Origin of the sequence: Actinoallomurus sp. NPDC052274 (assembly GCF_040679475.1) — a bacterium.
GTDB lineage: Bacteria > Actinomycetota > Actinomycetes > Streptosporangiales > Streptosporangiaceae > Actinoallomurus > Actinoallomurus liliacearum.
The window spans coordinates 89,177-130,209 of sequence record NZ_JBFAUT010000023.1 but is presented as its reverse complement, the minus strand read 5'-3'; the positions used below and the strand labels follow the sequence as shown (position 1 = coordinate 130,209).

34 protein-coding genes (1 of these 34 cut by a window edge) are annotated in these 41,033 nt (G+C 71.9%); 24 read left to right on the top strand and 10 right to left on the bottom strand.

Features of this window, described 5'->3' with window-relative positions:
• Positions 1-53: 53 nt before the first annotated feature.
• Positions 54-344 (bottom strand): hypothetical protein, encoded by a 291-nt coding sequence (locus AB0K82_RS21165; RefSeq protein ID WP_364399202.1) that lies wholly within the window; start codon positions 342-344, stop codon positions 54-56.
• 265 nt (positions 345-609) lie between these two features.
• Between AB0K82_RS21165 and AB0K82_RS21160 the strand changes: the two genes are divergently transcribed.
• On the top strand, positions 610-1,626 hold the full coding sequence (locus AB0K82_RS21160) for an SRPBCC family protein (RefSeq protein WP_364399200.1): 1,017 nt from the start codon (positions 610-612) through the stop codon (positions 1,624-1,626).
• A gap of 22 nt (positions 1,627-1,648) precedes the next feature.
• Here AB0K82_RS21160 and pepN read toward each other — a convergent pair whose 3' ends face one another.
• Together pepN and AB0K82_RS21150 are read right to left on the bottom strand one after the other, a co-directional pair.
• A complete protein-coding gene (gene pepN, locus AB0K82_RS21155; protein WP_364399198.1) occupies positions 1,649-4,189 on the bottom strand; it encodes an aminopeptidase N in 2,541 nt (846 codons plus the stop codon).
• Positions 4,190-4,223: 34 nt separating this feature from the next.
• Positions 4,224-5,393, bottom strand: a complete 1,170-nt coding sequence (locus AB0K82_RS21150; protein ID WP_364399196.1) for a M20/M25/M40 family metallo-hydrolase — start codon at positions 5,391-5,393, stop codon at positions 4,224-4,226.
• A gap of 89 nt (positions 5,394-5,482) precedes the next feature.
• Between AB0K82_RS21150 and AB0K82_RS21145 the strand changes: the two genes are divergently transcribed.
• From AB0K82_RS21145 to AB0K82_RS21100, 10 genes are all read left to right on the top strand, one after another.
• Positions 5,483-6,277 carry a GNAT family N-acetyltransferase gene (locus tag AB0K82_RS21145; RefSeq protein WP_364399194.1) on the top strand — a complete coding sequence of 265 codons (795 nt, stop codon included), beginning with the start codon at positions 5,483-5,485 and terminating at the stop codon, positions 6,275-6,277.
• A gap of 6 nt (positions 6,278-6,283) precedes the next feature.
• Positions 6,284-7,390 carry an o-succinylbenzoate synthase gene (gene menC, locus AB0K82_RS21140; RefSeq protein ID WP_364399192.1) on the top strand — a complete coding sequence of 369 codons (1,107 nt, stop codon included), beginning with the start codon at positions 6,284-6,286 and terminating at the stop codon, positions 7,388-7,390.
• Positions 7,391-7,453: 63 nt separating this feature from the next.
• Entirely contained in the window at positions 7,454-8,332 is an 879-nt protein-coding gene (locus tag AB0K82_RS21135) for a neutral zinc metallopeptidase (protein WP_364399190.1), read from the top strand.
• A gap of 153 nt (positions 8,333-8,485) precedes the next feature.
• Positions 8,486-10,195, top strand: coding sequence for a GAF domain-containing protein (locus AB0K82_RS21130; RefSeq protein ID WP_364399188.1), 1,710 nt, complete (start codon positions 8,486-8,488; stop codon positions 10,193-10,195).
• Between the two features lie 156 nt (positions 10,196-10,351).
• Positions 10,352-11,161, top strand: a complete 810-nt coding sequence (locus AB0K82_RS21125) for a hypothetical protein (protein ID WP_364399186.1) — start codon at positions 10,352-10,354, stop codon at positions 11,159-11,161.
• Positions 11,162-11,267: 106 nt separating this feature from the next.
• Positions 11,268-11,861, top strand: coding sequence for a helix-turn-helix domain-containing protein (locus AB0K82_RS21120; RefSeq protein ID WP_364399184.1), 594 nt, complete (start codon positions 11,268-11,270; stop codon positions 11,859-11,861).
• A 111-nt stretch (positions 11,862-11,972) separates the two neighbouring features.
• On the top strand, positions 11,973-13,466 hold the full coding sequence (locus tag AB0K82_RS21115) for a prolyl oligopeptidase family serine peptidase (RefSeq protein ID WP_364399182.1): 1,494 nt from the start codon (positions 11,973-11,975) through the stop codon (positions 13,464-13,466).
• A 170-nt stretch (positions 13,467-13,636) separates the two neighbouring features.
• On the top strand, positions 13,637-14,860 hold the full coding sequence (locus AB0K82_RS21110; protein WP_364399181.1) for a cytochrome P450: 1,224 nt from the start codon (positions 13,637-13,639) through the stop codon (positions 14,858-14,860).
• Positions 14,861-14,954: 94 nt separating this feature from the next.
• A complete protein-coding gene (locus AB0K82_RS21105) occupies positions 14,955-16,445 on the top strand; it encodes an NAD(P)/FAD-dependent oxidoreductase (RefSeq protein WP_364399180.1) in 1,491 nt (496 codons plus the stop codon).
• Positions 16,403-17,848 carry a lipase maturation factor family protein gene (locus AB0K82_RS21100; protein WP_364399178.1) on the top strand — a complete coding sequence of 482 codons (1,446 nt, stop codon included), beginning with the start codon at positions 16,403-16,405 and terminating at the stop codon, positions 17,846-17,848. The genes AB0K82_RS21105 and AB0K82_RS21100 overlap by 43 nt, the downstream gene beginning before the upstream one ends.
• A gap of 92 nt (positions 17,849-17,940) precedes the next feature.
• On the opposite strand, the gene AB0K82_RS21095 is transcribed toward AB0K82_RS21100, so the two are convergent.
• Together AB0K82_RS21095 and AB0K82_RS21090 are read right to left on the bottom strand one after the other, a co-directional pair.
• The gene (locus AB0K82_RS21095) at positions 17,941-18,969 is read right to left on the bottom strand and encodes a Dyp-type peroxidase (RefSeq protein WP_364399176.1); all 1,029 of its coding nucleotides are present in this window, start codon (positions 18,967-18,969) and stop codon (positions 17,941-17,943) included.
• Between the two features lie 26 nt (positions 18,970-18,995).
• On the bottom strand, positions 18,996-20,168 hold the full coding sequence (locus tag AB0K82_RS21090; protein WP_364399174.1) for a glutathione-independent formaldehyde dehydrogenase: 1,173 nt from the start codon (positions 20,166-20,168) through the stop codon (positions 18,996-18,998).
• 351 nt (positions 20,169-20,519) lie between these two features.
• On the opposite strand from AB0K82_RS21090, the gene AB0K82_RS21085 reads away from it, so the two are divergent.
• From AB0K82_RS21085 to AB0K82_RS21040, 10 genes are all read left to right on the top strand, one after another.
• Complete coding sequence (locus AB0K82_RS21085) at positions 20,520-21,809, top strand: Nramp family divalent metal transporter (RefSeq protein ID WP_364399172.1); 1,290 nt, start codon at positions 20,520-20,522, stop codon at positions 21,807-21,809.
• A 37-nt stretch (positions 21,810-21,846) separates the two neighbouring features.
• On the top strand, positions 21,847-22,995 hold the full coding sequence (locus AB0K82_RS21080; protein WP_364399170.1) for an oxalate decarboxylase family bicupin: 1,149 nt from the start codon (positions 21,847-21,849) through the stop codon (positions 22,993-22,995).
• Between the two features lie 295 nt (positions 22,996-23,290).
• Positions 23,291-24,157 carry a helix-turn-helix transcriptional regulator gene (locus AB0K82_RS21075; protein ID WP_364399168.1) on the top strand — a complete coding sequence of 289 codons (867 nt, stop codon included), beginning with the start codon at positions 23,291-23,293 and terminating at the stop codon, positions 24,155-24,157.
• A gap of 44 nt (positions 24,158-24,201) precedes the next feature.
• Positions 24,202-25,185, top strand: a complete 984-nt coding sequence (locus tag AB0K82_RS21070) for a zinc-binding dehydrogenase (RefSeq protein ID WP_364399166.1) — start codon at positions 24,202-24,204, stop codon at positions 25,183-25,185.
• A 235-nt stretch (positions 25,186-25,420) separates the two neighbouring features.
• A complete protein-coding gene (locus AB0K82_RS21065) occupies positions 25,421-26,359 on the top strand; it encodes an ABC transporter substrate-binding protein (RefSeq protein ID WP_364399164.1) in 939 nt (312 codons plus the stop codon).
• Between the two features lie 12 nt (positions 26,360-26,371).
• The gene (locus tag AB0K82_RS21060) at positions 26,372-27,265 is read left to right on the top strand and encodes an amino acid ABC transporter permease (RefSeq protein ID WP_364399162.1); all 894 of its coding nucleotides are present in this window, start codon (positions 26,372-26,374) and stop codon (positions 27,263-27,265) included.
• A gap of 11 nt (positions 27,266-27,276) precedes the next feature.
• Positions 27,277-28,026, top strand: coding sequence for an amino acid ABC transporter ATP-binding protein (locus AB0K82_RS21055; protein ID WP_364399213.1), 750 nt, complete (start codon positions 27,277-27,279; stop codon positions 28,024-28,026).
• Positions 28,027-28,036: 10 nt separating this feature from the next.
• On the top strand, positions 28,037-29,254 hold the full coding sequence (locus tag AB0K82_RS21050; RefSeq protein WP_364399161.1) for an aminotransferase class V-fold PLP-dependent enzyme: 1,218 nt from the start codon (positions 28,037-28,039) through the stop codon (positions 29,252-29,254).
• A 52-nt stretch (positions 29,255-29,306) separates the two neighbouring features.
• Positions 29,307-30,101, top strand: coding sequence for an IclR family transcriptional regulator (locus AB0K82_RS21045; RefSeq protein WP_364399159.1), 795 nt, complete (start codon positions 29,307-29,309; stop codon positions 30,099-30,101).
• A complete protein-coding gene (locus tag AB0K82_RS21040; RefSeq protein ID WP_364399157.1) occupies positions 30,098-31,288 on the top strand; it encodes an amidohydrolase family protein in 1,191 nt (396 codons plus the stop codon). The genes AB0K82_RS21045 and AB0K82_RS21040 overlap by 4 nt, the downstream gene beginning before the upstream one ends.
• 3 nt (positions 31,289-31,291) lie before the next feature.
• Here the strand turns inward: AB0K82_RS21040 and AB0K82_RS21035 are convergent, their stop codons facing one another.
• The 5 genes from AB0K82_RS21035 to AB0K82_RS21015 are packed head-to-tail and all read right to left on the bottom strand — an operon-like array spanning position 31,292 to position 38,323.
• Positions 31,292-33,658: a GNAT family N-acetyltransferase gene (locus AB0K82_RS21035; RefSeq protein WP_364399155.1), complete on the bottom strand. Its 2,367-nt coding sequence runs from the start codon at positions 33,656-33,658 to the stop codon at positions 31,292-31,294.
• Complete coding sequence (locus AB0K82_RS21030) at positions 33,655-34,941, bottom strand: lysine N(6)-hydroxylase/L-ornithine N(5)-oxygenase family protein (RefSeq protein ID WP_364399154.1); 1,287 nt, start codon at positions 34,939-34,941, stop codon at positions 33,655-33,657. The genes AB0K82_RS21035 and AB0K82_RS21030 overlap by 4 nt, the downstream gene beginning before the upstream one ends.
• 4 nt (positions 34,942-34,945) lie before the next feature.
• Positions 34,946-36,388, bottom strand: a complete 1,443-nt coding sequence (locus tag AB0K82_RS21025; protein WP_364399211.1) for an aspartate aminotransferase family protein — start codon at positions 36,386-36,388, stop codon at positions 34,946-34,948.
• A gap of 35 nt (positions 36,389-36,423) precedes the next feature.
• Entirely contained in the window at positions 36,424-37,275 is an 852-nt protein-coding gene (locus AB0K82_RS21020) for a siderophore-interacting protein (RefSeq protein WP_364399152.1), read from the bottom strand.
• A gap of 25 nt (positions 37,276-37,300) precedes the next feature.
• The gene (locus AB0K82_RS21015) at positions 37,301-38,323 is read right to left on the bottom strand and encodes an ABC transporter substrate-binding protein (protein WP_364399150.1); all 1,023 of its coding nucleotides are present in this window, start codon (positions 38,321-38,323) and stop codon (positions 37,301-37,303) included.
• A gap of 126 nt (positions 38,324-38,449) precedes the next feature.
• Between AB0K82_RS21015 and AB0K82_RS21010 the strand changes: the two genes are divergently transcribed.
• The 3 genes from AB0K82_RS21010 to AB0K82_RS21000 form a co-directional block, all read left to right on the top strand.
• The gene (locus tag AB0K82_RS21010; protein ID WP_364399148.1) at positions 38,450-39,502 is read left to right on the top strand and encodes an iron ABC transporter permease; all 1,053 of its coding nucleotides are present in this window, start codon (positions 38,450-38,452) and stop codon (positions 39,500-39,502) included.
• Positions 39,499-40,572, top strand: a complete 1,074-nt coding sequence (locus AB0K82_RS21005) for an iron chelate uptake ABC transporter family permease subunit (protein ID WP_364399146.1) — start codon at positions 39,499-39,501, stop codon at positions 40,570-40,572. Before AB0K82_RS21010 ends, AB0K82_RS21005 begins: the two co-directional genes overlap by 4 nt.
• A gap of 188 nt (positions 40,573-40,760) precedes the next feature.
• Positions 40,761-41,033: the 5' end (the start) of an ABC transporter ATP-binding protein gene (locus AB0K82_RS21000; protein WP_364399209.1), read on the top strand. It continues 501 nt past the right edge of the window; the window shows 273 of its 774 coding nt (coding positions 1-273); it begins with the start codon at positions 40,761-40,763; its stop codon lies beyond the right edge, outside the window.

Genomic DNA, 41,033 nt, shown 5'->3' with positions numbered 1-41,033 from the left:
GGTGGGAGGGCGGCGACGGGGAGCGCCGCCCTCCCACCGGCGGACGGAGAGGGTCACTTCTTCCGCAACCGGCGGACGAACCAGCCCGCGAGGACCACGAGGGCCACCGGCAGGGCGCGCGGCCCGATGAAGCGGACGACCGCGCCCAGCACCCGCATCAGCCGGGCGAACGCGAACGACTGCAGCACCTTCCCGACGACGGGGGCTCGCAGGCCCTTCATCACCGTTTCCTGAGCCGCTTTCTTCGGCGCGTTCTTCAGCGTGCCGGCGGATTGTGCGACCTTCTTGTCCGGACGGGACTCAGTGGCCTTGTGCACCGCAGCACCGGCAATGTTCTTGCGCATGGAGCGCCTCTCCTTTTCGGGGGACAACCGTTACGTAACACCGTCGTACCCGCACAGCGTGACCTATTCCTCCGCAGGTCGCCGTACTGCAGATATTCGTTGACGCGCCGTGTCCGGCGATGCGCTCGCCGTGATTCGCCGACGGTCGGCGGCCAATGCGAATGTGTCGCCTTTTCTCGGGTAAGCAACCCGGTCAAAGCAAGCAAAGACGCAGGGATTCGAACGAGAGGGTACGAAGATGGCCGAGCGGCCGGGGAACTTTCTGGTGAAACATGCGACGGGCATCGCCAAGCCCGTGACGAAGCAGATCGAGAGCACCGTCAAGACGGTCGCCAAGGAGGCCCGACGCGGCGGTGGTCTGGGGCCGAAGGTCGCGTCCGGCGCGGCCAAGTCCATCGGCAAGGCCGGTGGGACGTCGGCGAAGGCGGCGGTCGCCGGAGGGGTCGCCGCGTTGAAGGAGGTCGGTGGGCAGGTGCTCGGCAAGAAGGACAAGAACGGCAAGGACGGTTCCGCCAAGGTGAAGGTCACCAACATCATCGAAGAGATCGACATCGGTGCGCCCCGGCGGCTGGTCTACGACCGGTGGACGCGGTTCCAGGACTTCCCGACGTTCATGAAGAAGGTCGAGAGCACGGACCAGCTCGGCGACGAGAAGCTGCGCTGGAAGGCGAAGATCTTCTGGTCCACCCGCACGTGGGAGTCGACCATCGTCGAGCAGGTCCCCGACGAGCGGATCGTCTGGCGCTCCACCGGTCAGAAGGGCTACGTGGACGGGGCGGTGACCTTCCACGAGCTGGCCTCGGACCTGACCCGGGTGCTGCTCGTCCTCGAGTACCACCCCCAGGGCTTCATGGAGAAGACCGGCAATCTCTGGCGCGCGCAGGGACGGCGGGCCCGGCTCGAGCTCAAGCACTTCCGGCGGCACGTGATGTCGCAGGCGCTGCTCCACCCGGATGATGACACCGAGGGCTGGCGTGGCGAGATCCACGACGGTGAGGTGGCCAAGTCCGGCGACGAGAAGTCATCGTCCGCGAAGTCGTCGGCCAAGTCGTCCGAGACCAAGTCGTCCGCGAGCTCGTCCGGGACGAAGTCGTCGGCCAAGTCGTCCGGGACCAAGTCCTCGGGCACCCGGCGGTCCTCCGGTAACGGGCGGTCCTCCGGCGCCAAGAAGTCCTCGGCGTCCGGACGCTCCTCCGGCGGCTCCTCCTCTTCCGGTTCCGGCTCCTCCTCGGGCACGCGGCGGTCGACGGCCAAGCAGACCGCCGGCGCCAAGGACGAGTAGGGAATCCGCCGCGCGCCGCGGGTCAGCCGCCGCGTACCCGCAGCGCGCGGCGCAGGTCGTCGAGTTCGTCGTCGAGCGCCCGGCGCAGCGCGGTCGTCAGGTCCGCGTGCTCCAGGCACTCCTCGGCGGCTCGTACGGTGGCCGGCGTCGCGGCGTGGGCGGGGAACAGCTCCCGGCCGAGCGCCCTGGCCACCGCTGGACCGCGCCGGCCCGCCGCCGGCACGTCCGCGAAGTAGCGATCGACGAATCCGGCGGTGAGCTCCGCCTGCGCCGGCCGCCAGAAGCCCTGGGCGGTCGCGGTCAGCAGGCGGTTGGACAGGGCGCCGTCGGTGAAGAGCCGCAGCCACGCCGCTTCCTTGGCCGCCGGGTCGGGGAGCGCGGCCCGGCACCGGGCGGCGCCCTCCTGGCCCGTGGCGCTGGGATCGCGGGCGACCTCGGCCCCGATGTCGGACTCGCCCGCCGCCCCGTGCGCGGACAGCTGCGCCAGCACGCTCCAGCGCAGGTCCGGGTCGAGCGCGGGGCCGTCCGGGACGCGCCCGCCCCGCAGCCACTCCCGGAGCTCGGCGAGCGCCTCCGGGGTCTCGGCGCAGTGGATGAGCTCCCGGACGGCGGCGAGGCGCAGGGTCGGCGCGGAGCCGTCCGCCGTGCGCGCGAGGATCTCCCGGCAGGTGCCGGCGAGGGCCGCCACGGCCGCCGGACGCGCGGCGGGCGGCGTGTAGCGGTCGGCGACCTGCCGCCGGCCGAAGGCGAGCATGGCCTCGACGACACTGACGTCCGGTTCGGCGGGCAGGTGGGCTTCGACCAGGGCCAGGAACTCGGCGGCGGGCAGCTCGCCGTCCCGCACCATGTCGCGCGCGGTGTCCCAGATGACGGCGCGGGTGAGGCCGTCGTCGATCGTGTTCAGGGCCTCGGCGGCCGCCTGCCGGGACCGCTCGTCCAGCCGGAGCTTGGCGTAGCTGAGGTCGCCGTCGTCCAGCACGATGAGGTCGGGCCGGGGCGCCCCGGTCAGGCGTTCCAGCGGCACGCGGGCGGTGCCGTCCGCCTCCGCGTCCGCGGGCAGGTCGATCGGGAAGCGCTCCCGCGGCGTCAGCCGCCGGCCGCCCTCGGCACGGTCGACCAGGTCGTACGTCGCGGCCGTGATCCGGTGCGGGCGCAGCGCCGACGGATCGCCCGGCGTCCCCGTGTGGACGACGGTCGCGGACGTCAGCGTGCCGTCCGCCTCGGTGAGCTCCAGGCGGAGCGTGTCCACCCCGCTCGTGCGCAGCCAGCGTTCGGCCCAGCCGTGCACGTCCCGGCCGCTCGCGGCGGTGAGGGCGTCCAGCAGGTCGGCCATGGCGGCGTTGCCGAAGCGGTGCTCGGCGAAGTAGGCGTTGATCCCGGCGAAGAACGCGTCGGGACCGAGCCAGGCGACCAGTTGCCGCAGCACGGACGCGCCCTTGGAGTAGGAGATCCCGTCGAAGTTCGTCTGCGCGGCGGCGGTGTCGTCGATGCCCTCAGCCGCGACGGGATGCGTCGAGCGGCGCTGGTCGGCGTCGTAGCCGCCCGGCTTGCGGGCGATCGTGAACCCGGTCCAGGCGGTGGTGAAGCGGGTCGCCTCGGTCACGACCTGGTAGCCCATGTACTCGGCGAACGACTCGTTGAGCCACAGGTCGTCCCACCAGCGCATCGTGACGAGGTTTCCGAACCACATGTGCGCCATCTCGTGCGCGATGACGATGGCGCGGGTCTCCCGCTCGGCGTCGGTGACGGCGGAGCGGAAGAGGAACTCGTCGCGGAAGGTGACGCAGCCGGGGTTCTCCATCGCGCCGAAGTTCAGTTCGGGCACGAAGACCTGGTCGTACTTCCCGAACGGGTACCGGTCCGCGAACAGCTCGTGGTACCGGTCCATGGAGCGCCGGGTGAGCTCGAGGATCTCCTCGGCGTCCAGGTACGGAGCCAGGGAACGCCGGCAGTGGACGCCGAGCGGGACCCCGTCGTGCTCCGCGTGGACCGAGTGGAGGGGGCCGCCGACGACGGCGGCGAGGTAGGTGCTGATCGGCACGGTCGGGGCGAAGCGCCAGCGGCCGTCCTCGTCCTTCGCGCCCGCGACGTTGCTCAGCACCGTCCAGTGCGGCGGAGCGGTGACGGCGAACTCGATCGGCGCCTTCAGGTCGGGCTGGTCGAAGCAGGCGAACAGCCGCGAGGCGTCGTCCGGAGCGCACTGGGACGCGACGTACGCCTCGCCGTCGGCCGGGTCGGTGAACCGGTGCAGGCCCTCGCCGGTCCGGGAGTACGGCATGTCGGCCTCGACGCGCAGCTCGTTGTCGGCCGCCAGGCCGGCGAGCGGCAGCCGGCCGTCCCGCAGGGACGCCGGATCGAGCTCCCGTCCGTTCAGCACGGCCCGGTGCAGGCGCGCGGGCCGGACCTCGGCGAAGGTCTCGCTGCCGGGCTCCGCGCCGAAGCGGACGACGGTGTCGGAGTGGAACACCTCGTCCCCACGCGTCAGATCGAGGTGGATCGAGTAGGTGCGGACGTCCAGCAGACGGGCGCGCGCCTGCGCCTCCGCGCGGGTTAGAGCCGACATGCGGCAATAGTGCCGTATCGCGGCGGTAGGCGGGTCACCGGAGATCCTCCGAGTCGCTTCCGGAACCCGCCGACGGCGGCGGCGAGACCATGATCCCCGCGAGGAGAGCGGCCCGGCCGGCGAGACCGGCCACGCTGATCGCCTCGTCCGCGGCGTGCGCCCCCCGGCCCGGCGGGCCGAATCCGTCCAGCGTGGGCAGCCCGCGCGATCCGGGCAGGTTCGTGTCCCCGGCACCGGCGGCGGGCCGGCCGGTGATCCGCTGGCCCAGCAGCCCCCCGATGCCGGCGATGTGGTCGAGCAGCGGATCCACGGACCGCTCCGGCCAGGTCGGCCGCGCGGACAGCACGGACGCCTCGACGGTGGCGCCCGCCCGTACGGGGCGCAGCGCGGCCAGGGCGCCCAGCACCGTACGCTCGGCGGCCGCCGAGGCGAACCGCAGGCCGATCTCGGCGGACGCCTCGCCGGCGACGACGTTGGCGCGCCGGCCGCCCTCGATCCGCCCGACGTTGCAGAGGGTGGTGCCGTCGGCCGGCACGACGCCGCGGACCACGGCGAGCTGGTCGATGAGCTCGTCGATGGCGGACACGCCCTTGCCGGGGTCGAGTGCGGCGTGCGCCTCGCGGCCGCGGACGCCCAGCCGGACGCGGACGCTGCCCCGGCGCGCGTTCTTCAGCGCGCCGTCCGGGTGCGGCGACTCCAGGCCGAGCACCGCCACCGCGCCGTCGAGGTGACGTTCGACGACGGCGCTTCCCGTGGGACTGCCGACCTCCTCGTCGGCGACGACGACCAGGCGCACCTGCCGGGTGGGCGCCGTCCCAGCGGCGCGCAGCGCGCGCAGCGCCATCTCGACGGCGACCAGGCCGCCCTTCATGTCGTACGTCCCGGGGCCGGTGATCGTCGTGCCGTCGTCGGTGTACGGCATGGTGTCGAGCCGCCCCACCGGCCAGACGGTGTCGTAGTGGCCGACGAGGAGCAGGTGCGGGCCCTCCTGCGGGCCGAACCGCGACACCAGGTGCTCGCCCTCGCGGGCCACGGTGCCGCCGGCCTCCCGGTGGCCGGCCTCGATCAGCCCGGCGCAGCGGGCCAGCGCGGCGGAGTCGCCGGACGGCGACTCGGCCAGCGCGTACTCCCGGAGCCGCCGGCGCCCGAAGTCGAGCAGCCGGGCGGTCTCGTCGGCCAGGGCGGTGGCCAGGTCGGGGGTCATCTCACCTCCCGTGAGCGGCCCGTCGATAATGGATGAAGTCAGGAAGCCGCAGGTGGCAGCCCTGCACTGAGCGTACCCGTGAGCACATCTTGCCGCCCCTCTCGCCGCAGTTGACGGTACGGCCGCTCACCACCTCCGCCGAGATGCGGGCCGGGGTGGAGGTGTACCGCGCCGCCTTCGCGCTGACCCCCACGGATCCGGCCGTCAGCCCCCGCCTGCTCGCCGCGCTGCAGCGCAACGCCGGCTCGGTGATCGGGGCCTTCGCCGGAGACGAGCTGGTCGGGTTCACGTACGGCTTCCTGGGCTCGGAGGGCGGGACCGTCTACCACTACTCGCAGGTGGCGGCGGTCCGGCCGGACTGGCAGCGGCGCGGCGTGGGGCGGGCGCTGAAGTTCAGCCAGCGCGACTACGTCCTGTCCGGCGGCGTCACCCGGATGCGCTGGGCGTTCGACCCGGTCCGCACCCACAACGCCCACTTCAACCTCGACGTCCTCGGCGCGACGGGCCGCTGGTTCGAACGGGATTTCTACGGCGTCGAGGACATCGGACGTGATCCGGGCATGCGCACCGACCGGCTGATCGTCGAGTGGGACCTGCTCCGGCCGGCCGGGCCGCCCGCCCCGACGCCCGCGGACACCGGCTGGGGAGAGGCTCGCCGGGAGGGCGAGGACGTGCTGCTGGGGGCACCCCGTGACTGGGACGCCCTGGTCGCCCGGGACCGCGAGACATCGTTGCGGGTCCGGGACGACCTCGCCGCCGGGCTACGGTGGCTGATCGACGAGGGCTACGTCGCGACCTCCTGCAACACGTGCTCGGCGGACACGGCGGTCTACCGCTTCCGGCCCGCGGACCGGGCGGGGCCGGACGGCTCGGAGGAAGGGTGAGACATCGTGCCGAAGGTGTCGAAGATCGAGGTGTTCCGGGTGAGCCTGCCGCTCGTGCGCGTCTTCGAGACCAGCTCACACCGCAAGGCGTACCTGGAGCACATTCTCGTCCGGGTGCAGGACGGTGACGGAGCGGTCGGGTGGGGGGAGATCGCGTCGCCGAGCGACCCGTACTACTGCCCGGAGACCGTGGAGGACTGCCTGCTCATGGTCGACCGGTACCTCGCGCCCGCCCTCCTTTCCGCGGACTGGGCGCACCCCGCCGACGTCGGCGCCGCCTGGGCGCGGATCCGCGGCCACGAGTTCGCCAAGGCGGGCGTGGAGATGGCCTGCTGGGACCTGTGGTGCCGGGCGACGGACCTGCCGCTGGCGCGGGCGCTCGGCGGGACCAGGCCGGCGATCGAGGCGGGCGTCAGTCTCGGCATCGAGCGGACGGTCGACGACCTGCTGGCCCAGGTCGACCGGTACGCCGCCGAGGGCTACCGCAGGATCAAACTGAAGATCGCGCCGGGGTGGGACGTCGAACCCGTGCGCGCGGTCCGCACGGCACGGCCCGGACTGCCCCTGCACGTCGACGCCAACGGCGCGTACACCGAGGACCAGGGCACGGTGTTCACCGAACTCGACGACTTCGGCCTGACGATGATCGAACAGCCGTACGCCCCCGGCGCGCTCGCCGCGCACGCCCGGCTGCAGGCCCGGATCGCCACCCCGCTGTGCCTGGACGAGTCGGTGGAGGACCTGGACCGGCTCGACACGGCGATCACCCTCGAGGCCGGCCGGATCCTCAACATCAAGGTCTCGCGGATGGGCGGGCTCGCGCCGGCCCGCGCCGCGCACGACCGCGCCGTCGCGGCCGGCTGGCAGGTCTGGTGCGGCGGCATGCACGAGTTCGGCGTCGGGCGCGCAGCCAACGTGGCGATCGCGTCACTGCCCGGGTTCACCCTGCCGAGCGACGTGTCCGGCTCGGACAAGTACTACGAGCGCGACGTCGTCGAGCCGCCGATCCGGGCCGTCGACGGGCTCGTCCCGGTGCCGCCGGGCCCCGGCCTGGGCCACGAGGTGGACGAGGATCTGGTGCGTCGTCTCGCGTCCGCCGCAATGGCATGGTGAAACGTTGTTAAATTCTCTCTCCGCGGGGGATCGACCCGTCGGATCACGCACGGGAGGTTTCTGGTGGACTTCGACGACGATGCCGGGCTCGACGCGTCCCAGGTCGAGGACGCCCGCGGCATGCCCTTCGGAGGCATGGCCATCGGCGGTGGCGCGATCGGGCTGATCGCCCTGGTCGCCGCCGTGCTCTTCGGGGTCAACCCGGGCAACATCCTCGGTGGCGGCGGCAGCGGCAGCGGCAGTAGCGGCGGCGCGCCGACCGCGGGCAGCCTGTCGTCGAAGTGCCGTACGGGCGCCGACGCCGACCAGTCCGACGACTGCCGGATCGTCGGCGTCGTCAACAGCGTCCAGGCGTACTGGAAGAAGGAGTTCACCGCCCGGGACAAGACCTACACGGTGGCGCGCACCCGGTTGTTCAGCGGCTCGACGGCCACGGCGTGCGGCACCGCCAGCTCGGCGGTCGGCCCCTTCTACTGCCCCGGCGACAAGCGGGTCTACCTCGACTTGGGCTTCTTCCAGGAACTGCACGACAAGTTCGGGGCCAAGGGCGGGCCCTTCGCGCAGGCGTACGTCGTCGCGCACGAGTACGGCCACCACGTGCAGGACCTGCTCGGCACCATGGACCGGGTCGGGAACGACCGCCACGGCGCGACCAGCGCCTCGGTCCGCCTGGAGCTGCAGGCGGACTGTTACGCCGGTGTGTGGGCCAAGCACGCCGTGCAGACCGGCTTCTTCAGCAAGCCGTTCACCGACGGCGACATCGCCGAGGCCCTCGACGCCGCCGGGGCGGTCGGCGACGACCGCATCCAGCAGCGGGCGCGGGGACGCGTCGACCCGGAGAGCTTCACCCACGGCACGGCCGCGCAGCGCCGGCACTGGTTCTCCACCGGGTACGACACCGGCGAGCCGCCGCGCTGCGACACCTTCTCCGGAGGCATCTGAGACCTCAGGCGCCACCTGGCACCCGACCACGCGAGCCCCGGCACCGGCCGGGGCTCGCGGCGTTCCGCTGATCTTCGCGATCTCCGGACCCGAGTGGCGGGTCGCCGGAAGGGTGCCGATGATAGAGAGGAGCCGCAGAGAGAGGACGTCCACGTGCCGCAGGATCCGCCCGAGGAAGAGCACGCCCGCCTGTCACTGCCGCAGCTTCGCCTGGACGATCTCCTCGGCGAGCTGCAGTCCCGGCTGGACGCCGTCCTGGCCACGCGGGACCGGGTGCACGCGCTGCTCGAGGCGGTCGTGTCGATCGGCAGTGACCTGGAGCTGGAGACGGTCCTGCGCCGCATCGTCGAGGCCGCGACCACGCTCGTGGAGGCCCGGTACGGCGCGCTCGGCGTCATCGGCGACGGCGGCCGGCTCGTGCAGTTCATCACCGTCGGGGTCGGCGAGGAGGAGATCGCCGAGATCGGCCACTGGCCCCACGGCGAGGGCATCCTCGGCCTGTTGATCAAGGAGCCGCACCCCTTGCGGCTGCCGGACCTGGCCGCGCACCCGGAGTCGGCCGGCTTTCCGGCCGGCCACCCGCCGATGCGCCGTTTCCTGGGCGTGCCGATCCGGGTCCGCGAGGAGATCTTCGGCAACCTGTACCTCACCGAGAAGGCCGGCGGCGGGGAGTTCGACGAGGACGACGAGAGCGTGGTGACCGCGCTCGCCACCGCGGCCGGCGTCGCGATCGAGAACGCCCGGCTCTACCAGGAGGCCCGGCGCCGGGAGCGGTGGCTGCAGGCGTCGGCGGAGGTGTCGACGACGCTGCTGTCCGGCACGGAGGCCGGCGACGTGATCGAGCTCGTGGCCGAGCGCGCCCGTGAGATCTGCGACGCGGACATGGCCATGGTCGCGCTCGTCGCGGGCGGCGAGCTGATCGTCGAGACGGTCGCCGGTGAGCACGCCGAGGAGCTGCACGGTCTCCGGGTCCCGATCGAGGAGTCCCTGGCCGGCGGGGTGTTCCGCAGCGGTGAGCCGCTCGTGCTCGCCGACGCGAGCGGCGCGGAGCACCGCCTCGGCGTCCCCGAGGCGGTGCCGATCGGCCCCGCGCTCATCGTGCCGCTGGGCGTGGGCAGCGGCGCCCGGGGGGTGCTGTCCGTGGCGAACGCCCCCGGCAAGCCCGTCTTCGGCGAACCGGCGCGCCGGCTGCTGGAGCCGTTCGCGGCCCAGGCCGCCGTCGGGCTGGAGCTGGCGGGCCGCCGCCGGGACGCGGAGCGTCTCGTCGTGCTGGAGGACCGCGACCGGATCGCCAAGGACCTGCACGACACGGTCATCCAGCGGCTGTTCGCGACCGCCATGACGCTGATGAGCGCAATCAAGATCACCGAGAAGCCGGAGGTCGCCCACCGCGTACAGCGGGCGGTCGACGACCTCGACAACACGATCCGGCAGATCCGCTCGACGATCTTCGCGTTGCAGAGCACGATGGAGCAGACCCTCCGGACGCGCGTGCACGGCATCATCGACAGCGCCGCCGAGACCCTGGGCTTCGCCCCCGCCGTCCGGCTGGACGGCCTGCTGGACATCGTGGTCGACGAGGCGACGGGGGACCAGGTCATCGCGGTTCTGCAGGAGGCGCTGTCGAACGCCGCGCGGCATTCCGGGGCCCGGCACGTCGGCGTCTCCCTCATGGTGGGAGACGAACTCGTGCTGCGCGTCGAGGACGACGGCGTCGGCGTCCCCGAGGACGGCCGACGCAGCGGCCTGCGGAACATGGCCGAACGCGCCCAGTCCCTCGGCGGCACCTTCGAGATCCGCTCCCGCGACGGCGGCGGCACCGTCCTGGACTGGCGGGTCCCCCCGGCGGCGGCGCACCAGTAGGCGGCCCTTTTCCGATCGGCGACGCGGCCGTGCGCGGCACCGCGTCGGCCGGACCTTCGCGGAAAGTAGTCGCGGAACCACAGCGGGCTGCGATCATGGTCGCAACGGGACACCCGGTCAGGGGAGCGGACCCGACTCGTCGGAAAGGACAACTGAATGCCGCGTACTCTCCGCGCCGCCGGCTGCGCCATCGCCCTGGCGGGCGCGACGCTGGCGGCCACCCCCGGATCGGCGCGGGCAGCCGATCCGCTGCCCCCGGGACACTGGTCGACCACCTGGCAGGACGACTTCGACGGCTCCGCGCTGGACGGGTCGAAGTGGACCACCTGGAGCGCGTCGTACTCCGACGCCTGCCGGGGGAACAAGCCCGATCACAAGCTCGAGTACAACCTGCCCGGGAACCTGTCCGTCGGGAAGGGCCGACTGACGATCACGGCGCGGCGGCAGTCGCACACCTCGCCGGGCGGCACGTCGTACGACTGGACGTCGGGTCTCATCGCGACCGGGGACTCGTGCGGCCACGATCCCTCGGCGGGCGCCTTCGTCAGGCAGGGGGACTACATCCAGATCCACACCAGGCTCCCGGGCCGGCTCGGCATGTGGCCGGCGTTCTGGACCTGGAACGCGGGCGGCAACGAGGTGGACGTCTTCGAGTACCACCCGGACCACCCCGGACTGCTGGAGCTGACCAATCACACCGGAGGCGGCGCCGCCGAGTACTACGAGACCGGGTCCGACGTGTCGGCCGGCTGGCACCACCTCGGCGCCTACCTCGGCGCGTCGAGCGTGGACTGGTACTACGACGGCAGGCTCGTCTACTCCGACGGGCGCGGCTTCGCCAGTGACGGCGCGTACCTGATCGTGGACCTGGCCGTCGCCGACGGGGCCTACCACGACGCGCCGCCCCCGGACGTGGACTCGGCTCAGCTGCTGGTGGACTCGGTGAAGGTGTTCCGCCGCTCCTGATCATCTCGAACCCCGACGGACCGACGGGGCCCAGACGTTCCTCGTTGCAAAGCGCCTTTGCAAAAAACCTTTGCAAAGGCGCTTTGCGAAAGCTTATGATCAACGGGTGGCAGATCGTCCCCCCGCTCAGCAGATCACCGACGTCGCGGCGATCCGACTGCTCGCGCATCCACTCCGGCGCAGGATCGAGGAGTGCCTGCGTGAGGGGCCGGTGAACTCCGCGACCCTCGCCCGGTCACTCGGCGAGAGCACCGGAGCGACCAGCTACCACCTCAGGCAGCTCGCCAGGCACGGCTTCATCGAAGAGGTGCCGGAGCTGTCCACGGGACGGCAACGCTGGTGGCGCGCCGTGCCCGCTGATCGCCGGTTCCCGCCGTACAGCCGTCAGACACCGGAGGTGCGTGAGGCGCTCTCGGAGATGATGCGGCACAACGTCGCCGAAGTCGTCGAGCTGGTCTCCCGCTTCACCGCCGACCCCGAGGCGCTGGGCGAGTGGGCGGATGCGTTCTTGTTCTCCCGCGCCACCCTTCGTCTCACCCTCGATGAGGCGAAGGAGTTCTTCGAGGAGTACATCGCGCTGATCTACCGCTTCTCCCGATCGACGGAGGAGATGCCTCCCGGCGCACGCCCGGTGCACGTCCGGCTGCTCGGCGTCCCCGAGGCGGCCGCCGCCGAACCCGGGTCGGGCTCCGCGGAGTGACCCGGGTCGCCGAGCCTGCACGCTCGGCGACCCGGTGAGCGGAACCCGTGTCACCACGCCCTCGCGGGCGTGTCTTCGCGTACACGCGTCCCAGAGAAAGGAGAGCACGTCGTGCTGCTCTCGTTCAAATCGCGCGGATCCCGGCGTGCGGCCGGGTGGGCGATCGGCCTGCTGGCGTCGCCGCTCTTCGCGTTCATGCCGACGCCGGCGACGGCGGCCCCCGCCTCGCACGACGCCGCGGCACCGCGTTCCGCCGGCGATGACCTGACCCGCACCGATGTCTCCTTCCGCGGCGGGGGCGGCCTGACCCTGCACGGGACGGTCGTCGCGCCGATCAGGAGTACGGGCCGCGTTCCGGGCATCGTCCTGGTGGGCGGATCCGGTCCGGGGCCGCGGCAGGAGTACGCGCAGGAGGCCGAGGCGTTCGCCCGCGCCGGGATCGCCGCGCTCGTGTACGACAAGCGGACGATCGGCTATTCCAAGATGCACCGCGACTTCTCCCTCCTGGCCGCCGACGCGCTCGCCGGCGTACGGACCCTCCAGGCCAGTCCCGGCGTGGACCCGGCGAAGGTCGGCCTGTGGGGTTTCAGCGAGGGCGGCTGGGTCGCGCCATTGGCCGCGTCGCGATCCTCGGACGTCGCGTTCCTGATCACGATCGGCGGTCCCGGCTACACGCCGCTGCGCACGCAGACCTGGAACCTCGCCGTCCATCTGCGCCATGACCACGTCTCCGGATCCCTGCTCGACACGATCGCCGGCCCAGCGGCGAACCTCGTCGATGGGGCGGGCCTGTTCCCCGCGGCCGGGTACGACCCGGTGCCCGTGCTCGAACGCCTTCGGCAGCCGGTGCTCGCGCTGTGGGGCGAGCACGACACCCAGGTGCCGCCGCGCGAGAGCGCGCAGATCTTCGAACGCGTCCTCGCCCGCGCCGGGAACGACCACGTGACCGTCCGGTTCGTCGCCGACGCGGGCCACAACGGTCACCGTACGGACGACGGGTTCGAGAATCTCGGCGGCCCGCTGTGGGGTGGCCATCCACTGGGCGCCCTCGCTCCCGGCTACGCGGCCACGATGACGGCGTGGATCCACCAGGTCGCCGCCGGCCGTCCGCTCCTGTCCAGCGCCGCCGCGCCCCCACGACAGGCGCTCACCAGCCGTGCGCCGTCGAACGGCGCCTGGTACGAGGCCAACGGCCTTCAGTGGGCCGCGATCGCGTTCTTCCTGCTGGTGTTCGCCGGATATCCGGTCACCGGGATCGTGGGCCGGATCACCGGGCGCTCCGCGGCGGCCCCGGCCCGCCGTCCGGCCCGCCTGCTGGCGGCGGCGGGCCTGATGGCCGTCGCCGGAACGCTGCTGTTCGCGCTCTCGGTCTTCGCGACGAGCGGACAGTTCATCGGCCCGGTCCTCGCCGGTCGCCCGCTCCCGTGGCTGATCCTCCAGCTCCTCGCCGTCATCGTCGCCGTCGCCACGGTCGTCACCGCGGTCTCCGCCTGGCGGAACCGGCGTACGCCTGTGACAGGTGGTCGCGTCCGCGTCGCCGCGCTGGTGGCGGCAGGAGCGATCTTCATCCCATGGGCGGCCTGCTGGGGGCTCCTCGCCTGGTGAGGAACGGCCACGCCGGTGTCCGATGGCCGCGCCGCGGGACGGTCAGGGCGTGGCGAGCCGGCGCGCCGTGTAACGATCGGGTGACCGATGGCCCGGCTTCGTGATCTTGGAGTTCCCAGCGGGTATTTCCGTACTGATCTTTGGCCGACTTCTTTGACAAAGGGCGTTATATGGCGACAACCCTCCCTTCGTTCCCCGCCGCGGACGAAAGGCCACTCGACACCTGCCTCCGGCTCCGGGAGATCGCCCCCGTGGTCGAGGTGGAGTTCCCCGGAGGCGTGGCCGCCTACCTGGCCCTGACCCACGACGCCGTACGGGAGATCCTCTCCGGGGACAACAAGACCTTCCTCCGGGAGCCGGAGCACTGGCCCGCCCTCTACGACGGAACGATCCCCGAGGACTGGCCGCTGCGCGCCATCGTTCAGGGCGGTCACCTGTCGACCAAGGACGGCGCCGACCACCGGCGCCTGCGCGGCATGGTCGGCAAGGCGTTCACCCCGGCACGGGTGCAGGCGCTGGAGCCGCGGATCCAGCAGATCGTCGACAGCCTGCTGGACGACGTCGCGGCCGCCGGTGACGGCGTCGACCTGGTCCCCACCTTCACCGAGGCGCTGCCGATGTGGGTGATCTGCGAGCTGTTCGGCATACCGGCCGACGAGCGGCACCGGCTACGGGACTGGACCGCCACGTTGCTGGCGCACACCACTCCGCCGGACGTGGCGTTCGCGACGCAGAACAGCCTGCAGGCCTACCTGCACGAACTGGTGGTGCGCAAGCAGCGGGAGCCGGGTGACGACCTCACCTCCGGCCTGGTCCAGGTCCGTGACGAGGGCGACAGGCTCACGACCGAGGAACTGGTCGGCCTGCTGTGGCTGATGCTGGTCGCCGGCCACGAGACCACCGTCCACCTCCTCGGGCACGCCATCGTGGCGCTCGCGCAGAACCCCGACCAACTCGCGCTGGCCAAGGCCGGGGACCGGTGGGCCGACGTGGTCGACGAGACCCTGCGCTACCGCCACTCGGTCATGATGACCAGCTACCGGTTCACCGCGGAGGACGTGACCATCGCGGGGGTGGACATCCCCAAGGGCAAGGCGGTCGGCGTGGTGTACCAGGCGGCCGGCCTCGACCCGGAGGAGTACGGCGAGACCGCGTACCGGTTCGACCTCACCCGGGAGCAGAAGGCCGGGCACCTCGGGTTCGGGCACGGCCCGCGGTACTGCATCGGCGCGCCGCTGGCCCGGCTGGAGAGCCGGCTGGCGCTCGCCTCGCTCTACCGGCGGTTCCCGGAGCTCAGCCTGACGATCGACCCGGACGCCATTCCGTACTCGCCGTCCTTCTTCACCATCGGCCCGCTGTCCCTGCCGGTCGCCCTGGGCGCCGTCGACCGCTGAGACCCCCTCGCCCGCCCGAACCGGCGCCCCCCTTCGCGTGCGAAGGGGCGGCGCCGGCGGTGTAACGATCTGCCGTCGGGGCAGCCCACGGTTCATGGTCGAAGTCGACGCGGTCGTGGTCGGCGCCGGTCCGAACGGCCTGACGGCGGCGGTCACCCTCGCCCGCGCCGGGCTGACCGTGCGGGTGTACGAGGCGGCGGCGGAGGTCGGTGGGGGGACGCGCACCGAGGAGCTGACCCTGCCGGGGTTCCGGCACGACGTCTGCTCCGCCGTCCATCCGCTCGGCGCCGGATCGCCCGCCTTCCGCGCGCTGCCGCTGGAGCGGCACGGCGTCACCTGGGTCGAGCCGCCCATCCCGCTCGCCCATCCCTTCCCCGACGGGTCGGCCGCGATCCTGGCCCGGTCCGTCGAGGAGACCTCGGTCGTCCTCGGGCGGGACGGCCCGGCGTACCGCGCCCTGATCGGGCCGTTCCTGGGCCGCTGGGCGGACCTCGCGCCCGACGTGCTGCGCGCCCCGCTCGACGGCCTGCCCGGCCACCCGCTGCTGCTCGCCCGGTTCGGCGTCCGGGCCGCCGCGCCCGCCGCGCTGCTGGCCCGGCTGTTCCGGGGCGAACACGCCCGCGGCCTGCTCGCCGGGCTGGCCGCGCACGCCATCGCGCCGCTCAGCACGCCCGCGACCGGAGGGATCGCGCTCCTGTTCGCCCTGGCGGCCCACGAGGTGGGCTGGCCGTTCCCGGCCGGCGGCTCGCAGGCGATCGCCGACGCGCTGGCGGACCACCTGCGCTCCCTCGGCGGCCGGATCGAGACCGGACGGCACGTACGTGATCTCGGCGAGCTGCCCTCCGCCCGCGCGTACCTGTGCGACGTCATGCCCGAGCATCTGGCCGCCCTCGCCGGCCCCCGGCTGCCGGACGGGTTCGCCGACCGGCTGCGCCGGTACCGGCACGGCCCGGCCGCCTTCAAGATCGATTATGCGCTGTCCGGTCCCGTACCGTGGCGGGCCGAGGCCTGCCGGCGGGCCGGCACCGTCCACCTCGGCCCGTCGTTCGCGGAGATCGGCACGGCGCTGCGCACCGCGTACGAGGGGGCGGCGCCGGACCGTCCGTTCCTCATCGTGGCCCAGCCGAGTCTGTCCGACCCGTCCCGTGCCCCGGCCGGCTCGCACGTCCTGTGGGTCTACGGGCACGTGCCCCGCGGCTGGCCGGGCGACCTGACCGGTGCGATCGAGCGGCAGATCGAACGGTTCGCCCCCGGCTTCACGGACCTGGTGCTCGCCCGCGCGGTGTCGGGTCCGGCCGTGGTCGAGGCGCGCAACCCGAACAACGTCGGCGGCGACATCGCCGGCGGGGCGTGCGACCACCTGCGGTTGCTGTTCCGGCCCACCATGGCCCGGGTCCCGTACGCCACGCCGAACCCGAGCATCTACCTCTGCTCCTCCGCGACCCCGCCGGGCCCCGGCGTGCACGGCATGTGCGGGCACCACGCCGCCCTCGTCGCCCTGCGCCGCGTCTTCCGGCTCTCCGGAGAGGAGGTGCGGCGGCCGTGCGATGGCTCACCGAGCCCGGGTACTGGCCGGGCCGGCTGATCTTCCAACGGGGAATCGCCGCGATCTACCTGATCGCGTTCCTCTGCGCGGTGAGCCAGTTCCGCGCGCTGGCGGGGGAGCGGGGGCTGACCCCGGTGCCGGCGTACCTGCGAAGGGTGTCGTTCCGGCGGGCGCCGAGCCTCTTCCATCTCCACTACTCGGACCGGTTCCTCGGGACCGTCGCCTGGACCGGCGCCGCCGTGTCGGCCGCCGTCCTGGCGGGACTCGCCGACGCGGTGCCGCTGTGGGCGTCGATGGTGCTGTGGGCGCTCCTGTGGCTGCTGTACCTGTCGATCGTCAACGTCGGGCAGGTCTGGTACGGCTTCGGCTGGGAGTCGCTGTTGTGCGAGGCGGGCTTCCTGACGATCTTCCTCGGCAACGCGCGCGCCGCACCGCCGGCGCTGATCCTGTGGCTGCTGCGCTGGCTGCTGTTCCGCCTGGAGTTCGGCGCCGGCCTGATCAAGCTGCGCGGCGACCCGTGCTGGCGCGACCTGACGTGCCTGTACTACCACCACGAGACCCAGCCGATGCCGAACCCGCTCAGCTGGTACTTCCACCGGCTCCCCAAGCCGCTGCACCGCGTCGAGGTGGCGGCCAACCACTTCACCCAGTTGGTGGTGCCGTTCGGGCTGTTCGCGCCGCAGCCGTACGCCACGGTCGCGGCCGCGATCGTCATCGTCACCCAGCTGTGGCTGATCGTCTCGGGCAACTTCGCGTGGCTGAACTGGATCACCGCGATCCTCGCGACCTCCGTCGTGGACTGGCGGGCGCTCGGCCTGCCGGTGTCCGCCCGGCCCGTCGGCGACCCGGCGTGGCACCAGGCGCTGGTGATCGCGGTAACCGTGCTGGTCGTCGTGCTCAGCTACTGGCCGGTCGCCAACCTCGTCTCCCGGCGGCAGCGGATGAACGCCAGCTTCAACCCGCTGCACCTGGTGAACTCCTACGGCGCGTTCGGCAGCATCACGAGGACCCGGTACGAGGTCGTCATCGAGGGCACCGAGGACCCCGACCCCGGCCCGGACAGCGAGTGGCGGGAGTACGAGTTCAAGGGCAAGCCGGGGGACCCGCGGCGGCGGCCGCGGCAGTTCGCGCCCTACCACCTCCGGCTCGACTGGCTGATGTGGTTCGCCGGGCTGTCCTCCCTGTACGCGGAGCCGTGGATCGTCCCCCTCGCCGAGAAGCTGCTGACGGGCGACCGGAAGACGCTCCGGCTCCTCCGCCACGACCCGTTCGCCGGCGCCCCGCCCACCGTCGTCCGGGCCCGCCTCTACCGCTACCGCTTCACCACCTGGCAGGAACGCCGCGAGACCGGCCGGTGGTGGGACCGCCGGCTCGTACGGGAGTACCTCCCCCCGCTCGGCCTCCGCCCCACCGCCGACGCCACGCCGTCATCCGGGGGATGACACCACGAGCGACCACACCGGCGAGCGGGCCGTAGAGGTTCCGGTCCCACAGCCGGGCTTCCGGTGAGACCGCCGATTCCCAGGGACCCTGGTTACGGGCTTCCGGCGTCAGGTGGCGCGCCGGTCGCGGTGCCGGCGTGTGGCTCGTCCTCGGCGCGGGGGCCGGCCGGCGCGGCGGGTGGGTCGGGCAGGTCATCGAGGAAGTCGGCACTGGGGACGAAGAACAGCGTGCCGGTGACGGGGGTGGAGAAGTCCAGGATCCGGTCGTGGCGTGCCGGCGGGTCGCCGAGGAACATCCGTTCCAGCATCCGTTCGGTGACCGCCGGGGTGCGGGCGTAGCCGATGAAGTACGTGCCGAACTCCCCGCGTCCGATGGCCCCGAAGGGCATGTTGTCCCGCAGGATCTTGTGTTCGGTGCCGTCCGGGTCGACGATCGTGGTCATCGCGACGTGGGAGTCGGCCGGCTTGACGGCGTCGTCCAGTTCGATGTCGGACAGCTTCCGGCGGCCGATCACCATTTCCTGGGCCTCGATGGGGAGGGCGTTCCAGGCCCGCAGATCGTGCAGGTACTTCTGCACGATCACGTAACTTCCGCCGGCGAATCGCGGGTCCTCCCGGCCGATCAGGATGGCGGCGCGGGCCGCCGGGCCCACCGGGTTCTCCGTGCCGTCGACGAAGCCCAGCAGGTCGCGTACGTCGAAGTACTTGAATCCGTGCACCTCATCGCGGACCGTCACTACGTCGCGCAGCCGATCCATGATCTGCGACGCCAGCTCGAAGCACAGGTCCGGCCGCTGCGCCCGGATGTGGAACAGCAGATCACCCGGTGTGGCCACGGCGCGGTGCACGGGCCCGACCAGCTCGCGGAACGGGTGCAGCCCGGCGGGGCGCGGCCCGGAGAACAGCCGGTCCCAGGCCTGCGAGCCGATCCCGGCGACGCAGCTCAACCTGGCCTCCTGCGCTCGGAAACCGACGGCTCGCTGCAAGCCGGCCAGTTCGGGCAGCAGCGCCCGGACACGAGACTCACGCGCTGGATCGATCGTCACCACGAGGAACAGCGCCGTCCTGGTCAGCGGACTCAGCACCGCCTGCGGGACCACCTGTCGTCCCGGATCCGCCATCGCCGCTCCCTCCAAGTGGCGCGCTGTCACGGCCGCAAGACGGCCTTGATGACTCCGTCGGCGCGCTGGTCGAACGCCCGGTAGAGCCCGGGCGCGTCGTCCAGCCGGCCGTGATGGGTGACAACCGAACCGGGCCGGGCCCGCCCGGACAGCACCAGGTCGCGCAGAAGCACCGTGTACCGGCGGTCATGGGTGCGGCCGAACCGCACCGAGATTCCCTTGGAGAAGAAGGTCGCCCACGGCACCGTGAGGCGGCCGTCCGCGTGCCCTTCAGGGGCCGGATGCAGGTCCTTGTCGGCGTAGACGCCGATGATGCCCAGGTGCCCGGTCGGATTGACCAGCCGGGCCAGATCGCCGATGACCTGCGTCGGGTTCTCCACGCCGGGCCTCAGACGGTCGTGCGCCTGGAACCCCACGGCGTCGATGCCGACCTGGACGCCGCTCACCGCCGCCTCCCCGGGCGCCAGGCCGTCGGCCCGGCGCCGTTCGCGGATCTGATCGACAGGATCCCCCCGCCGGTAGTCGATGGGAACGGCGCCGATCTCGCCGGCCTTGTCCAGCCGTTCGGGCACCGCATCGACGACGTAGACCTCGGCGGCTCCCTTCAACAGGGAGCTGTAGGCCGCCAGCAGGCCGATCGTCCCGGCGCCGAACACCGCGACCGTCGAGCCCGCGCTCACCTGTCCCAGTACGGTCGCGTGCCAGCCGGTCACGAACGCGTCCGCCAGCAGCACCAGATCGTCCTCGAGCTCATCACCCGGCCGACCGGGTACCGGGATGCAGTTGGCGTCGGCGTACGGCACCCGCAGCAGTTCCGCTTGCGCGCCGCGGTAGCCGCCCATCCCCGCATAGCCGTACGCCGCGCCGAATCCACCCGGGCGTACCCGCAGGCAGGCGGCTGACAGCCCCCGCGCGCAGTTGACGCATACCCCGCAGTACAGGTGGGTCGGGATCACCACTCGGTCGCCGGGCCTGACCATCTCCACCGCCGAACCGACCTGTTCGACGACGCCGAGCGGCTCGTGTCCCAGCACCAGTCCGGGCTCGGCGCCGGTCCGCCCGTCATACATGTGCAGATCGGTGCCGCAGATCGCACTCGAGGTGACCCGCACGACCACGTCGTCGCGGTCATCGAGCATCGCGTCCGGCACGTCCTTCACCACGACCGAACGCGTGTCGGCGAAGACAACGGCCTTCATGTCGGCCGCCTACGGATCATGCTGATCTACCCCCGCTTGTCTCATCCGGCGGCTGCGCCGTCCCGCCCCCGGATCACCCGCCACTGATCCCCATACCCGCTCACCCACGGCCTATCAGCGTTCCGTCGCCGATGGGCCGCCCGGCGGAGTCAGGTACGACCGTTTTTACGCAGAAAAGCGTGGTTTGTCGATATTGCTGTCGCTCTATAGATGCTTTGCGTTATCGGAGAGTGTTCTCCGTGATGTCGACGTTCCTTGATGGGTATTCCGGTTTCGTTGCTATTTACTTCTTGTGCCCATATTTGTGGTTACCGCCGCTAAATAGCGGAGATGACGAAATCGAGGAGGACCATGGACAGCTCTGCGGTCATGGAGGTCGTCCGCGCACCCGCCACCCCCTCTCCGGGGGTCGGGAAACGGCGGGCGGGTGGGTCGTCGCGGAGGGCCTCGATGCTCGGGCCGGCCTTCGTCGCGGCGATCGCGTACGTGGATCCCGGCAACGTCGCGACCAACTTCGCGGCGGGAGCCACGAGCGGGTACCTGCTCCTGTGGGTGGTGGTGGCGGCCAGTCTCGTCGCGATCCTGGTCCAGTTCCAGGCGGCCAAGCTCGGGATCGCGACCGGCAAGAGCCTGCCGGCGCTGTGCCGTGAGAGGTTCGCCCGCCGCGGGAACCTTCTGCTGTGGGCACAGGCCGAGATCGTGGTCCTCGCGACCGACGTGGCGGAGTTCACCGGCGCGGCCATCGGCATGCGGCTGCTGTTCGGCATGCCGGTGGCCCTGTCCGCGGCGGTGACGGCCGTGGTATCGCTCTTGCTGCTGGAGCTACGGCGACGGGGGCGGACACGCCCGTTCGAGTTGATGAGCACCGCGGCGCTGATACTCGTCGGCGCCGGCGTCGGGTACGACATCGTCTGCGTGGGTCATCAGTCCGGTTCCGGCTTCGTGAGCGGGCTGGCGCCGGGCTTCGCCGGTGCGCATTCGCTGGTCCTGGCGATGGGCATCGTAGGCGCCACCGTCATGCCGCATGCCATCTACCTGCACTCGGGGCTGGTCCAGGGGCGCGGATGGACACCCGACGCGGCCAGGCGGAGCCCATCGCTCGTGCGCCGGGCCCTGCGGACGGACTGCCTGCTCGGCCTGGGCGTGGCCACCCTCGTCAACACCTCGATGATCGCCTTCGGTGTCGGTCTCGCGGCGGCCACGGGCGGCGCGTGGACCGGCGACATCGTCGGCGCCCACGTGGAGCTGACCGGCAGGATCGGCGGCGCCGCCGCGCTCGCGTTCGCCGTCGCGCTCTTGTCGTCGGGCATTTCCTCGTGCGGCGTCGGGACCCTCGCCGGCGACATCGTCATGCGCGGTTTCCTGGGTCGGCGGCTGCCGCTGCACCTGCGTCGCGTGGTGACGATGGCGCCGGCCGTGCTGTTCCTGATGCTCGGCGTGCCGGTGACCGAGCTGCTGATCTTCAGCCAGGTGATCCTCTCCCTCGGCGTGCCCGTCGCGCTCTTCCTGCTCATCGGTTTCTGTCGCGACCGGTCGGTCATGGGCCCCCTGGTCAACGCCCCGGTGACCACGCGGCTCGCGGGCTGCTCGGGCGCTGTGGTCGCCGTGCTCGGCTGCTGCCTGCCGATCACGCTGCTGTGACGTCGATTAAGACAGTGACTCGAAAGGAAGGGCTCGTATGGTGACCGAACGTATTCACGACGGAATTCCCCAGCCGCAGCGCGACGGCAAGGGAGGCACCGACACCGGTCCACGAAACGTCGAACTCGACCGGCAGAACCCCGACCTGATCACCCCGCCGGAAACCGACAGCGGAACGCTGCCGAACATGAAGTTCTCTTTCTCCATGGCGCACACCCGCATCGAGGAGGGCGGCTGGACGCGTGAGGTCACCCAACGCGAACTGCCGGTCGCGACCACTCTGGCGGGCGTCGACATGAAGCTGAACCCCGGCGCCTACCGCGAACTGCACTGGCACAAACAGTCCGAATGGGGTTACGTCCTGGAGGGCAGCTGCCGGATCGGCGCGGTCGACCAGGAGGGCCGCAATTTCCTCGAAGACGTGAAAGAAGGCGATCTGTGGTTCTTCCCCAAGGGCGTCCCTCACCACATCCAGGCTCTGGCCGAAGGCGTGGAGTTCCTGCTCGTCTTCGACGACGGCGGGTTCTCCGAGAACTCCACATTCATGATCAGTGACTTCTTCGCACACACGCCGAAGAACGTGCTGGCCAAGAACTTCGGCTGGCGGCCCGAGCAACTGGACCACCTGCCGGAGAAGGAGAAGTACATCTTCCAGGGCCAGGTCCCGCCCCCGTTGTCGGCGGACCGGGTTTTCAGCCCGACCGGCGACGTGCCACAGACGTTCAAGCACAAGCTGCTCACCCAACGACCCCTGGAGTTCCCCGGCGGTCGCGTCCGCATCGCCGACCGCTCCAACTTCGCCGCGACCACCATCGCCGCCGCGCTGGTCGAGGTCGAACCCGGTGGCCTGCGTGAGCTGCACTGGCATCCCACCGACGACGAATGGCAGTACTACATCTCCGGCTTCGGGCGGATGGGAGTCTTCGCCAGCAGCGGACTGAACCGCACCTTCGACTTTCAGGCCGGCGACGTCGGCTATGTCCCCTTCGCCTACGGCCACTACATCGAGAACCTCGGGAACGAGCCACTCAGATTCCTGGAGATGTTCCGTAACCCGCGCTTCGAGGACATCTCGGCCGCCCAGTGGATGGCCAACACGCCACCACAGGTCAGCGCCGACACCCTCAACCTCCCACGGTCGATGATCGAGGCACTGCCCAAGGACAAGCGTCCGGTCGTGGCGTAGGACAGTGAGCCAAGGCCCGGTCGCGTACGCGACCGGGCATGCGTCCTTCCCGTGGCTGCTGCTGGACGCACCGGTCACGCCCCTCCGGCAGGTGTGTCGGCGTTCATGCGACGAGGCCGGTGGAGCGCGGTGCCGTGGCGGCCGTGGCCAGCGGTTCGTCAGATGTGCAGGACCAGAGCCCCACAGTCCTTCGCCGGCTTGCGCGATCCGCGGTGGGCATTCCGGCTCTTACCGGAGTGTCCGTTGCGGGGAGCTCCACCGAGGGTCGCGCGAGAGAACTACTTAGGGTTGGGCCATGGCCAGCGCTCATTCCTCCGTGTCCCGTGACCGCCGCCGCGCCGAACTGCGGGAGTTCCTGCGCAGCCGCCGGGCGCGGGTCTCGCCTGAGGACGTCGGGATGCCGGCGGGCGGTCGGCGCCGCACGCCGGGGTTGCGACGCGAGGAGGTCGCGGTGCTGGCCGGGGTCGGGGTGTCCTGGTACACGTGGCTGGAGCAGGGGCGCGACATCAAGGTGTCCGAGGAGGTCCTCGACGCGATCGCCCGCGCGCTGCTGCTGGACTCCGCCGAGCGCGCGCACCTGTACCTGCTGGCCGGCCTCAACCCGCCGCAGGCCCGAGCCGCGGCGTCCGTACCCGCCTCCCCGGCGGTCCGGCGGCTGCTGGACGCCTGGTCGCCACGGCCCGGCTACATCCGTGACCGCCACTGGAACTTCACCGCCATCAACGACGCGGCCCGGGTCGTGTTCGGCTACGGCGAGACCGACCACAACTGCCTGGTCTCCTTCTTCACCAACGCCCGCTACCGAGTGGTGCACCGGCACTGGGCCGAGACCGCGTCCGAGGTGGCCGCCGGCTTTCGCGCCGACGCCGCGCGCTATCCCGACGACCCGGAGTTCGACCGCATCGCCGCCGAACTGGCCGAGGTCAGCCCGGAGTTCGCCGAACTGTGGGCGCGCCACGACGTGGCCGAGCACACCAGCGCGGTGAAGGCGGTCGATCATCCGGAGGCCGGGACGCTGACCTTCGACGCCACGCTGCTGCCGCTGCCCGAGCACCCGGGACACCACCTGATCCTGCACAACCCCCGTCCGGGTACCGGCACCCGGGAGCGACTGGAGAAGCTGATGCGGGCGCGCAACCTGGTGGTGTCACACCCAGGATGAGCTGACACTGCCCGACCTCGTGCCGCGACCGCAGACTCATCGCCATGAGCAACAGCAGCAGGCAGATGAAGGCAGTGACCATCCCCGAGTTCGGCGAGGCCGAGGTTCTCCGCACCGCCGAGGTGGCGGTCCCCGAGCCCGGACCGGGCCAGGTCGCCATCGACGTCGCGTACGCGGGCGCCAACTTCGCCGAGGTCCTCTACCGGCGTGGCGTGGTGGACGTGCCCCTGCCCTTCGTACCCGGCATCGAGGTCGCGGGCCGGATCCGGGCCGTCGGCGAGGGCGTCGAGGACCTGACGGTCGGCCGGCCGGTGGCCGCGTTGACGATCGTCGACAGCGGTGGCTACGCGGAGGTGGTCGTGACCTCCGCGGACCTGGTCGCCCCGCTGGACGGTCTCGACCTCAGGTTGGACGTGGCGGCGGCGCTGCCGTCCAACAGCACCACCGCCTTCCTCGTGCTCGATCGGGTGGCGCACATCGAGCCCGGACAGAGCGTCCTGGTCCACGCCGCGGCCGGTGGCGTGGGCAGCCAGCTCGGTCAGGCCGCCCGGCTGCTGGGCGCGGGCCGCGTGGTCGGCACGGTCGGCAGCGAGGCCAAGATCGAGACCGCGAAGAGTTTCGGCTATGACGAGGTGATCCTGCGCGACCGGGTCGCCGAGGCCGGCGAGTTCGACATCGTCGTCGACATGGTCGGCGGCCCCGCTCGCCGCGCCGGCCTGGACCTCCTGGCGCCGATGGGACGCCTCGTGGTGATGGGCAACGCGTCGGGCGCCGATGACGTCGGTATCCCGGCCAACGAACTCTGGTTCACCAACAAGACGGTCTCCGGTTTCAACCTGGCCGCCTTCTCCGCGGCCTTCCCCGATGAAACGGGCCGGGCGCTGCGCCGCGCGGTGGAGGCCGCGGCGAAGGGAGCCCTGTGGGTCCAGGTCGAAACGCTGCCGCTGGAGCAGGCGGTGGAGACGCACCGCCGCATCGAGGCAGGGGCGACCACGGGCAAGCTGGTACTCGAAGTCGCGAGGCTCTGACCTGTGGCTATGCCGGTGGAGCGCCTTCCGGGGGAGGCGGTCCACCGCACTCGACCCCACCGTGGCGAGACCGGCCGCCAAGGTCCATGGAGAGGTCCCGGTCGCGAGCGGCGACTGAATTCTGGGCATCCGCAATTCGGTGCACCTCTTGACCTTTTTGATCGCGCTCCCCTAGCGTTTCACTACAAGAGACATCGTCTCTCTCAGAGAGACGCAACAAGGGGTGTGACCGCGTATGGGAAGAGCGCGCCTGGCGGCGGCGATGGTGGTCGTGGCCGCGGTGGCCATGGCCGGCTGTTCGACGCCGACCGATGATGCGACCAAAGGCAGTCGGGGGACGACAGGCGGAACGGCCGTCGATCAGGTCGACGCCTTCCCGGGGATCAAGCCGGATCAGGCGGTGGAGGCGCTGCTCCCGTCCGGGCTGAAGAAGGCCAAGAAGATCAGGATCGTGCTCTCCGCGGGCGCCCCGCCGACGTCGTACGTCTCGCCTGACGGCAAGACCAGCATGGGGCTGAACGCGGACATCGGGCGTGCGCTCGCGCGGGTCATGGGGCTGGAGCCGACGCTGGTCTCGATCTCACTCGACGGCATCATCCCCGGGCTGCAGTCCAAGAAGTACGACATGGCGGTGGCCTCCATGTCACCGACGCCCGAGCGGCTCCAGGTACTGGACATGGTGGCGTTCACCAAGGGCGGCTCGGCGGTCGCCGTGCCCACGGGCAACCCGAAGAAGCTGACCTCGGACACGCTGTGCGGTCACCGGGTGGCGGTCGCGGTCGGGTCGCTGCAGGCCACGACCCGTCTGCCGAAACTCAGCCAGGAGACGTGCGTGAGCAAGGGCAAGACGGCGATCGACCCCGTGGAACTGCCGGACCAGAGCCAGGTGCTGCTGGCCCTTTCGAGCGGCCGCGTCGACGCGGTCATGGCGGACGGGCCGGTGCTGGGGTACGCGCAGAAGACGCAGAACGCCAAGTTCGAGGTACTGCGCGACGAGTCGAACCTGACCTCGACCGGCGGGATGGCGGTCGTGAAGGGGGCCGAGCTGACGCCGGCGCTCGTCAAGGCGATGGCGGTGCTGCACGGGCTTCCCGAGTACCAGCGGATCTACCAGAAGTGGGGCATGTCCAACTACATGCTGCCGGCCGCCGAACTCGGTCAGCTGAAGGGCTGAGGGGCCGGTCCGGTGAGCGTCACGACAGAGGTCCGGCAGCGGACCCGTCGCAGTCCCCGCCCGAGCAGGTGGCGGTACGTCACCGTCGCGGTGTGCGTCCTGGTGGTGCTGTGGCTGGCCGACGCGCTGGTGAGCAACCGCAACTTCGGCTGGTCGGTCGTCGGCCAGTATCTGTTCAGCGCCGTGATCCTGCGCGGTCTGCTGCTGACGCTGGAACTCACCGTGCTCGTCATGGTCATCGGGTCCGTGCTGGGCATCGGCCTGGCGGTCATGCGCACGTCCGCGAACCCGCTGCTGTCCCGGGCGGCGTGGGGCTACATCTGGTTCTTCCGCGGGACGCCCCTGCTGATCCAGGTGATCTTCTGGTTCAACATCGCGGCGCTGTTCCCCCGGATCGGACTGTCCGTCCCGTTCGGGCCGTCGCTGGTATCGATCGACGCCAACACCCTGATCAAGCCGTGGACCGCCGCGCTGCTGGCGCTGTCGCTGAACGAGGGCGCGTACATGGCCGAGATCGTGCGCGGTGGACTGCTGGGGGTGGACCGAGGGCAGTATGAGGCGGCACAGGCACTGGGAATGCGGCCGCGCAAGGTCTTCCAGATCGTCATGCCGCAGGCCGTGCGGACGGTGATACCGCCCACCGCGAACCAGGTGGTGACGACCTTCAAGAACACCGCGCTGGTCAGCGTCATCGGCCTGGCGGACCTGCTGCACAGCGCCCAGGTCGTCTACGCGCTGAACTACCAGACGATTCCGCTGCTGATCGTCGCCGCCTTCTGGTATCTCCTGCTCACCTCGCTGCTGAGCTACATGCAGGCACGCCTGGAACGCAGGTACTCCAAGGGCTACGCGCCGAGATCGCGGCCGCGGGCCGAGGCGAATCCCGGCATGGTGGAGGAGGTCTAGTGGAGCCGCCGATGATCGACCTGCGTGGGATAAGGAAGAGCTTCGACTCGGTGCAGATCCTCAAAGGCATCGACTATTCGGTGTCGCGGGGCTCGGTGAGCTGCCTGATCGGCCCATCGGGCTCCGGGAAGTCCACCCTGCTGCGCTGTATCAACGGGCTGCAGCTCGCGGATGGGGGAGAGGTGTGGGTCGATGGCGAACTGATCGGTCTGCGGATCGAGGGCGACCATCTGGTTCCACTGCCGGAGAAGGAGCTCGCCGACCAGCGCCGCCAGATCGGCATGGTCTTCCAGCGCTTCAACCTCTTCCCGCACATGACCGCGTTGGACAACGTCATGGCCGGGCCGCTGCGGGTGCACCGCGCCGCCAAGGCGGAGACCCGTGAGCTGGCCATGAGCCTGTTGGAGCGGGTGGGACTGGCCGCGCGCAGTGACTATTACCCCAATGAACTGTCCGGTGGTCAGCAGCAACGCGTGGCGATCGCGCGGGCGCTGGCCATGCGGCCCAAGGTGATGCTCTTCGACGAGCCGACGTCGGCGCTGGATCCGGAGTTGGTCGGCGAGGTGCTGTCGGTCATGCGCGATCTGGCCGCCGAGGGCATGACGATGATCGTCGTCACGCACGAGATGGGGTTCGCCCGCGATGTGGCCGACCACGTGTGCTTCATGGACGACGGAGTGATCGCCGAGGAAGGGCCGCCCGAGACCGTGCTCACCCGCCCGCGGACCGCAAGAGCACGGGAATTCCTGAGACAAGGCTGACTACACAGTGATGCACAGCGTTGACGGCGAAATCGATATCGAGCGCGTACGCGACGAGACTCCGGGCTGCCGCGATCTCGTCCACCTGAACAACGCCGGGTGCGCGCTGCCGCCCGCGGCCGTGGTCGACACGACGGTGGACTATCTGCGGCATGAGGCGGCGCGGGGCGGATACGAGGCGCAGGCCGCGCGGTCCGAGCAGATCGAGGCGGCCTACACCTCGCTGGCCCGCCTGATCGGTGCCGGGCGATCGGAGATCGCGTTGGCCGACAACGCGACGCGTGCCTGGGACATGGTGTTCTACGGCATGCGGTTCGCGCCGGGAGACCGGATCCTGACCTGCCGGTCGGAGTACGGCAGCAACGCGATCGCGTACCTGCAGCAGGCGAGACGCTTCGGCGTCGAGGTCGCGGTCATCGATGACGACCCCAGCGGGCAGATCGACCTCGCCCTGCTCGAGAAGGAGCTGGACGACGACCGCGTCAGGCTCGTGTCGATCACGCACATCCCGACGCAGGGTGGTCTGGTGAATCCCGCGGCGGCGGTCGGTGCGCTGGCCGAGGCCGCCGGGGTGCCGTTCCTCCTCGACGCCTGCCAGTCGGCGGGACAGCTCGACCTGGACGTCACCGCGCTGCGCTGCGACATCCTGACCGGGACGGGCCGCAAGTACCTTCGGGGACCGCGTGGGACGGGATTCCTGTACGTACGGGAGAGCGCGATGCCCCTGTTCGAGCCGGCGATGCTGGACAACGGATCCGCGGTGTGGACGGCCCCCACCGAATACGCGATGAATCCCGACGCGCGCCGCTACGAGACCTGGGAGAAGAACTACGCCGCGATCGTCGGTCTGGGGGCGGCCGTCGACTACGCCCTGTCCCTGGGGATGGACGCGATCGAGGCCCGCGTCCTCGCCCTGGGCGAGCGGCTGCGACAGACCCTCGAGGGCATCGACGGCGTCCGGGTGCGAGACCTCGGCCGGACCCGGTGCGGGATCGTGTCGTTCACCGTCGACGATGTCCCGCCCGACGAGGTGGTGCGCGCGCTGGCCGGCGACGGAGTCAACACCAGCGTCTCCCGGCGCACGTCGTCGCAGTGGGACCTGCCCTCCCGCGGACTGACCAGCGTCGTACGGGCGTCCGTGCACTACTACAACACCGAAGCCGAGATCGACCACGTCGGCTCGCTCATCGGGCGGCTCGGTCGGCCGACCCGACGCCCATCACGGTGATCGAGAATGGGTTCGTTGATCTCAGGGTTGCTTCGTCGGGGAGGAATACGTGATGGACAAGGCCGACAAACCTGCGTCGTTGCAAGGCGTCGACCGGGTGCTGACCGTCCTGGAGGCCTTCGTCAACCAGACTGAGTGGCGCGTGTCCGACCTGGCCAAGCACCTGGGCATCCACAAGGCCGTGACCCACCGGATCGTCCGTTCTCTGGAACAGCGGCAGTACCTGGAACAGGCCGAGGCCCGCGGCTCGTACTCGCTCGGCCCCGCCGCCGTCGCGCTGGGCCGGGCGGCCGGCCGCCGGGCACCGCGGACGGCCGCCCGGCGGCATCTGATCCGCCTGGCCGAGCAGACCGGTGAGGTCGTCCTCTTCTACATGCTCCGCGGTCACCGGTACGTCTGCGTCGAGCGGCTGGACATCAACGCCGAGACCGCGCTCACCGTGGAGATCGGCGACACCATCGGCCTGAACGCCGGAGCCGGAAAGACGCTCCTGGCGTACCAGGACGAGCAGTTCCTCCGCGAGGTGCTCGCCGCGCCGCTGCCGCGCTACACCGACCGGACCCCCACCGACCCCCACGTCATCCGCGCCATGCTGGAGAAGATCCGCGCCGAAGGGGTCTGGGTCAGCAACGGGGAGATCACCCCGGACACGCTCGGGGTGTCGGCCCCGGTCCGCGACGCCGACGGGCCCGGCAGGTACTGCGTCTGCGTGACCATGTCGGCCGGGACCGTCGACGAGCGGCGACTCGCCAGCGTCTCCGCCGCCGTCCAGGACACCGCGACGGCCGTGTCGCAGAGCCTGGGGCACCGCGAGACCGGCATCGACGATCACGAGGGAACCCGATGACGATCGCCTATAGGGCGGCCACCGTGATCACGGATGTGCTCGCCGACACCGCCGTCCACGACGCGGTCGTCCTCATCGAGGCCGACCGGATCGCCTGGGTCGGGCCGGCCGACCGAGCACCGATCTCCGCGCACGTCGAGACGGTGGATCTCGGTGACCGCGTCCTGTTGCCCGGCCTGATGGACGCCCACGTGCACCTGGCCTTCGACGCGAGCGGCGACCCGGTCGAGAGCATGCTGGCCCGGGACGAGCCGGCGCGACTGGAGAGCATGCGGCGCTCCGCCCGGCAACTGGTCGAAAGCGGCGTGACGTTCGCCCGGGATCTCGGCTCCCCACGCGGTCTCTCGGCGCGGATCCGCGACGAGATCAGGGACGGCACGACTCCGGGCCCGCGCCTGATGGTCGCGGGCCGGCCCCTGACCCGGCCCAGCGGACACTGCTGGTTCATGGGGAACGAGGTCGACGGACCAGGCCGGGCGCGAGACGCGGTACGCGAGGAACTCGACGCGGGGGCCGACCTGATCAAGGTCATGGTCACCGGCGGCCGGATGACGGCGGGTACGGATCCGCTGCGGTTCGAGATCCCCGAGACCACCCTGGCGGCGATCGTCGACGAGGCGCACCACCACGGCGTCACCGTCGCCGCGCACGCGCTGTCCACGGCGGGCGTACGCGCGGCCGTCACCGCGAGGGTCGACACGATCGAGCACGGCACGTTCATCTCCCCGCAGGGCGGTGACGGCTTCGACACCGCCCTGGTTCGCGAACTGGCCGACGCGGGGATCGCGGTCTGCCCGACCCTGGGCGTCGTCGGCGCGCACGCGCACCCCATCCCCCTCGAGATCCGAGGCGGCTGGATCGCCGGTCTCCACGCCGCCGGGGTGCCGATCCTCGCCGGCACCGATTCGGGCATCCCACGCCACCCCCACGTCGGTGGCGTCGTGGACGGGCTGAAGGGCCTCCTCGCCGCGGGCCTCTCGACTCGGCAGGCGCTGGCGGCGGCCACCGAAGCCGGGATGCGCGCGGCCGGACTCCCCATGGCCGGTGCCGTCAAGCCCGGCTACCTCGCCGATGTGATCGCCGTCGACGAAGACCCGCGATCCGACGTCGAGGCGTTGCTGGAACCTCCGGTGGTGATCGCCGCCGGCCGTATCGTCAAGGACACCACGGGGGAGGCCGGCGCCTGACCCTCACGCCTTTCCGACCGCTCGGCGCCGCCGCGCGAAGCGCGCGATGGGATTGTCCAGGGTGCCGACGAGTTGCAGCGCGCCGGCCGGGTCGGCCAGGTCGACCATCTGCCGGTTGTTCCGCAGTTGCAGCCGGTTCAGGCAGGACAGCGCGAAGCGCTCGGCGAACAGGTCGTGGCGCGCGAACCGGTCGGCCAGGTGAGGGACGGAGTCCTGGTAGTCGGCGACGCAGGCGGCCACCGTCGACCAGAAGCCCTCCTCGTCCAGGGTGCCGTCCGCGTCGAGGGTCGCGCTGAGGAAGCGGAAGAAGCAGTCGAAGACGTCCGTGAAGATCGACAGGATCTTCACGTCCTCGGGCACGTCCGCGCGGATCCGCTCGATCGCGGGCGGCAGCGGCCGGTCCGCGCTCATCACGCCGATCTCCTCGGCGATGTCCTTGAAGACGGCGCGCCGGGGGACGCCCCGCTCGTCGAGGACGAGGATGACGTTCTCGCCGTGCGGCATGAAGACCAGGTCATGGGCGTAGAAGCAGTGCAGGATCGGCGTCAGGTAGGCGTCGAGGTACCGGCGCAGCCACGCGGCCGGCTCCAGACCCGACGCCCCGATCAGGGCGCTCGCCAGGGAGTCGCCCGCCCGGTCGACGTGCAGGAGCGAGGCCATGGTCGCGAGCCGTTCGCCGGGCCCGAGCAGCGGGACCGGGCTCTCCCGCCACAGCGCGGCGAGCATCTTCCGGTACGCGGAGCCCTTGTCCGAGGCGGCGGCGTACTGCTCGTGGTGGTAGCCGACCGCGGCGCGCTCCCGCAGGACGGCTAGGCCGGTCCGCTTGAGCACCTCGTCGCCGGCGACCAGGTCGGCGACCCAGTCGTTGATGGCCGGGGTCGCCGCCATGTACTCCGCGGACAGGCCGCGCAGGAAGCCCATGTTCAGCACGGACAGGGCCGTCTTGACGTAGTGCTTCGTCGGCGCGGTCACGTTGAAGAACGTCCGGATCGACTGCTGGGGGAGGTGATCGTCGTCCCCCGGTCCGAGGAACACCAGGCGGCGGCGCGCCACCTCGCCCGCGAACGTCACCGACAGGCGGTTCCACCACTGCCACGGGTGGACGGGGATCAGGTGGAAGTCGGCGAGGTCCAGCCCGAGCCCGGTCATCGTCGCGGCGAACCGGTCGAGGACCCGCTCGCCGAGCTCCGCGCGCATCAGCGCGTCGTGGTCCAGGCCCGCGCCGCCGGTGAACGCGCAGTGGTCCCGGTGCGCGGCCAGCCACAGCAGGCGGACGGGCCGGGCCGCCTCCGGGGCGTACCGGTGGTACTCCTCGGCGTCGAAGCCGAGACGCCCGTTGTTCGCCACGAAGCAGGGGTGGCCCTCCGTCATGCCGGTCTCGACGGCCTGGAAGTCCGCCCGTGCCAGGTCGGCCGCGGGGACCGGCGGGCGGGCCAGCTTGAACGCGCTGCTCGCGAGTGTGCTGGTGATCTCCTCCAGGTAGACGGGGAGCACGTCGTCGCTGAGGCCGAGCGTGTGCCGCAGCTCCAGGATCAGGTCGACCGCGTCCAGCGGAAGCTCGGCGCCGGGCCGCCGGCGGGTGATCGAGCCCGCGTCGATCCGCCAGTGGTCCAGGGCCATGACACGGGCCGCGAACCGGTACTCCACGCCGCCGTCGTCGCCGCGCACGGCGTACCGGCCGTCGGGCAGCCGTTCGGGGGTCAGCAGCCGTTCGTGCGCGAACTCGGCGAGCGCCTTGCGCACCAGGAGCCGGTTCGCGTGCGCCCAGCGTCCGGGCGTCAGGTGCGCGACGGCGTCAGGGGCGCCGGGGCGCTCACCGGGATCTCGGGTCGCCGCGTACCGCTCGCGGGTGCAGACGCTCAGCAGGGCCTGCTTGCCCGGTAGCGGCACGGTGCCGACGACGTCGAAGCCGACGGTCGCGTTGAGCGCGTGGACCGCCGTGTTGCGCACGTCGGGTTCGACGATGACGCGGCGGGTCCGGGGGTCGGCGAACAGCAGCTCCATCACCGTGACGAGCACGGCGCGGGTGAAGCCGTGGATCGGCGTGTCGGCCGGCGCGACCAGGAAGTGCATGCCGACGTCTCCGGGGCGCGCGTCGTACACCGCGCCGAGCTCGCGGCCCGGGTCGTAGCGTTCGACGAGGAAGGCCGGCCGGCCCTCGTGCAGGCCGAGGAACGCGTCGTGCCCGGGCCGCGCCGCGATGGACTCGAACTCCGCGACCACGTCGGACGGGCTCGCGTCGCCCATCATCCAGAACACCGACTTGGGGTGCGTGACCCAGCGGTGCAGCAGGGCCGCGTCGCCGATCGGGTCGACGGAGCGGAGCGCGAACTCGCCGAGCCGGTCGTCGATCCGGGAGAACACCGTCATTCGGCCACGACCTCCTCCGTGGGGGCGCCGAACTCCTGGAACGCGATGGACCGCTCGACCGGGTAGGGCTCGCGGCCGAGCAGGCTCCGGATGATGCAGGAATTGCGGTAGGCGGCCATGCCCAGGTCGGGTGCCGTGAAGCCGTGGGTGTGCAACTCGGCGTTCTGCACGTAGACGCCGCCGCCGGTCGTGTGGACGCTGTAGTCGCGCCGGACCGCGAGGCGCCCGGCCGGGTCCCACCGGAGGCGGTCCGCGACCGGGGTGAGGAAGCCGGGGACCTGGTACCGGTAGCCGGTGGCGAGGACCAGGCCCTCGGTCGTGAGCGTGAAGTCGCGGCCCTGCTCCTCCTGGCGCAGGCCGAGTGTGTACGCGCCGGTCGCGGCGTCGTGGCGGACCTCGCGCAGCGCCGTGCCGGTCATCAGCCGCGTCGGGCAGGGCCGGACGAGGTTCTTGCGGTACAGCAGGTCGAAGATCTCGTTGATGAGGTCGGCGTTGATGCCCTTGTACAGGCCCTTGTGGGCGGCCGAGAGCCGGTCGCGGGTGGGGGCGGGGAGCGCGTGGAAGTAGTCGACGTACTCCGGCGACGTCATCTCCAGCGTCAGCTTCGTGTACTCCAGCGGGAAGAACCGGGGGGACCGGGTCACCCAGTTCAGCTCGTAGCCGCCGTCGTCGACGTCCTGCAGCAGGTCGTGGTAGATCTCCGCGGCGCTCTGGCCGCTGCCGACGACCGTGACGCTGCGTTTGACCCGCAGCGCGGAGCGGTTCGGCAGGTACGCGGAGGAGTGCAGCGCGTCGCCGGGCAGATCGCGGCAGCAGTCCGGGACGTACGGCGGGGTCCCGGTGCCCAGGACCAGGTTCCGGGCGCGGAAGGTCGCGCGGTCGCCGGTGGCCGCCCGGTCGGCGTGGACGACGTAGACCTCCTCGGCCTCGTCGTACTCCACGGCCGTGACGCGGTGGCCGAAGCGGATCGTGGGCAGCCGGCCGGCCGCCCAGCGGCAGTAGTCGACGTACTCGGCGCGCAGCGGGAAGAAGCTCTCACGGATGTAGAAGGGGTACAGGCGCCCCCACGTCTTCAGGTAGTTGAGGAACGAGAACGGCGAGGTCGGGTCGGCCAGCGTGACCAGGTCGGCGAGGAAGGGCGTCTGCAGCGTGGTGCCCTCCAGCAGCATGCCCGGGTGCCAGTCGAACTCCGGCTCGCTCTCCAGGAAGATCCCGTCGAGATCGTCGATCGGGTCGGTCAGGCAGGCGAGGCCGAGGTTGAAGGGGCCCAGTCCGATGGCCACGAAGTCATGAGGCGTGGGCAAGGTCGTCTCCCAGGAGGTCGCGGGCGTGCCCGGCGAGGAGGTCGAGGACGTCGGCGATGTCGCGGATGGTGGTGCGCGGGTTCAGGAGCGTGAACTTCAGGTGGTGACGGCCGTCGACGACCGTCGTGGCCACGACCGCCGCCCCGGACGCGGACAGCGCGGCGGCCGCGTGCAGGTTCGCCCGGTCGAGCGCCGCGTCACCCGCCCCGGGCGGCGCGTAGCGGAACACGAGAGTGCTCAGCCGTGGCCGTACGACGACCTCGAAGCGCGGGTCGGCGTCCAGCAGCGTCCACGCCTCGGCGGCCCGGTCGAGCACCGCGTCGAAGAGCCCGCCGACCGTGTCCGCCCCGATGACGCGCAGGGTGAGCCACAGCTTCAGGGCGTCGAACCGGCGGGTGGTCTGCAGGCTCTTGTCGACCTGGTTGGGCACGCCCTGCGCGGCGCTGCGCGCGGGGTTGAGGTAGTCGGCGTGGTAGGTCACGTGCCGCAGGACGGCTCCGTCCCGTACGAGCACCGCGCTGCAGCTGACCGGCTGGAAGAAGGACTTGTGGTAGTCGACGGTGACCGAGTCGGCCCGCTCGACGCCGTCCAGCAGGTGCCGGCGGCGCGACACCAGCAGCCCGCACCCGTACGCCGCGTCGACGTGCAGCCACACGCCGGCCCGCGCGCACAGTTCGGCGATCTCCGGCAGCGGGTCGATGCCGCCGAAGTCGGTGGTTCCGGCGGTCGCGACCACCGCCATCGGCACCAGGCCCTCGCGGCGGCACCGGTCCAGCTCGCGGGCGAGCGCGCCCGGCCGCATCCGCCGGTCCCGGTCGCACGGCACTCCGATCACCGCGTCGTCGTCCAGGCCCAGCAGCCGCGCCGCCTTGACCACGCTGAAGTGCCCGTGCGCGGAGGCGAGGACGCGCAGCCGGGGGAGTACGCCCGCCCGCGCGGGCGCGCGTCCGCACGCCTCTTCGCGGGCCAGCAGCAGGGCCTGGAGGTTGGACTGCGTGCCGCCGCTCGTGAACACCCCGTCGGCGGCGGGGCCGAGGCCGAGGCGCCCGGCCGTCCACTCGATCAGGCGGCGTTCGATCAGCGTGCCGCCGGCGCTCTGGTCCCAGGTGTCGAGCGAGGAGTTGACGGCCGACAGCACGGCCTCGCCGAGCAGGGCCGGGACGGCCACCGGGCAGTTCAGGTGGGCGAGGTAGCGCGGGTGGTGGAAGTAGACGGCGTCGCGCAGGTAGAGGTCGTCGAGTTCGTCGAGGGCGGCGGTCGCGTCGCCGAGGGGCCGGTCGAGGTCGACGGCGGCGACCTCTTCGGCGAGCCGGTCCGGGGCGATGCCGGTGAACGGCCGGTCCGCCGCGGCGATCCGGTCCGCCACGCGGTCGACGCCGGCGGCGACGAGGCCGCGGTAGAGCTCGGCGGTGTCCGCGCCGAGCAGCGGGGAGGTGAAGGTCACGGGTCGTCCTTCCCGGGTCAGTCGTCGGCGGGGGCCGTGCCGGCCACCGCCTCGGCGAGCAGGTCCTCCTCGGTCGCGCCCCGGCGCCAGTAGCCGGTGAACACCACGGCGCGGCGGTCGAAGCCGCGCTCGCCGACCAGGTGCCGCCGCAGGGCCCGCACGCCGGCGGCCTCGCCCGCGATCCAGGCGTACGGGGTGCCCGCCGGCAGCGTGGCGGCCCGGACCGCCTCCAGGGTCGCCCCGGCGGGGGCGTTCTCCCGGACCAGCCAGGTGACCTCGGCCTGCGCCTCCGTCGGCAGGTCCTGCACGTCGGCCGCGTGCGGCACCTCGATCCACACGCGGGCTCGGGCGGTCGCGGGCAGCCAGGCGAGGATGCCGGCGACGGCGGGCAGCGCCGTCTCGTCCCCGGTGAGCAGGATCCAGTCGGTGCCGGGCGGCGGCCGGAAGTCGACCCCGCCGTTGTCGGGTTCCACCGGGCCGAGCACGACGACCGGGTCTCCCGGGGCGGCGCGGGCCGCCCAGCGGCACGCCGGCCCGCCGTCCCCGTGCAGGGCGAAGTCGACGTCGAGCTCGTCGGGGTCGCTGCGCTGCTCGCGCGCGGTGTACGTGCGCATCACCGCGCGTACGGCCGGATCCATCGCCCGCCACCGCGCGAACCAGTCCTCGCCCGCCTCGGTGGGAACGACGGGCGCGTCCTGGTGGGGGTGGGGGAGGAACAGCTTGAACCGCTGGTCACGGCCGCCGCAGGCGAGGCCGGTGAGGGGGTCCCCGCCGAACGTGATCCGGACGATCGACGGGCCGAGGCGCCGCGTCCGCACGACCCGCAGGTCGAAGAACCGGAACGGAGCGGCGGTGGCGGTGGTGCTCACGATGGGTCTCTCCTGTCGTCGCGGGTCAGCGGACCTTCTGGGCCTTCTGGAGGGCGGCGGCGAGCGTCTCGATGAGCGGCGCGAAGCCCGCGTTGCTGAAGCGCGGCTCGCTCTGCCAGGGCGTGACCTGGCCCGCCTTCACGGAGGGCAGCTTCGCCCAGGTCGGCTTGGCGGCCAGGTCCTTCGGCTGCAGCGCCGAGGTCCGCGCGTCCAGCAGGATCACGTCGGCCGGGTACTTGTCGGCGTTCTCCCAGCTCAACTCCTCGAAGAAGCCCTGGGAGCTGACCTTGTCCGGCACGATCAGGTCCACGCCGAGGCTGCGGAAGTACCGCAGGTCGGCGTTCGCGTTCGGGTCGGAGGCGTAGAACAGGTCGGGACTGCCGGAGGCGGCCAGGACCTTGAGGCCGCTCTTGGCCTTGGCCACCGCGCGGAGCGTCTCCGAGGCGCGGTCGAACCGCGCCTTGGCGTCGGTGACCTGCCGGGCCTTCAGGTCGGCGCCGAGAGCGGCCGCCAGCTCCTCGTACCGCCGGATCGGCTCGGTGACGGACACCTTCGCGGCGGTGATGGCGACGCTCGGGGCGAGCGCCGCGATCTTGTCCTTGCTGTTGTCCGGGACGTACCAGAGCGCGTTCGGCAGGTACATGTCGGTGATCAGCAGGTCGGGCCGGAGTCCGGCGTACTTCTCGACGTTGAACTCGCCGAAGGTGTTGCCCAGCACCGTCACCTTGCTCACGTCGAGGCTGCCGGCGAGCGGGTCCGGCCTGCCGTCCTTGAGCGTGGTCGGGCCGAACACGCCGACGATCCGGTCGCCGAGGCCGAGGTCGTGCAGGACCGCCGCCGTCCCGATGTAGGCGACGAGGCGTCGCGGGCGGCTCTTCGCGGTCACCCGCCGGCCGCGGTCGTCGGTGAACGCCCAGGATCCGCCGCTCTTCGCCGCGTCCGACCCGCCGCCCCCTCCGCAGGCGGTGACGAGCGCGCCCGCGCCGATTCCGCCGAACGCGGCCAGCAGGCCGCGGCGGGACAGTCCTGGGGTCCGGACATGGGGCATGACGGTTCCTCTCCTGCGAAGGGGACATGGGGGACGGGCGGCAGGTGCCGCGAGATCGAAGTTAGGTTAACCTAACCTAAGTCGACCTTGTCCAGTGTGATCGCGATCTCGATCCGGAGCCCTTCCGTGTCCGTCACCAAGTCGTCGGCGCCGTCCGCGGTGCCGCCCCCGGCCGCCCCACCGGCGGCACGAGGCCGGTCCGCGCGCCGTGCCGGGCCGCCCGCCGCGCTGCTGCTCCTGCTCGCCGTCCTCGCGGCGAGCCTGGCCATCGGCGCCCGGCGGTACTCCCTCGGCGAGGTCTGGCACGGCCTCCTCGATCCGGACGCCCCCGCCTACACCGTCGTCCGCGAGACCCGGCTGCCGCGCACTCTCCTGGGCCTCCTGGCCGGTGCCGCGCTCGGCCTCGCCGGCGGGGTCATGCAGGCGCTGACCCGCAATCCGCTCGCCGACCCCGGCCTGCTCGGCATCAACGCCGGCGCCTCGGCCGCCGTCGTGTCCGCGATCGCCTTCCTGGGGATCAGGTCCGTCACGGGGTACGTGTGGTTCGCGTTCGTGGGGGCGGGCGCGGTCGCCGTCCTGGTCTGGGCGGTCGGCGGGGGACGCGCCGCCACGCCGGAGCGGCTGGCCCTCGCCGGGGCGGCCGTCAACGCGGCGCTGTACGCCTATGCCAGCGCGGTCGAGCTCATCGACACGGCCTCCCTGGACAGGATGCGGTTCTGGACGGTCGGGTCGCTGGCCACCGCCCGGCCCTCGACCGTCACGGGGATCGCCCCGTTCGTCGCGGCCGGGGTGCTGCTCACCGCCGCGCTCGCCCGTCCGCTCAACGCGCTGGCCCTCGGCGACGACGGCGCCCGCGCGCTCGGCGCCCGTCCCACCTGGACGCGGACCGGCGCGCTCGTCGCCGTCACGCTGCTGTGCGGCGCGGCCACCGCCGCGTGCGGGCCGATCGTCTTCGTCGGGCTGATGGTGCCGCACCTCGTACGCGCGCTGACCGGCCCCGACCTGCGCCGGCTGCTGCCCTACTGCGCGGTGCTGGCCCCGGTGATGCTGCTCGGCGCCGACGTGCTCGGCCGGGTCCTCGGCCGGCCCGCGGAGATCCAGGTCGGCATCGTCACCGCGGTGGCGGGCGGCCCGGTCTTCCTGGCCGTCGTCCGGCGGGGCCGGGCGGGGCGCGCATGAGGCGCGTGGATGAGCGGCAGGAGCGGAACCAACCGAGCAGGGCGATCGTGCTTCGGACCTCCGGCGGGCTCTCGGTACGGCTGCGGCCGCGCGCCCTCGCGGTCGGCGCGGCGTGCGTGCTGATCGCCGTGGCCGGGGCCGTCCTCGCCATCGGCGGAGGTGACTATCCGATGAGCCCGGTGGACGTCGTCCGCACGCTCCTCGGCGGGGGAAGCCCCGCCGACGCCTTCATCGTCGAGCAGGTACGGCTGCCGCGCGTGCTCACGGCCCTGACGGCCGGTGCCGCGCTGGCGTTCTCCGGCGCGGCGTTCCAGGCCCTGGCCCGCAATCCGCTCGGCAGCCCGGACCTCCTCGGGTTCACCCAGGGCGCGGCGGCCGGGGCCCTCGCCGCGATCGTCGTCGGCGGCGGCGCGGTGGCGCTGGCGGCCGGCGCGGTCGCCGGAGGAATCGCCACCGGGGTCGTCATCTACCTGCTCGCCTGGCGCGAGGGCCTGCACGGCGGCCGGCTCGTCCTCGTCGGCATCGGCGTCGCCGCGATCCTCACCGGGATCAACGGCTACCTGATCACCCGCGCGAACATCTCCGACGCCGCACGCGCGGTCCTCTGGCTGACCGGCACCCTCGACGGGCGCGGCTGGGGCGACCTGGCCCCGGTCCTGACGGCCACGATCGTGGTCGTGCCGGCGGTGCTGCTCGGCTGCGCCCGGGGCCTGCGGATCCTCGAGATGGGCGATGACGCGGCGACGGCGCTCGGCGTACGGGTGCAGCGGATCCGCCTGGCGCTGCTGGCCTCGGCGGTGCTGCTCAGCGCGCTCGCCGCCGCGGCCACCGGCCCGGTCTCGTTCGTCGCGCTGACCGCCCCGCAACTGGCCCGGCGCCTCACCCGCGAACCGGGTCCCAACCTGCTGCCCTCCCTGTGCATGGGCGCGGCGCTGCTGGTCACCGCCGACCTGGCCGCCCAGCGGCTGATCCCCGGCCACCAGTTGCCGGTCGGCGTGGTGACCGGCGTGCTCGGCGGCGCCTACCTGATCTGGCTGCTCGCCACGGAACGCCGCACGGGACGGCTGTGACGACTTCGGACCGTTCGATGACGGAGGCAGGAAACGTGGGACACGACGGCACGCGCGAACGCGCACACCGTACGCCGGGCGCCGTGCCCGGACCGGCGGACCAGGGGCACCGCGCGCCCCGTCCGCCGGACGACGCGGCCGGACCGGCGGAGGGGGAGCGGGGCGCGGGAGCGGGCGGAACCAGGCTCATGGGGCGGGCACTGACGCTCGCGTACGAGCGCCGGGTCGTCGCCGAGGAGCTGACCGTGGCGATCCCCGACCGGTCCTTCACCGTCATCGTGGGGCCGAACGCCTGCGGCAAGTCGACGCTGCTGCGCGCGCTCGCGCGCATGCTCAGGCCGCGCTCCGGCACCGTGCTGCTGGACGGCCGGGACATCCACGCGCAGGCCACGCGTACGGTCGCGCGAACGCTCGGGCTGCTGCCGCAGTCGTCTATCGCCCCGGAGGGCATCAGGGTCGCC

Excerpts from the sequence above, each read along its gene's own strand:
- AB0K82_RS21095 (WP_364399176.1), bottom strand. The coding sequence starts at position 18,969 with ATGGCGGATCCGGGACGACAGGTGGTCCCGCAGGCGGTGCTGAGTCCG.
- AB0K82_RS21165 (WP_364399202.1), bottom strand. The coding sequence starts at position 344 with ATGCGCAAGAACATTGCCGGTGCTGCGGTGCACAAGGCCACTGAGTCC.
- AB0K82_RS21075 (WP_364399168.1), top strand. The coding sequence starts at position 23,291 with ATGGCCAGCGCTCATTCCTCCGTGTCCCGTGACCGCCGCCGCGCCGAA.
- AB0K82_RS21085 (WP_364399172.1), top strand. The coding sequence starts at position 20,520 with ATGGACAGCTCTGCGGTCATGGAGGTCGTCCGCGCACCCGCCACCCCC.
- AB0K82_RS21090 (WP_364399174.1), bottom strand. The coding sequence starts at position 20,168 with ATGAAGGCCGTTGTCTTCGCCGACACGCGTTCGGTCGTGGTGAAGGAC.
- AB0K82_RS21055 (WP_364399213.1), top strand. The coding sequence starts at position 27,277 with ATGATCGACCTGCGTGGGATAAGGAAGAGCTTCGACTCGGTGCAGATC.
- AB0K82_RS21015 (WP_364399150.1), bottom strand. The coding sequence starts at position 38,323 with ATGCCCCATGTCCGGACCCCAGGACTGTCCCGCCGCGGCCTGCTGGCC.
- AB0K82_RS21035 (WP_364399155.1), bottom strand. The coding sequence starts at position 33,658 with ATGACGGTGTTCTCCCGGATCGACGACCGGCTCGGCGAGTTCGCGCTC.
- AB0K82_RS21040 (WP_364399157.1), top strand. The coding sequence starts at position 30,098 with ATGACGATCGCCTATAGGGCGGCCACCGTGATCACGGATGTGCTCGCC.
- AB0K82_RS21005 (WP_364399146.1), top strand. The coding sequence starts at position 39,499 with ATGAGGCGCGTGGATGAGCGGCAGGAGCGGAACCAACCGAGCAGGGCG.
- AB0K82_RS21045 (WP_364399159.1), top strand. The coding sequence starts at position 29,307 with ATGGACAAGGCCGACAAACCTGCGTCGTTGCAAGGCGTCGACCGGGTG.
- AB0K82_RS21080 (WP_364399170.1), top strand. The coding sequence starts at position 21,847 with ATGGTGACCGAACGTATTCACGACGGAATTCCCCAGCCGCAGCGCGAC.
- AB0K82_RS21125 (WP_364399186.1), top strand. The coding sequence starts at position 10,352 with ATGCCGCGTACTCTCCGCGCCGCCGGCTGCGCCATCGCCCTGGCGGGC.
- pepN (WP_364399198.1), bottom strand. The coding sequence starts at position 4,189 with ATGTCGGCTCTAACCCGCGCGGAGGCGCAGGCGCGCGCCCGTCTGCTG.
- AB0K82_RS21105 (WP_364399180.1), top strand. The coding sequence starts at position 14,955 with ATGGTCGAAGTCGACGCGGTCGTGGTCGGCGCCGGTCCGAACGGCCTG.
- AB0K82_RS21065 (WP_364399164.1), top strand. The coding sequence starts at position 25,421 with ATGGGAAGAGCGCGCCTGGCGGCGGCGATGGTGGTCGTGGCCGCGGTG.
- AB0K82_RS21070 (WP_364399166.1), top strand. The coding sequence starts at position 24,202 with ATGAGCAACAGCAGCAGGCAGATGAAGGCAGTGACCATCCCCGAGTTC.
- AB0K82_RS21150 (WP_364399196.1), bottom strand. The coding sequence starts at position 5,393 with ATGACCCCCGACCTGGCCACCGCCCTGGCCGACGAGACCGCCCGGCTG.
- AB0K82_RS21050 (WP_364399161.1), top strand. The coding sequence starts at position 28,037 with ATGCACAGCGTTGACGGCGAAATCGATATCGAGCGCGTACGCGACGAG.
- AB0K82_RS21110 (WP_364399181.1), top strand. The coding sequence starts at position 13,637 with ATGGCGACAACCCTCCCTTCGTTCCCCGCCGCGGACGAAAGGCCACTC.